The sequence below is a fragment of the Bradyrhizobium sp. CCGB20 genome (genome assembly GCF_024199855.1).
GTDB lineage: Bacteria > Pseudomonadota > Alphaproteobacteria > Rhizobiales > Xanthobacteraceae > Bradyrhizobium.
On the sequence record NZ_JANADN010000001.1, the window covers coordinates 4,605,727 to 4,661,170 of the forward strand.

General features: G+C 64.5%; 56 protein-coding genes (2 of these 56 running past the window's edge). 34 read left to right on the forward strand and 22 right to left on the reverse strand.

Translation table 11 applies throughout. The annotated features are described in order from the left end of the window. From NLM15_RS21240 to NLM15_RS21255, 4 genes are all read left to right on the forward strand, one after another. Positions 1 to 404, forward strand: partial view of an FMN-binding negative transcriptional regulator gene (locus NLM15_RS21240; RefSeq protein WP_254119091.1) — the 3' portion only. Its footprint begins 280 nt before the window's first position; 404 of the gene's 684 nt are visible here — the last part of the coding sequence; its start codon lies off the left edge, out of view; it ends in the stop codon at positions 402 to 404. After that, entirely contained in the window at positions 404 to 1,453 is a 1,050-nt protein-coding gene (gene argC / locus NLM15_RS21245) for an N-acetyl-gamma-glutamyl-phosphate reductase (RefSeq protein WP_254119093.1), read from the forward strand. The genes NLM15_RS21240 and argC (NLM15_RS21245) overlap by 1 nt, the downstream gene beginning before the upstream one ends. A gap of 39 nt (positions 1,454 to 1,492) precedes the next feature. After that, positions 1,493 to 2,491: an N-acetyl-gamma-glutamyl-phosphate reductase gene (gene argC / locus NLM15_RS21250; RefSeq protein WP_254119095.1), complete on the forward strand. Its 999-nt coding sequence runs from the start codon at positions 1,493 to 1,495 to the stop codon at positions 2,489 to 2,491. A gap of 91 nt (positions 2,492 to 2,582) precedes the next feature. Continuing rightward, a complete protein-coding gene (locus NLM15_RS21255; RefSeq protein WP_254119097.1) occupies positions 2,583 to 3,170 on the forward strand; it encodes a bifunctional 2-polyprenyl-6-hydroxyphenol methylase/3-demethylubiquinol 3-O-methyltransferase UbiG in 588 nt (195 codons plus the stop codon). A gap of 26 nt (positions 3,171 to 3,196) precedes the next feature. Here NLM15_RS21255 and NLM15_RS21260 read toward each other — a convergent pair whose 3' ends face one another. From NLM15_RS21260 to NLM15_RS21270, 3 genes are all read right to left on the reverse strand, one after another. Beyond that, the gene (locus tag NLM15_RS21260) at positions 3,197 to 4,063 is read right to left on the reverse strand and encodes an ornithine carbamoyltransferase (RefSeq protein ID WP_254119099.1); all 867 of its coding nucleotides are present in this window, start codon (positions 4,061 to 4,063) and stop codon (positions 3,197 to 3,199) included. Positions 4,064 to 4,086: 23 nt separating this feature from the next. Continuing rightward, positions 4,087 to 4,485, reverse strand: coding sequence for an MAPEG family protein (locus NLM15_RS21265; RefSeq protein WP_028153058.1), 399 nt, complete (start codon positions 4,483 to 4,485; stop codon positions 4,087 to 4,089). A 62-nt stretch (positions 4,486 to 4,547) separates the two neighbouring features. Then, positions 4,548 to 6,356, reverse strand: coding sequence for an alpha/beta hydrolase (locus NLM15_RS21270; protein ID WP_254119100.1), 1,809 nt, complete (start codon positions 6,354 to 6,356; stop codon positions 4,548 to 4,550). A gap of 252 nt (positions 6,357 to 6,608) precedes the next feature. On the opposite strand from NLM15_RS21270, the gene NLM15_RS21275 reads away from it, so the two are divergent. The 6 genes from NLM15_RS21275 to NLM15_RS21300 all read left to right on the forward strand — a co-directional run bounded on the left by NLM15_RS21275 (position 6,609) and on the right by NLM15_RS21300 (position 12,859). Further along, positions 6,609 to 6,884 (forward strand): hypothetical protein, encoded by a 276-nt coding sequence (locus NLM15_RS21275; protein WP_254119102.1) that lies wholly within the window; start codon positions 6,609 to 6,611, stop codon positions 6,882 to 6,884. A 215-nt stretch (positions 6,885 to 7,099) separates the two neighbouring features. Next, on the forward strand, positions 7,100 to 8,320 hold the full coding sequence (locus NLM15_RS21280) for an LL-diaminopimelate aminotransferase (RefSeq protein ID WP_254119103.1): 1,221 nt from the start codon (positions 7,100 to 7,102) through the stop codon (positions 8,318 to 8,320). Positions 8,321 to 8,348: 28 nt separating this feature from the next. After that, entirely contained in the window at positions 8,349 to 9,665 is a 1,317-nt protein-coding gene (locus NLM15_RS21285; protein ID WP_254119105.1) for a homoserine dehydrogenase, read from the forward strand. A gap of 80 nt (positions 9,666 to 9,745) precedes the next feature. Continuing rightward, a complete protein-coding gene (gene glpX, locus NLM15_RS21290) occupies positions 9,746 to 10,747 on the forward strand; it encodes a class II fructose-bisphosphatase (protein WP_254119107.1) in 1,002 nt (333 codons plus the stop codon). 144 nt (positions 10,748 to 10,891) lie between these two features. Then, a complete protein-coding gene (locus tag NLM15_RS21295; RefSeq protein ID WP_254119108.1) occupies positions 10,892 to 11,611 on the forward strand; it encodes a haloacid dehalogenase type II in 720 nt (239 codons plus the stop codon). Between the two features lie 489 nt (positions 11,612 to 12,100). Beyond that, positions 12,101 to 12,859 (forward strand): sulfite exporter TauE/SafE family protein, encoded by a 759-nt coding sequence (locus NLM15_RS21300; protein WP_254119110.1) that lies wholly within the window; start codon positions 12,101 to 12,103, stop codon positions 12,857 to 12,859. On the opposite strand, the gene NLM15_RS21305 is transcribed toward NLM15_RS21300, so the two are convergent. After that, on the reverse strand, positions 12,847 to 13,509 hold the full coding sequence (locus tag NLM15_RS21305) for a TetR/AcrR family transcriptional regulator (protein ID WP_254119112.1): 663 nt from the start codon (positions 13,507 to 13,509) through the stop codon (positions 12,847 to 12,849). The genes NLM15_RS21300 and NLM15_RS21305 overlap by 13 nt on opposite strands. Before the next feature lie 186 nt (positions 13,510 to 13,695). Here NLM15_RS21305 and NLM15_RS21310 point away from each other — a divergent pair, with 186 nt between their 5' ends. From NLM15_RS21310 to NLM15_RS21320, 3 genes are all read left to right on the forward strand, one after another. Next, positions 13,696 to 14,901 (forward strand): efflux RND transporter periplasmic adaptor subunit, encoded by a 1,206-nt coding sequence (locus tag NLM15_RS21310; RefSeq protein WP_254119114.1) that lies wholly within the window; start codon positions 13,696 to 13,698, stop codon positions 14,899 to 14,901. Positions 14,902 to 14,906: 5 nt separating this feature from the next. Further along, a complete protein-coding gene (locus NLM15_RS21315) occupies positions 14,907 to 18,053 on the forward strand; it encodes an efflux RND transporter permease subunit (RefSeq protein WP_254119116.1) in 3,147 nt (1,048 codons plus the stop codon). 71 nt (positions 18,054 to 18,124) lie between these two features. Then, positions 18,125 to 19,018 (forward strand): LysR family transcriptional regulator, encoded by an 894-nt coding sequence (locus tag NLM15_RS21320; RefSeq protein WP_254119118.1) that lies wholly within the window; start codon positions 18,125 to 18,127, stop codon positions 19,016 to 19,018. Positions 19,019 to 19,034: 16 nt separating this feature from the next. On the opposite strand, the gene NLM15_RS21325 is transcribed toward NLM15_RS21320, so the two are convergent. The 7 genes from NLM15_RS21325 to NLM15_RS21350 form a co-directional block, all read right to left on the reverse strand. Next, entirely contained in the window at positions 19,035 to 19,244 is a 210-nt protein-coding gene (locus NLM15_RS21325) for a hypothetical protein (RefSeq protein WP_254119120.1), read from the reverse strand. Between the two features lie 10 nt (positions 19,245 to 19,254). Next, complete coding sequence (locus NLM15_RS43525; RefSeq protein WP_256565475.1) at positions 19,255 to 19,380, reverse strand: hypothetical protein; 126 nt, start codon at positions 19,378 to 19,380, stop codon at positions 19,255 to 19,257. Positions 19,381 to 19,384: 4 nt separating this feature from the next. Beyond that, entirely contained in the window at positions 19,385 to 19,543 is a 159-nt protein-coding gene (locus tag NLM15_RS21330) for a hypothetical protein (RefSeq protein ID WP_254119122.1), read from the reverse strand. Positions 19,544 to 19,570: 27 nt separating this feature from the next. Next, positions 19,571 to 20,992 (reverse strand): OFA family MFS transporter, encoded by a 1,422-nt coding sequence (locus NLM15_RS21335; protein ID WP_254119123.1) that lies wholly within the window; start codon positions 20,990 to 20,992, stop codon positions 19,571 to 19,573. A 231-nt stretch (positions 20,993 to 21,223) separates the two neighbouring features. Next, a complete protein-coding gene (locus NLM15_RS21340; protein WP_254119125.1) occupies positions 21,224 to 22,195 on the reverse strand; it encodes an MBL fold metallo-hydrolase in 972 nt (323 codons plus the stop codon). A 169-nt stretch (positions 22,196 to 22,364) separates the two neighbouring features. Continuing rightward, entirely contained in the window at positions 22,365 to 22,847 is a 483-nt protein-coding gene (locus NLM15_RS21345) for a VOC family protein (protein WP_254119127.1), read from the reverse strand. 108 nt (positions 22,848 to 22,955) lie between these two features. Next, complete coding sequence (locus NLM15_RS21350) at positions 22,956 to 23,621, reverse strand: GntR family transcriptional regulator (RefSeq protein WP_254119128.1); 666 nt, start codon at positions 23,619 to 23,621, stop codon at positions 22,956 to 22,958. Positions 23,622 to 23,738: 117 nt separating this feature from the next. Between NLM15_RS21350 and NLM15_RS21355 the strand changes: the two genes are divergently transcribed. From NLM15_RS21355 to NLM15_RS21380, 6 genes are read left to right on the forward strand one after another with little or no spacing between them, the layout of a single operon-like run. Continuing rightward, on the forward strand, positions 23,739 to 24,533 hold the full coding sequence (locus NLM15_RS21355; RefSeq protein ID WP_254119130.1) for an enoyl-CoA hydratase/isomerase family protein: 795 nt from the start codon (positions 23,739 to 23,741) through the stop codon (positions 24,531 to 24,533). A 9-nt stretch (positions 24,534 to 24,542) separates the two neighbouring features. Beyond that, the gene (locus NLM15_RS21360) at positions 24,543 to 25,802 is read left to right on the forward strand and encodes a CaiB/BaiF CoA-transferase family protein (RefSeq protein WP_254119132.1); all 1,260 of its coding nucleotides are present in this window, start codon (positions 24,543 to 24,545) and stop codon (positions 25,800 to 25,802) included. A gap of 55 nt (positions 25,803 to 25,857) precedes the next feature. Further along, the gene (locus NLM15_RS21365; protein WP_254119134.1) at positions 25,858 to 26,850 is read left to right on the forward strand and encodes a tripartite tricarboxylate transporter substrate binding protein; all 993 of its coding nucleotides are present in this window, start codon (positions 25,858 to 25,860) and stop codon (positions 26,848 to 26,850) included. Positions 26,851 to 26,906: 56 nt separating this feature from the next. Next, positions 26,907 to 27,389 (forward strand): tripartite tricarboxylate transporter TctB family protein, encoded by a 483-nt coding sequence (locus tag NLM15_RS21370; RefSeq protein WP_254119136.1) that lies wholly within the window; start codon positions 26,907 to 26,909, stop codon positions 27,387 to 27,389. An 11-nt stretch (positions 27,390 to 27,400) separates the two neighbouring features. Then, a complete protein-coding gene (locus tag NLM15_RS21375) occupies positions 27,401 to 28,951 on the forward strand; it encodes a tripartite tricarboxylate transporter permease (protein WP_254119138.1) in 1,551 nt (516 codons plus the stop codon). Further along, a complete protein-coding gene (locus tag NLM15_RS21380; protein WP_254119140.1) occupies positions 28,948 to 29,949 on the forward strand; it encodes a 4-hydroxythreonine-4-phosphate dehydrogenase PdxA in 1,002 nt (333 codons plus the stop codon). Before NLM15_RS21375 ends, NLM15_RS21380 begins: the two co-directional genes overlap by 4 nt. Positions 29,950 to 30,011: 62 nt before the next feature. Here NLM15_RS21380 and cax read toward each other — a convergent pair whose 3' ends face one another. The 4 genes from cax to NLM15_RS21400 all read right to left on the reverse strand — a co-directional run bounded on the left by cax (position 30,012) and on the right by NLM15_RS21400 (position 34,096). Continuing rightward, the gene (gene cax, locus NLM15_RS21385; RefSeq protein ID WP_254124311.1) at positions 30,012 to 31,115 is read right to left on the reverse strand and encodes a calcium/proton exchanger; all 1,104 of its coding nucleotides are present in this window, start codon (positions 31,113 to 31,115) and stop codon (positions 30,012 to 30,014) included. 204 nt (positions 31,116 to 31,319) lie between these two features. Beyond that, the gene (locus NLM15_RS21390; RefSeq protein ID WP_254119142.1) at positions 31,320 to 31,736 is read right to left on the reverse strand and encodes a cupin domain-containing protein; all 417 of its coding nucleotides are present in this window, start codon (positions 31,734 to 31,736) and stop codon (positions 31,320 to 31,322) included. 50 nt (positions 31,737 to 31,786) lie between these two features. After that, complete coding sequence (locus tag NLM15_RS21395; RefSeq protein WP_254119143.1) at positions 31,787 to 32,530, reverse strand: SDR family oxidoreductase; 744 nt, start codon at positions 32,528 to 32,530, stop codon at positions 31,787 to 31,789. Positions 32,531 to 32,806: 276 nt separating this feature from the next. Next, entirely contained in the window at positions 32,807 to 34,096 is a 1,290-nt protein-coding gene (locus NLM15_RS21400) for an adenylate/guanylate cyclase domain-containing protein (RefSeq protein ID WP_254119145.1), read from the reverse strand. 252 nt (positions 34,097 to 34,348) lie between these two features. On the opposite strand from NLM15_RS21400, the gene NLM15_RS21405 reads away from it, so the two are divergent. Then, positions 34,349 to 34,846: a cupin domain-containing protein gene (locus tag NLM15_RS21405; RefSeq protein WP_254119147.1), complete on the forward strand. Its 498-nt coding sequence runs from the start codon at positions 34,349 to 34,351 to the stop codon at positions 34,844 to 34,846. Between the two features lie 181 nt (positions 34,847 to 35,027). On the opposite strand, the gene NLM15_RS21410 is transcribed toward NLM15_RS21405, so the two are convergent. Continuing rightward, positions 35,028 to 36,104, reverse strand: coding sequence for a methyl-accepting chemotaxis protein (locus tag NLM15_RS21410; protein WP_254119148.1), 1,077 nt, complete (start codon positions 36,102 to 36,104; stop codon positions 35,028 to 35,030). A 283-nt stretch (positions 36,105 to 36,387) separates the two neighbouring features. Here NLM15_RS21410 and recJ point away from each other — a divergent pair, with 283 nt between their 5' ends. The 3 genes from recJ (at position 36,388) to NLM15_RS21425 (ending at position 40,002) form a co-directional block, all read left to right on the forward strand. Continuing rightward, positions 36,388 to 38,229: a single-stranded-DNA-specific exonuclease RecJ gene (recJ, locus tag NLM15_RS21415; RefSeq protein WP_254119150.1), complete on the forward strand. Its 1,842-nt coding sequence runs from the start codon at positions 36,388 to 36,390 to the stop codon at positions 38,227 to 38,229. 64 nt (positions 38,230 to 38,293) lie between these two features. Further along, positions 38,294 to 39,103: an SDR family NAD(P)-dependent oxidoreductase gene (locus tag NLM15_RS21420; protein WP_254119152.1), complete on the forward strand. Its 810-nt coding sequence runs from the start codon at positions 38,294 to 38,296 to the stop codon at positions 39,101 to 39,103. Positions 39,104 to 39,195: 92 nt separating this feature from the next. After that, positions 39,196 to 40,002 carry an aldolase gene (locus NLM15_RS21425; protein ID WP_254119153.1) on the forward strand — a complete coding sequence of 269 codons (807 nt, stop codon included), beginning with the start codon at positions 39,196 to 39,198 and terminating at the stop codon, positions 40,000 to 40,002. Positions 40,003 to 40,008: 6 nt separating this feature from the next. Here NLM15_RS21425 and NLM15_RS21430 read toward each other — a convergent pair whose 3' ends face one another. After that, a complete protein-coding gene (locus tag NLM15_RS21430) occupies positions 40,009 to 41,238 on the reverse strand; it encodes a lytic murein transglycosylase (RefSeq protein ID WP_254119155.1) in 1,230 nt (409 codons plus the stop codon). A 136-nt stretch (positions 41,239 to 41,374) separates the two neighbouring features. On the opposite strand from NLM15_RS21430, the gene NLM15_RS21435 reads away from it, so the two are divergent. From NLM15_RS21435 to NLM15_RS21445, 3 genes are all read left to right on the forward strand, one after another. Then, on the forward strand, positions 41,375 to 41,635 hold the full coding sequence (locus tag NLM15_RS21435; protein WP_254119157.1) for a hypothetical protein: 261 nt from the start codon (positions 41,375 to 41,377) through the stop codon (positions 41,633 to 41,635). A gap of 73 nt (positions 41,636 to 41,708) precedes the next feature. Continuing rightward, the gene (locus NLM15_RS21440; RefSeq protein WP_254119159.1) at positions 41,709 to 41,960 is read left to right on the forward strand and encodes a hypothetical protein; all 252 of its coding nucleotides are present in this window, start codon (positions 41,709 to 41,711) and stop codon (positions 41,958 to 41,960) included. Between the two features lie 83 nt (positions 41,961 to 42,043). Then, complete coding sequence (locus tag NLM15_RS21445; protein WP_254119160.1) at positions 42,044 to 42,232, forward strand: hypothetical protein; 189 nt, start codon at positions 42,044 to 42,046, stop codon at positions 42,230 to 42,232. 6 nt (positions 42,233 to 42,238) lie between these two features. Here NLM15_RS21445 and NLM15_RS21450 read toward each other — a convergent pair whose 3' ends face one another. Beyond that, entirely contained in the window at positions 42,239 to 42,769 is a 531-nt protein-coding gene (locus NLM15_RS21450) for a MarR family winged helix-turn-helix transcriptional regulator (RefSeq protein WP_254119162.1), read from the reverse strand. A 53-nt stretch (positions 42,770 to 42,822) separates the two neighbouring features. Here NLM15_RS21450 and NLM15_RS21455 point away from each other — a divergent pair, with 53 nt between their 5' ends. After that, on the forward strand, positions 42,823 to 43,302 hold the full coding sequence (locus NLM15_RS21455; RefSeq protein WP_254119164.1) for a carboxymuconolactone decarboxylase family protein: 480 nt from the start codon (positions 42,823 to 42,825) through the stop codon (positions 43,300 to 43,302). A 21-nt stretch (positions 43,303 to 43,323) separates the two neighbouring features. After that, positions 43,324 to 43,827, forward strand: a complete 504-nt coding sequence (locus NLM15_RS21460) for a cupin domain-containing protein (RefSeq protein WP_254119165.1) — start codon at positions 43,324 to 43,326, stop codon at positions 43,825 to 43,827. 91 nt (positions 43,828 to 43,918) lie between these two features. Here the strand turns inward: NLM15_RS21460 and NLM15_RS21465 are convergent, their stop codons facing one another. Then, the gene (locus tag NLM15_RS21465) at positions 43,919 to 45,520 is read right to left on the reverse strand and encodes a M23 family peptidase (RefSeq protein WP_254119167.1); all 1,602 of its coding nucleotides are present in this window, start codon (positions 45,518 to 45,520) and stop codon (positions 43,919 to 43,921) included. A gap of 45 nt (positions 45,521 to 45,565) precedes the next feature. After that, the gene (gene efp / locus NLM15_RS21470) at positions 45,566 to 46,132 is read right to left on the reverse strand and encodes an elongation factor P (protein ID WP_254119169.1); all 567 of its coding nucleotides are present in this window, start codon (positions 46,130 to 46,132) and stop codon (positions 45,566 to 45,568) included. 162 nt (positions 46,133 to 46,294) lie between these two features. Between efp and epmA the strand changes: the two genes are divergently transcribed. Genes epmA through NLM15_RS21485 form a run of 3 tightly spaced genes read left to right on the forward strand, consistent with a single transcriptional unit; the run spans position 46,295 to position 48,745 of the window. Beyond that, positions 46,295 to 47,359 (forward strand): EF-P lysine aminoacylase EpmA, encoded by a 1,065-nt coding sequence (gene epmA, locus NLM15_RS21475; protein WP_254119171.1) that lies wholly within the window; start codon positions 46,295 to 46,297, stop codon positions 47,357 to 47,359. Further along, positions 47,356 to 48,450, forward strand: a complete 1,095-nt coding sequence (locus NLM15_RS21480; RefSeq protein WP_254119173.1) for a lysine-2,3-aminomutase-like protein — start codon at positions 47,356 to 47,358, stop codon at positions 48,448 to 48,450. The genes epmA and NLM15_RS21480 overlap by 4 nt, the downstream gene beginning before the upstream one ends. A 37-nt stretch (positions 48,451 to 48,487) precedes the next feature. Beyond that, positions 48,488 to 48,745 (forward strand): hypothetical protein, encoded by a 258-nt coding sequence (locus NLM15_RS21485; protein WP_254119175.1) that lies wholly within the window; start codon positions 48,488 to 48,490, stop codon positions 48,743 to 48,745. 62 nt (positions 48,746 to 48,807) lie between these two features. On the opposite strand, the gene NLM15_RS21490 is transcribed toward NLM15_RS21485, so the two are convergent. Together NLM15_RS21490 and NLM15_RS21495 are read right to left on the reverse strand one after the other, a co-directional pair. Continuing rightward, complete coding sequence (locus NLM15_RS21490; protein ID WP_309143610.1) at positions 48,808 to 49,893, reverse strand: 3-deoxy-7-phosphoheptulonate synthase; 1,086 nt, start codon at positions 49,891 to 49,893, stop codon at positions 48,808 to 48,810. A gap of 233 nt (positions 49,894 to 50,126) precedes the next feature. Next, positions 50,127 to 50,705 carry an HdeD family acid-resistance protein gene (locus NLM15_RS21495; protein ID WP_254119177.1) on the reverse strand — a complete coding sequence of 193 codons (579 nt, stop codon included), beginning with the start codon at positions 50,703 to 50,705 and terminating at the stop codon, positions 50,127 to 50,129. A gap of 289 nt (positions 50,706 to 50,994) precedes the next feature. On the opposite strand from NLM15_RS21495, the gene pflB reads away from it, so the two are divergent. The 3 genes in view from pflB to NLM15_RS21510 are tightly spaced (at most 13 nt apart) and all read left to right on the forward strand, a layout consistent with a single transcriptional unit that may run on beyond the window. Next, entirely contained in the window at positions 50,995 to 53,265 is a 2,271-nt protein-coding gene (gene pflB, locus NLM15_RS21500; RefSeq protein WP_254119179.1) for a formate C-acetyltransferase, read from the forward strand. A gap of 13 nt (positions 53,266 to 53,278) precedes the next feature. Then, positions 53,279 to 54,106 carry a pyruvate formate-lyase-activating protein gene (gene pflA / locus NLM15_RS21505; RefSeq protein ID WP_254119181.1) on the forward strand — a complete coding sequence of 276 codons (828 nt, stop codon included), beginning with the start codon at positions 53,279 to 53,281 and terminating at the stop codon, positions 54,104 to 54,106. Then, on the forward strand, positions 53,995 to 55,444 hold the 5' portion of the coding sequence (locus NLM15_RS21510; protein WP_254119183.1) for a TrkA C-terminal domain-containing protein. The gene runs 293 nt beyond the window's last position; the window shows 1,450 of its 1,743 coding nt (coding positions 1–1,450); its start codon is at positions 53,995 to 53,997; its stop codon lies off the right edge, out of view. The genes pflA and NLM15_RS21510 overlap by 112 nt, the downstream gene beginning before the upstream one ends.

Here is a 55,444-nt window from a genome sequence, read left to right on the forward strand (position 1 = left end):
AGGTGCCGACCTGGCTCTACCAGTCGGTGCATCTGAGCGGGCCGGTGCGGTTTCTGTCGGACCACGAGCTGGCGGTGCAGATCGACACGCTCAGCGACAAGTTCGAGAACTGGTTGCTGCCGAAGAAGCCGTGGACGTCCGCGAAGATGACGGCCGGACGGCTCGAGACCATGAAGAAGGCGATCGTGGGTCTGGTCATGACGGTTGAGGAGGTCGAAGGCAGCTTCAAGCTCAACCAGCACAAGTCCGACGCCGATTTTGCCGCGATCGCGAGTGCGCTGGGCTCGCAGGCGGATGCGGACTCGCGCACGATCGCAGGCCTGATGCGCGAAGCGAGACCGTTGGCCTTCGCAACAGACACGGTACAAGCACAGCAAGCGATTACGCCTGAAGGGGGCGTGTGATGAGCATGAAGAAGAAGATCGGCATTCTTGGCGCGTCCGGCTACACCGGAGCCGACGCGGTGCGCCTGCTGGCGCGGCATCCGAATGCCGAGATCACGGCGCTCACCGCCAACACCCATGCGGGCAAGGCCATGAGCGAGGTATTTCCGCACTTCTTCATGCTCGACCTGCCAAAACTCGTGGAGTGGGAAAAGGTCGACTGGACCAAGCTCGACGCGGTGCTCTGCGGGCTGCCGCACGGCACCACGCAGGAGATCATCGCGGCCGTGCTCAAGGCCAATCCGAAGATCAAGATCCTCGACATGTCCGCGGATTTCCGGCTGCGCAACAAGGACACCTATGCGCAGTGGTACGGCCATGAGCATCGCGCGCTCGAACTGCAAGGCGAGGCTGTCTATGGGTTGACCGAATTCTACCGGGAGAAGATCACGTCCGCCCGGCTGGTCGCCTGTCCCGGCTGTTATCCGACCGCGGCGTTGCTGGCGCTGGTTCCGCTGGCGAAGGCCAAGCTGATCGACGTGGATGACATCATCATTGATGCGAAATCGGGCCTGACCGGCGCCGGCCGCGGGCTGAAGCAGAACACGCTGTTTAGCGAAGCGGGCGAGGGGCTGTCGCCCTATTCGGTCGGCACTCACCGGCACGCGCCTGAAATCGAGCAGGAAATCAGCCTCGCTGCGGGCTCGGCGGTGACGGTGAATTTCACGCCGCATTTGATTCCGATGGCGCGGGGCGAGTTCTGCACCTCCTACGTCAAGCTCAACGGTGCAACGCCCGACGATCTGCGGGCGGCGCTGCAGAATGCATACGCCAGCGAGCCGTTCGTGCATGTCGCAAAAAAGGGCGTGCTGCCGCAGACGCAGAACGTGCGCGGCTCCAACTATGTTCAGATCGGCGTCGTCGCCGACCGCATCAAGGATCGGGCGATCGTGCTTTCGACGCTCGACAATCTGGTGAAGGGCTCGGCCGGTCAGGCGATCCAGAACATGAACCTGATGTTCGGATTTCCTGAAACCGCGGGGCTGGAGCAGATCGCGCTGTTTCCATAAGCGAGGCGCCGACACGAACAAGCTCGAAAGGAGCGTGCGATGAGTCTTTCTGAAACCAGTATCGTCAACACCAAACAGGCCCCGACCACCGGCGCGGCCAAGAAGCCCGCCACTGTCTTCGTTGACGGTGGCTCCGGCACCACCGGGCTCGGCATCAACGAGCGGCTGAAGCTGCAGAACGACGTCGTCGTGAAGACGATTGCCGACGACAAGCGCAAGGATCCCGCGGCCAAGAAGGCGCTGATGGAGGAGGTGGACCTCGTCATCCTCTGCCTGCCCGACGATGCCGCCAAGGAAACGGTGGCGCTGATCGACAGCATGGGCCCATCGGGTCCGAAGGTGCTGGACGCCTCGACCGCCTACCGGGTTGCGCCTGATTGGACCTATGGTTTTGCGGAGCTGGCACCGGACCAGGCCGGCAAGATCAAGGCCGCAAAGAAGGTCTCCAATCCCGGCTGCTATCCGACCGGCGGCATCGCGCTGCTGCGGCCGATCGTCGATGCCGGCCTGTTGCCGCCTGATTATCCCATCAGCGTCAACGCGGTCAGCGGCTATTCCGGCGGCGGCAAGTCGATGATCGCAAGCTTCGAAGACGGCAGCGCGCCGTCCTTCGAGCTCTATGGCCTTGGCTTCGAGCACAAACATCTGCCGGAGATGCAGCTCTATTCGAACCTGACGCGGCGGCCGATCTTCATCCCGTCGGTCGGCAATTACCGGCAGGGCATGCTGGTCTCGGTGCCGCTCCAGCTCGACACGCTGCCGGGCAAGCCGAGTGGGGCGGATTTGCAAGCCGCGTTGGCCAAGCGCTACGTGGGCTCGAAATATGTTTCGGTGATGCCACTTCAGAACGAAGCGTCAAAGGGCGGCCGGATCGAACCGGAAGCGCTCAACGAGACCAACATGCTCGAGCTCTACGTCTTCGCCAACGACAAATATCACCAGGCGGTGCTGGTCGCGCGGCTCGACAATCTCGGTAAGGGCGCATCCGGCGCGGCCGTGCAGAACATGCGGCTGATGCTGGGTTTGCCGGAGGAGTAGGGAACGTCAATGCCCCGGACGCAGCGCAGCGCTTCATGGCGGTGCGCTGCGAAGCCGGGACACGGCAGAAGAGTGCCGACGCGAGTCCGCCATGGATGAGACCACGCTGAAATTCTACCGGCAGAACGCCGAAGCCTATGCCGGCTGGGCCAAGGCGCCCTCGACGCGGCTGCGCGGCTTCCTCGCCCTGCTGCCATCGGGCGGCGCGATCCTCGAGCTCGGCTGTGGTGCGGGCAATCATTCGGCGGTGATGCTGGCCGAAGGGTTTTCGGTGCATGCGACCGACGGCTCGCCTGAAATGGCCGAGATCGCGTCGCGACGGCTCGGCCATCCCGTCGAGGCGATGCGGTTCGATGAGCTTGATGCGCACGAGGCCTATGACGGCGTCTGGGCAAGCGCCTGCCTGCTGCACTTGCCGCGCGACGAGCTCGCCGGCATCCTCGCGCGGATTCATCGCGCGCTCAGGCCGTCAGGCGTGTTCTACGCCAGTTACAAGATGGGCGAGGACGACGGCCGGGACAGTCTCGGCCGTTATTACAATTATGCCTCGCCCGAGTGGCTCGAAACGACCTACGCCAGTGCGGGTCCCTGGATCACGCTGACGTCGGATACCAACGTGATCCAGAGCTTTGACGCGACCCCGGCGAACATGCTGCATCTCACCGTGCGCAAGGCCTGATCTCCGGCCACCTTGACCACGACCGGCTACGCGGCGACCCATTCCAACAGCGCGTTTTGCGCGTGGAGCAGATAGGCCTTCGCCACCGTGCTGCTGCAGGCGCGATGCGACATCGCATCGGCGCTGACCTCCTGACCTCTGGTCACGGGCGGGCAGGGCAGGAAAATGACGTCGGGACGGCATCTGTCGAGGAGCGATGCCGATAGCTGGTAGTCAAGGAGTTGATCCGCGCGGGCGTCATCAGGCCAGCAATCCGTGATGATCACATCCGCATCGAACAGGGCATGCAGGCTGGTGCTCGCCGTGAAGTTCGGGCTCGCGATGTCCTTGAGATGCCAGTCCTCCGGATAGATCTGCGTTACTTTGAGCGGCAGCGAGACCGAGGCTTCGACCCATGACCTCAGGATGTTCGCGGCAGGCGACACGCCGACCACTTTCAGGCCGTCGAGCCCGGCTCTCTTGCTCGCGACATAAGCGAGATCGCCGAGCGTTTCGCAAGGGTGGTTCGATCGCGTCCTGGCATTGACGACGGGAGCCCTGGCGCTCGACGCAAGCTCGCGCAGGGTCGACAGGTCCCGGGTGCGGACGACCAGGATGTCGAACCAGTTGTCGAGATATCCGGCCAGATCAGCTGTCGTTTCGTGGATATTGAACCTGATCGGAGGCTGAACGCAGATGCCTCCCATCGCCCTCACGCCGAGATCGAAGGCCGTCGTGTTCCGCCATCCACCGTCGTCGGCGATGAGCGCCACACGCCTGCCGGTCAGGCTCTGGGGCATGGCGCGGCTATTCCACGCAGCCGCGAGCACCTGCGCGCGGTCAACGATGGACTGGATCGTGTCCGCGCTGAGGTCGTGAAACTGGACGAAGTCCCGACTGGATTCGCTACGCATTGCCGAGCGTTGCGCGCGCGTGCTCAGAACACCTTGAAGATCGCCAGCGCCAGCACGGCCTGCGCGAGGAAGCCGACGGTGAAGGCCAGCGTGCGGAAAACCGGGATCCCGAGGGCGTAGACGATCAGGTGCGCGACACGCGACCAGAAATAGACGGCGCAGGCGAGCACGGTCCATTTGGAGGAATAGTCGATCGCGTTCAGGATCAGCACCAGTGGCGCGAACAGCACGAGGTTCTCGACCGCGTTGTCATGCGCGAACATCAGGCGGTTCGCCCATTCGGCTTGCGGCTTGTCGGCGCGCGAGGGATTGGCCAACGCGCCGCTGAGACCGCGAACCTGGCAGCGGTTGATGGTGTAGGGGATCCAGAGAATTCCGGTCAGGATCACCGTCAAGGTCAGCCAGAACAATTCACGCGTCATAACCCGGTCCCCTCTGTCGTCGCTGCGTTGAAAGCGAGCTTATACAAGCGTCGCAGATTCCGCTATGCGCGAACCCTGACATAGCTGCCGGGGGCGTCCTCGAGGGGCGGCAGGGCTTCGCTTCCGACCGCGCGCGCCGGGACTTCCTCGGGATCGAGCCCGCCCAGCCATTCGCGCCAGTCCGGCCACCACGAGCCCTTGTGCTCCACCGCGCCCTTCATCCACTCGGCGACGTTGACGTCCTTGACGTTGTCGTTGGTCCAGTACTGGTATTTGTTCGAGGCGGGCGGATTGACGACGCCGGCGATGTGGCCCGAGCCTGACAGCACGTATTTCACCGGGCCGCCGAAGAACTGCGAGCCGTAGAGCACCGATTCCGCCGGCGCGATGTGGTCCTCGCGGGTGGCGAGGTTGTAGACGGGCACCTTGACCTTGGAGAGGTCGAGCAGGGTGTTGTCGAGCACCATCGTGCCGGTGGAGAGCCGGTTCTCCAGGTAGCAGTTGCGCAAATAATAGGAATGGTTCGACGCGGTCATGCGCGTCGCGTCCGAATTCCAGTGCAAGAGGTCGAACGCGCTTGGCTGCTGGCCCTTCAGATAGTTGCTGACGACGTAGGACCAGATCAGATCGTTGGAGCGCAGCATGTTGAAGGCCATCGCCATCTTGGAGCCTTCGAGCACGCCGGCGGCCTTCATGTCCTGCTCGAGGGCCGCGATCTGCTCCTCGTCGACGAACACCAGCAGATCGCCGGCGTGGGTGAAGTCGACCTGTGCCGCGAAGAACGTCGCCGACGAGACGCGCTGGCGGCGCTTCTCGGCGAGCCAAGCCAGCGTGGTGGCGAGCATCGTGCCGCCGACGCAATAGCCGGCGGTGTGCACCTTCATCTCGCCGGTGACCTTCTCGATCACGTCCATCGCCGTGAGCGGGCCTTCCTTCATGTAGTCTTCCCAGCTCTTGTTGCCGCGCCGCTTGTCGGGATTGACCCATGAGATCACGAACACGGTGATGCCCTGGTCGACGCACCACTTGACGTAGGACTTCTCCGGTTTGAGATCGAGGATGTAGAACTTGTTGATCCAGGGCGGCACGATCAGGAGCGGCGTGCGCAGCACGTTCTCCGTGGTCGGCGAATACTGGATCAGCTGCATCATCTCGTTCTGGTAGATCACCTTGCCCGGCGTCGTCGCCATGTTGACGCCGACGACGAGATTGTCCGGATTGGACTGGCGGATCTTCAGCATGCCCTTGCCGGCGGCGATGTCCTCGGCCAGCATCTTCAGTCCGCGCGCGAGATTTTCACCGCTGCTTGCCACCGTCTCGCGCAGCACTTCCGGATTGGTCAGGACGAAGTTCGACGGCGAGATCGCGTTGGTGACCTGCTGGACGTAGAACTCCGCCTTGCGGCGGGTCTGCGGGTCGAGCCCGTCGGCGTCGCGCACTAGCTCCTGCGCCCATTTGGTCGTGAGCAGATAGAGCTGCATCATGAAATCGAAGAACTGGTTCGACTTCCACTCTGGATCGGCAAAGCGCTTGTCGCGCGGCGAGGGCGCGATCGCGGGCGCGGCGTCCTGGCCGGCCATGCGGCGCGCAGCCGAGCCCCAGAGGTCCAGATAATCCTTGGCGAGCTTGGTCTGCAGATCGGACGAGCGGGACGTATCCGACAGCCAGTATTCGGCGACCGAGGTGAAGGTCTTGACCACTTCCGTGAGCTCGGCCGGCGGGCGATCCTGCACCTCGCCGCTCTCGCGTGGCTTTAGGTACGCGGCGAGCGCCTTGCCGCCGCTCTCCATCGCCCGCGCGACATTCATCGCGAAGGCTTCCGCATCGAACTTCGTCTCGGGTTTGGGCGTGTCGGTCGTGGCGGTACTCATGAGCAGAACAGTAACGATTCATTCCGTATTCGTCACCGCGAAGCTCGCATGTTTGGCGTTAAACAAGCTCCAACATGTGCTGCACTGCGACAAAGTTTCTTGGTTTTGTCACAATCGAGGTGCACCTCTCCGGTCGTGGGCCTTGGATGTTTTCTCGCTCGTACCATTTGTGGGCAGCAATGGTTTGAGCTTGGGCAGGTTGTCGGGTTAGTCTCCGGCAGCTTGCTTTGGGACGAGTAGGGGATTTCCCAAGTGTTGGCGTTCAGGGACCTGCAAAAGTCGCTGCCGATCTGCGGCGCGCTGCTGATGGCGGCGCTTGCCCTCGGCGGCTGCTCGAGCCAGCTCGCAGATATGACACCCGCCGATGCGCAAGCGCATCCCAGGGAGCCTGGGACCTACCTCCCGGTGCACGACCTCCCGCCGGATCGCGATCAGGCGGTCATCCCGCCGGACCAGCGCGCCAAGATCGAGGCGGAGCTCGCCGCCGCACGCGACCGTCAGGCCGTCGCCGCCAAGGACGCGAAATAGCGCGGTGCAAGGTAATCGCTGGCGCCCCCGCCACTCCGTGCTAAAAAGACCTCAGTTCAGCCGAGAGTCAGGGCGAAGGTGTTCAGCCCTTGTCGCTGAAAGTCGCTCCAAGTAGTTGATTTTGAGTGATTTTCGCGCAAGGGGCGGTCGCCTTTGAAATAGGCGTCATCGCCTTTCGATTCTGTCCTGACCGGTTGCCCGGAGCCCAGAGAGCCATGGAAGATTTTTACCGCATCCGCCGCCTTCCGCCTTACGTGTTCGAGCAGGTCAACCGGGCCAAGGCGGCCGCGCGGAATGCCGGTGCCGACATCATCGACCTCGGCATGGGCAATCCGGACCTGCCGGCGCCGGCCCATGTGCTGGAGAAGCTGAAGGAGACGCTGGGCAAGCCGCGCACCGACCGCTACTCGGCCTCCCGCGGCATCCCCGGGCTGCGCCGGGCCCAGGCCGCCTATTACGCCCGCCGCTTCGGCGTGAAGCTCAACCCCGACACCCAGGTCGTGGCGACGCTCGGTTCGAAGGAGGGGTTTGCCAATGTGGCGCAGGCGATCACCGCGCCCGGCGACGTCATCCTCTGCCCAAACCCGAGCTATCCGATTCACGCCTTCGGCTTCCTGATGGCAGGCGGCGTGATCCGCTCGGTGCCCTCGGAGCCGACGCCGCAATTCTTCGAGGCGGTGGAGCGGGCGATCGTGCATTCGATCCCGAAGCCGCTCGCGCTCGTGGTCTGCTACCCCTCGAACCCGACTGCCTATGTCGCGAGCCTCGACTTCTACAAGGACCTGGTCGCGTTCGCGAAGAAGCACGAGATCCTGATCCTGTCCGATCTCGCCTATGCCGAGGTCTATTTCGACGAGAACAACCCGCCGCCGTCGGTGCTCCAGGTGCCCGGCGCGATCGACGTCACCGTCGAGTTCACCTCGATGTCGAAGACCTATTCGATGGCCGGCTGGCGCATGGGCTTTGCGGTCGGCAACGACCGCGTGATCGCGGCGCTCGCCCGCGTCAAATCCTACCTCGACTACGGTGCCTTCACGCCGGTGCAGGTCGCCGCGACCGCCGCGCTGAACGGCCCCGACGATTGCATCAAGGAAATGCGCGACACCTACCGCAAGCGCCGCGACGCGCTGGTGGAGTCATTCGGCCGCGCCGGCTGGGAGATCCCGCCGCCGGAAGCCTCGATGTTCGCCTGGGTGCCGCTGCCGGAGGCCTTCCGCAGCGTCGGCAGCATGCAGTTCGCAACCCTGATGGTGGAGAAATCCGGCGTCGCGGTCTCGCCCGGCGTCGGCTTCGGCGAGCATGGTGAAGGATATGTCCGCATCGCCATGGTGGAAAACGAGCAACGGATCAGGCAAGCCGCGCGCGGCGTGCGCCGCTTCCTTGAAAGCGGCATCGAAACGTTGCACAACGTCGTTCCGCTCGCCAATCGGCGCTAATTCTCTTCTGCAGGTTTTCTAAAGCATCATGGTTGCACCCCTGAAAGTGGGCATAGCGGGGCTCGGCACCGTGGGCGCCGAAGTTGTCCGTTTGATCGAGACCCAGGCCCGCGTGCTCTCGGGCCGCAGTGGCCGCGGCATTCGCGTCGTCGCCGTCACCGCGCGCTCGAAGGCGAAGAAGCGCGGCGTCGATCTGCGCGGCGTCGAATGGGCCAAGGATCCGATGGCACTGGCCACGCATCCCGGCATCGACTGCTTCGTCGAGCTGATGGGCGGCGCCGGCGATCCCGCGCTCTCCGCCGTCGAGGCGGCGCTGAATACAGGCAAGTCGGTCGTCACCGCCAACAAGGCGCTGCTCGCCAAGCACGGCCTGAAGCTTGCCAAGGCCGCTGAAAAGCACGGCGGCGCGCTGAATTTCGAGGCAGCCGTCGGTGCCGCGATCCCCGTCATCAAAACGCTGCGCGAGGGTCTTGCCGGAACCGGCATCAACCGCGTCTACGGCATCCTCAACGGCACCTGCAATTACATCCTGACCCGGATGGAGCAGGAAGGCCTGTCCTTCGCCGAATGCCTCAAGGATGCGCAGCGGCTCGGCTATGCCGAGGCCAACCCGTCCTTCGACGTCGACGGCCATGACACCGCGCAGAAGCTGGCGATCCTCGCCAGCCTCGCCTTCGGCACGAAAGTTGCTCAAAGCGCGGTGTATGTCGAAGGCATCTCATCCATCGCGCCGGAAGATCTCCGCGCAGCCGACGATCTCGGTTACCGGCTCAAGCTGCTTGGTGTTGCGGTTCGCACAGCCAAGGGCATCGAGCAGCGCGTGCATCCGACCATGGTGCCGAAATCCTCTTCGATCGCGCAGGTGATGGGGGTCACCAATGCGGTCACGATCGACGGCGAGGGCATTCCGGCGATCACGCTGGTCGGGCCCGGGGCCGGCGGTGCTGCGACCGCGTCCGCCGTCGTCGCCGACATCGCCGACGTCGCGCGCGGCATCCGCGCCAATCCGTTCGGCCGGCCGATCTCGCATCTGCGCGACACCAAGAAGGCGCCGATGGAGCGGCACGAGGGCGGCTACTACATCCGCCTCTTGGCGCGCGATTTCCCGGGCACTGCGGCGGCGATCGCGACCCGGCTCGCGGAACAGAAGATTTCGATCGAATCGATCGTGCAGCGCCATCCGAACGGCGGCGCTGCGCCGACCGATGGCAAGGCGGTGCCCGTGCCCGTCATCCTGATCACCTATGCGACGCATGAGGACGCCGTGCGCCGCGCACTGGCCGCCGTCCAGAAGGACAAGGTGATCAGCGGACGGCCGCAGGTCATCAGAATTGAGAAGAACTGACACGGTTCGAACGAACTGTGGGTGTTACGAGTTGATGTGGGCGGAGATTTCCGTCCCAAACGTTTCGAAGGAGTTAGCCGATGTCGACCCATATTGAAGTCCCCCCGCACCACTTGCTCGAGCGCATTCTCACGCTGGAGATCGTGCGGGTGACGGAACGGGCGGCAGTGTCGTCGGCGCGGCTTCGCGGACACGGCAACGAGAAGGCGGCCGACCAGGCCGCCGTGGACGCGATGCGGCGCGAGCTCAACAAGCTGCCGATCCAGGGCACCATCGTGATCGGCGAGGGCGAGCGCGACGAGGCGCCGATGCTGTATATCGGCGAGCAGGTCGGTCTCAAGGCAGGCCCGCAAGTCGATATCGCGGTCGATCCGCTGGAAGGCACGACGCTGTGCGCCAAGAACATGCCGGGCTCGATCGCCACCATGGCGATGGCCGACGGCGGCACGCTGCTGCACGCACCCGACGTCTACATGCAGAAGCTCGCGATCGGTCCCGGCTACGACAAGGGCGTGGTCGATCTCGATGCATCGCCGGCTGACAACGTCCGCCGCCTCGCCAAGGCCAAGGGTGTCAATCCCGACGGCATCACGGTTCTCGTGCTCGATCGTCCGCGCCATGCCGACATCATCTCGAGCGTCCGCTCGACCGGCGCGGCCGTCCGCCTCATCACCGACGGCGACGTCGCCGGCGTGATCCACTGCGCCGATCCCGACAATACCGGCGTCGACATGTATCTCGGCACCGGCGGCGCGCCGGAAGGCGTGCTCGCGGCCGTGGCGCTGCGCTGCATCGGTGGCCAGATGCAGTGCCGCCTCATCCTCGATTCCGACGAGAAGCGCGAGCGCGCCGCCAAGATGGGCGTCAACGATCCCAAGATGATCTACGGCATCGAGGACATGGCGCGCGGCGACTGCCTGTTCGCCGCCACCGGCGTCACCACCGGCTCGCTGCTGTCTGGCGTCAAGTTCCGTAAGGACGGCGTGATCGAGACCGAGACGGTCGTGATGCGCTCCGTCACCGGCACCGTGCGCTACATCAAGGCCGAGCACCGCGAACTGGCGAAGTTCCACCTGGACTGACGCCCGCCGTCATTCCGGGGCGACGCGAAGCGTCGAACCCGGAATCTCGCGCCACAACTTCTGGATTCCGGCGTTCTCAGGGCCGCGCCTCGCGCGGTCCCGTTGCCCCGGAATGACAACAAGAACAATCAGAGGGAAGCGCTCATGTCCGATCTCACCGCCGTCAAAGCCCTGGTCTTCGACGTGTTCGGCACGGTCGTGGACTGGCGCACCAGCCTGATCACCGACTTCATGTGGTGGGGGAAGGGCCGCGGCATCAGCGCCGACTGGACCGCCTTGGTTGACGGCTGGCGCGGCATGTACATGGCCTCGATGGACGACGTGCGCCAACATCCCGAGCGCGGCTATGTCATGCTCGACGATCTGCACCGCCGCTCGTTGGAAAAGCTGGTCGCGCAGTTTGCGATCAAGGGCCTCACCGAGGCCGATCTCGATCACCTCACCAAGGGCTGGCATCGCCTCAATCCCTGGCCCGACAGCGTCGCGGGCCTGACGCGGCTGAAGACGAAATTCGTGATCTCGCCGCTGTCGAACGGCAACGTCGCGCTGCTCACCAACATGGCGAAGTTTGCAGGCCTGCCGTGGGATCTCGTCATGTCAGCCGAGTTGTTCGAGCACTACAAGCCCGATGCCGAAACCTATCTCGGCGCCGCGCGCCTGCTTTGCCTCAAGCCGGAACAGGTGATGATGGTCGCCGCCCACAACGGCGATCTCGCCGCCGCACAGAAGAACGGGCTGAAGACCGCGTTCGTGGCGCGGCCGACGGAATACGGGCCGTTGCAGAAGGTCGATTTCGAGGCGACGGGTAAGTGGGATATCGTCGCCAGGGACTTCGGCGGGATCGCCGACAAGCTGGGCTGCTAGCACCGCAGCTCCCGCTCGCAGATTAGCTGCGAGCTCGACCACCGGGCCGAGCAATCACGCTTGCGCGGGGCCGTGGTCGCAAGACGCGTGCCGCAGCAGCGAAACCGCGACCTTGCTCAGCGCCGACATACCGCTACGCCGCGTGGCGGGCGGGCTGCCGTCCGACGTGACGAGGGAACATACCCCAAAGCACATGGTTCGGAGCCTCGGTCATTATTGCACCGAGTACAATGTTCTGATTGTACCGACAAATAAGTCGGATCATATTCCGGGCAAAGAGCAAATTGCACCGGGAGCGCTCGGTGGCAATGGAGCGACGACAATGCCCGTGAGTTATCTCGATCTGTTTCTCGCGTTCCTCGGATTGACCTTTGGACTGCCCTCTGTGCTGCCCGGCCTGTTTTTCCGGAATGAGGACGGTCGGCCCCCGAGGTCGCAGGCGGACTGATGGTGCTGTTCGCACAGCGTAACGGACCTTGAGAAGCGCAGATGGAGTTGACGGCCACCACAATCCTCGTCGCGTTCACCGGCGTCTTCCTGATCTGCTTCATGAAGGGCGCGTTCGGCGGCGGCTTCTCGATCATCGGCATTCCGCTCCTGTCGTTTGTGATGGACCCGGTGACCGCTGGCGGACTGCTCGCGCCACTGTTCATTGCGATGGATCTGTTCGCGCTACGCTACTGGAAGCCTTCGACCTGGTCGAAGCCGGACATCGTCCTGCTATTGCCCGGGCTCGTGGTCGGCATCGGCCTCGGTTATCTCCTGTTTCGCGTGCTGGACCATCGAGCGGTTGCGATCGTGATGGCGGTCGTCACGCTGATCTTCGTTGGCTTGTGGTTGGTGAGCGATCCGAAGGTGGTCGTTCGCCCGCGTTCGGCACCGAAGGCGGTCGCTGCCGGTCTTGCCTCGGGCGTGACGACGATGGTCGCGCATTCCGGCGGGCCGCCGCTGGCGATGTATCTGCTACCGCTCGGCCTCAGCAAGGAGGTCTATGCGGGAACGACGAGCCTGTTCTTCACTGTCGGCAATGCGACCAAGGCGGTGCCGTGGCTGCTGTTGGTGCGGCCGGCGGGCCATGTCTGGATCGTGATGGCGGCCTGCCTCCTGGCCATTCCCACCGGCGTCTGGCTCGGCTGGCGGTTGCATGGCAGGCTCGACCGGCAACAGATCTATCGCGCCTGTCACGGATTGCTGGTAGTCACGGCGCTGAAGCTCTTGTGGGACGGTGTTTCCGATTATCTCGTGTGATCTTCAGCCGCGCAGAACATCGCAATCGCAAGATCGATCCGCCGGTCCAGCGCCCGGCGGTTGAGCCGGAATCCGTCGTCGGTCAGCAGGCGGAAATGATCATGGCTGAATACCATTCCGAGCAGCATTTCGGCGACAAGGCGCAGCGGCAGGTTCTCGAGACGAGGCTCCAGGCGAACCGTCCTAAGCAGTTCGGCGACACCGTCCGTGCCAGTATCGAGGATAACTTCCGCGAACATGCGGCCGAGGCCAGGTGAAGCCTGGCGCTCGCCAATGATCAGGCGATGCAGCGCGATTTCGCTCGGCGCCAGCGCCACGTCGGCAATCTTCCGGAGCGAGTGTCGTAACCGGGTCGCCGGCGGTCCTTCAAGCGGAGCGTCCGCAAAATGAACTTCGGGCAGGCTGCGCAGCAGCATGGCGCGGAATAGCTCGGTCTTGCTCTCGAACAATTTGTAGAGCGTCTTCTTCGACATTCCGGCAGCGCCGGCGATGTCGTCCATCGTCGTCGCCGCAAAGCCCTTGCTGGTGAAGGTGTCCTTCGCCGCCGTCAGCAGGTGCAACATCCTCGCGTCGGGAGCGGGAATATCGACGCTCCGCTCCGGGGGACGGTTGTCGCCGGTGCGGGTGCGCTTCTCCGATGTTTTCGCCATGCAAGACCTGCCGCCGATGTTGAGCCGCTTCACGACTGCTTGAACGGAAATGTGAGGGCAGCCTAGCACTTGACTTCAGGGATGGAAACTACCAAGTTTCCTAATGGAAACCAGAGAGTTTCCAATTGTTTCCGTTGCCATGATCCCGCCCTGAGGTCGGCAACGCCATCTCATGGATCGTCAATCATGCCTCTCCCGATCGTCCGCGCCGTTCCCTTGCTTGCCCTGCTGTCGCTCGCAGCCTGCGGCGAGCAGAGCCAGGCGCCGGTCGCGCAACAGGCGGCGCCGGAAGTCGGCGTCGTCACGTTGAAGCCCCAGCAGGCGAAGGTCTCGACGGTCCTGCCGGGCCGCGTCGTCGCCTATCAGGTTTCCGAGGTGCGGCCGCAGGTCACCGGCATTCTCCTCAAGCGCGACTTCGTCGAAGGTGCCGAGGTCAAGGAGGGCGACCAGCTCTATGAGATCGATCCCATTCAGTACAAGGCGGCGCTGGCCAGCGCCGAGGCCGCCGTGCAGAGGGCGGAGGCAACGCTCGTCAGCGTCAAGCTGAAAGCCGCGCGCAAAACTCAGCTGTTCCAGACCAACGCGGCCAGCCAGCAGGACGTCGACGATGCGGTCGCCGCCTACAAGCAGGGCGAGGCCGATGTGAGCGCGGCGCAGGCCAACCGCGACACCGCTGCGATCGCGCTGGACCGCACCAAGGTCGCCGCGTCGATCTCGGGCCGCATTGGGAAGTCGACGATCACGCCGGGCGCACTCGTCACCGCCAGCCAGGCGACCGCGATGACGACGATCCAGCAGCTCGATCCTGTCTACGTCGATCTCGACCAATCGACATCCGAGATGGAGCGCCTGCGCAGCCAGATCGCGAGCGGAAAGCTCAAGCGGCCGGCCGAAGGCGTGCAGGTCGAGCTCCTGATGGAGAGCGGCAGGGCCTACGGTCACAAGGGCAAATACGGTTTCACCGATACGAGCGTCAACGAGAGCACCGGCTCGGTGAGCTCGCGCGCGATCTTCGCCAATCCCGAGCGCGCGCTGCTGCCCGGCATGTACGTCCGCGCCCGCGTCGTCGCCGGCGTCGATCCGGCCGCGATCCTGGTGCCGCAGCGGGCGGTCTCGCGTAATCCGCTGGGGCAGGCGGTGGCGATGTTCGTCGACAAGGATGGCAGGATCGAGCAGCGGACGCTGGATCTCGGCGAGGAGATCGACGGCAACTGGCTGGTTCGTTCCGGCGCCAAGCCGGGTGATCGTCTCGTCGTCGAGGGAACGCAGAAGGCCCGCCCCGGCGCGTCCGTTAAGACCGTCGAGGTCGCGGTCGATCCGGCAACCGGCCTGACAGTGAATCCGACGCGGCAGGCCGATGCGCGGCCCGCGGCCACGACGACCGAGCAGTAATCATCATGTCGCACTTCTTCATTAAGCGGCCGATCTTCGCCTGGGTCATCGCCATCCTGATCATGCTGGGCGGCGTGCTCGCGATCATGCGGCTGCCGATCGCGCAATATCCGCAGATCGCGCCGACCGTGGTCACGATCACGGCGACCTATCCCGGCGCCAACGCCGAAACGGCGGAGAACTCGGTGACCAAGGTCATCGAGCAGAACATGACCGGTCTCGACTATCTCCAGTACATGTCGTCGTCCAGCACCTCGACCGGCGTCGTGCAGATCTCGCTGACATTCACCAACGAGGCCGACGCCGACATCGCCCAGGTGCAGGTGCAGAACAAGCTCCAGCTCGCCACCCCGCTGCTGCCGCAGGTAGTGCAGCAGCAGGGCATCAAGGTCGTGAAGTCGTCGTCGAGCTTCCTGATGGTGCTCGGCTTCGTGTCCGAGGACGGCCGGCTCACCGCCAGCGATATCGCCGATTACGTGGCGTCCTCGATCAACGACCCGATCAGCCGCGTTGCCGGCGTCGGCCAGGTGCAGCTGTTCGGCTCCGAATACGCGATGCGGATCTGGCTCGATCCGGACAGGCTCGCCAAATACAATCTGATGCCGGGCGATGTGACCGCGGCGATCCAGGCCCAGAACACGCAAGTGACGGCCGGCCAGCTCGGCGGCCTGCCGTCCGTCGGCGGCCAGCAGCTCAACGCGACCATCACCTCGCAGAGTCGCCTTCAGACCGTCGACCAGTTCAAGGACATCATCCTGCGCACGGCATCATCGGGCCAGGCGGTGCGCATCGGCGACGTCGCGCGCGTCGAGCTCGGGTCGAAGTCCTACGATTCCACTGCGCGCTACAACGGCAAGCCGGCTTCAGGCATGGGCATCAGCCTTGCAACCGGCGCCAACGCGGTTGCAACCTCCGAAGCCGTGAAGACGCGCATTGCCCAGCTCAGTGCCACCATGCCGGAGGGGCTGCGCGTCATCTATCCCTACGACACCACGCCGTTCGTCAAACTGTCGATCGAGAAGGTGATCCACACGCTGTTCGAGGCGATTGCTCTCGTCTTCGTCGTGATGTTCGTGTTCCTCCAGAGCTGGCGCGCCACCATCATTCCGACCATCGCGGTACCGGTGGTGCTGCTCGGGACGTTCGGCGTGCTTTCGCTTGCCGGCTATTCGATCAACACGCTGACGATGTTCGCGATGGTGCTGGCGATCGGCCTGCTGGTCGACGACGCCATCGTCGTGGTCGAGAACGTCGAGCGCGTCATGGCCGAGGAGCATCTGTCCCCGCGCGAGGCGACCGAAAAGTCCATGCGCGAGATCACCGGCGCTCTGGTCGGGATCGGCGTCGTGCTCTCGGCCGTGTTCATCCCCATGGCCTTCTTCAACGGCTCCGTCGGCATCATCTACCGGCAGTTCGCGCTGACCATCGTCACGGCGATGCTGCTCTCGGTGCTGGTGGCGCTCGTCCTGACCCCGGCCTTATGTGCCACGATCCTGAAGCCGCCGAAGCATCATGGCACCCAGGGCGGCTTCTTCGGGCTGTTCAACCGCGGCTTTGATCGCATGGCCGATGGCTACCAGCGCGGCGCTGCGGTTGCGATCAAGCGGGTTGCGGGCTTGATGATCGCCTTCGCGGCGATCGTCGCCTGCATGGTCGTCCTGTTCCAGCGGCTGCCGAGCTCGTTCCTGCCCGAAGAGGACCAGGGCACGATCATGACCCTGATCCAGCTTCCGGTCGGCGCCACCTCGGTGCGCACGCTCGAGGTCATCAAGCAGGTCGAGCACCAATATCTCGACAACGAAAAGGATGCGGTGGAAGGCGTGTTCGCTGTCAGCGGTTTCAGCTTTGCCGGCCAGGGGCAGAACGTTGGCCTTGCCTTCGTCAGCCTGAAACCGTTCGACGAGCGCAAGAGCCCTGCGACCTCGGCGCAGGCCGTGGTCGGCCGCGCCATGGGCGCCTTTTCAAAAATCCGCGACGCGATGGTGTTCGCGGTGTTGCCGCCCTCGATCCCCGGCTTCGGCAATGCCGGCGGCTTCGATCTCTATCTCCAGGACACCGGCGGCAACGGTCACGAGGCGCTGATCCAGGCGCGCAACCAACTGCTCGGCCAGCTCGCGGCGGATAGGCGCGTGGCGCAGGCGCGGCCGAACGGCCAGGACGATACGCCGCAATTCAACCTCGACGTCGATCAGGCCAAGGCCACCGCGCTCGGCGTCAACCTGAGCGATCTCAACACCACGCTGTCGGCGGCCTGGGGCGGGGCCTATGTCAACGACTTCATCGACCGTGGCCGCGTCAAGCAGGTCTATGTCCAGAGCGATGCGCCGTTCCGCATGGATACCAGCGACATCGGCCGCTGGTACGTCCGCAATACCGCCGGCTCCATGGTGCCGTTCTCGGCGCTGGCCACCAATCGCTGGAGTTATGGTTCGCCGCGGCTGGAGCGCTACAACGGCGTCGCGGCCGTCGAGCTCCAGGGACAGGCCGGGCAGGGCATCAGCTCGGGTATCGCGATGCAGGCCGTGGAAGAGCAGATGGCCAAGCTGCCCAAGGGCTACGGGCACGAATGGACCGGATTGTCGTTCCAGGAGCGGCTCACCGGCAGCCAGACGCTGTACCTCTATTCGATCTCGCTCCTGATCGTCTTCCTCAGCCTTGCGGCGCTCTATGAGAGCTGGTCGGTTCCGTTCGCGGTGATGCTGACGGTGCCCATCGGCGTGCTCGGCGCACTGCTCGGAGCGACGCTGTTCAGCCAGGCCAACGACGTCTATTTCCAGGTCGGCCTGCTCACCACGATCGGTCTCGCCTCGAAGAACGCGATCCTGATCGTCGAGTTCGCGCTGGAGCAGATCGCGGCCGGCCGCAGCCTCGTCGAGGCCACGCTGCACGCGGCGCGGCAACGTCTCCGCCCGATCTTGATGACTTCGCTCGCCTTCATCCTCGGCGTGATGCCGCTGGCGGTGGCGACAGGGGCGGGCTCCGCCAGCCAGAACGCGGTCGGCATTGGCGTGGCCGGCGGCATGATCGCGGCGACCGTGCTGGGCATCTTCTTCGTTCCCGCGCTGTTCGTGCTGGTCAAGCGGATCTTTCCCGGCGCCAGGACGGATGCGGCAGTGCCGAAAACGGCGATCTTTGCCGAGCCGGCGGAATAGGCCAATCGGTTGGTTTGACATCTTTCATGCAAGCGCCTTTCATATCGATAATGTCGATGTGAGGGGCGCCCGTGGATACCGAGCTCGCGCGTACATTCCTGACGGTGGTTGCGACCGGAAATTTCATCACGGCCGCCGAGCGGTTGCATGTCAGCCAGTCCACCGTCAGCACGCGGATCCACAGTCTCGAAGAGCTGCTCGGCTGCACGCTGTTCGTGCGCAACAAGGCTGGCGCTGCGCTGACGGCGGCCGGACGTCAGTTTCAGCGTCACGCCTCGACGCTTGTTCGCACCGTCGAGCAGGCCCGGCACGACGTCGGCATTCCCAGGGGATTTAGCGGCGCGCTCGTGGTCGGCGGCCGCATCGGCCTGTGGGAAGAGTTTCTGCTGCTCTGGGTGCCGCGCATGCAGGAGGCCAACCCGCAGATCTCCATCCGCGCCGAGAGCGCGCTCGAGCCGGAGCTGATGCAGGGGCTGGTCGAAGGCCGCATCGACATCGGCGTGATGTACACGCCGCAAAGCCGTCCGGGCCTCAAGGTCGAATTGCTGATCGAGGAGCAGCTCGTGCTGGTCTCGACCAACCCGAAGAGCGATCCGGAGCCGCAGGACGGCTACGTCTATGTCGATTGGGGGCCGGAATTCTACGCCCGCCACAGCGCCGTCTTTCCGAATTTCGCGGGGCCAGCGCTATCAGCCAATATCGGCTGGCTCGGGCTTCAGCACGTGCTGGCCAACGGCGGCTCCGGCTACTTCGCGCAGCGGATCGTCGAGCCGCTGCTGAGGGCGCGGCGACTGCACCTGGTCGAGGGCGCGCCAAAATTCTCGATGCCGGCCTATGTCGTCTATTCGGTCGACCAGCCGGACGATCACGTGCAGGGCGCGATCGCGATCATGCGCGACCTCGCCGCCGAGCAGACGAGGCGCGTGACGGAACCGCCGCCGCGCAGCGCGCGCAAGCGCCGTTGACGGCCGGTCTACCCAGCTACCCGCGCCTGTGCAGTCGGGTCTCGGCGACGGCCGTCACTGCGCCGATCGCCAGCATGGCGATAATGACGTCCGCGGTCGCGCCGAAGCCGAAGGCGAGAACCGCAGCGGCGATCACCGCGGCCAGCATGGAGACGGTAAGGCCTTCGTCAGCGATCAGCTGTCGCGCGCTCCCGAGGAGCGTTGTGCGCTTGTTCGCAGGGAGCATCGCCGCTTGCCTACTGAAACAGCTTCATGGCGTTGAGCAGGGTCTGGATCACGCCCGCGAGCAGGGGGATGCCCGCGAAGCTCCAGGCAAGTGCCAATTGTAGCGGCGTGGTCTTCGCCGTCTGAACGGTCTGCATGATGTCAGGCCCCCGAGGGATTGTTGCTTGCCGCCGCCACAGCCGCGATCTCGCTGGCGCGATGCACCGGCTTGATCGCCGTCATGATCTGGGACATCCGATGGACGACCCAGCTCAACCACAGTTGGGAGATTGATGCTTCGCTTCGCGTCGTGGTGGTCATGGTCGCCTCCTTGTGTTCGTTCGAACGTCAGGCAGCACGCGCCGGCTCGAGACCTGAATTGTCCTCGTCCTGCATGTGATGACGTTTGTCGACGGCACGGACGCAGAGGTTGGCGAGGAAGCCGACCACGAGCAGTCCGGCCATGATGTACATGGTGGTGTTGTAGGCCTGCGCCTTCGGCACGCCGTGCGTGACGTTGTATTCCCTGATGTAGTTGATCAGCACGGGACCGGCGATGCCGGCCATCGACCACGCCGTGAGCAGGATGCCGTGGATGGCCCCGACATAGCGGGTGCCGAACATGTCGCGCAGATAGGCCGGCACAGTGGAGAAGCCGCCGCCATACATGCTGACGATGATCAGGAAGCACAGCACGAAGAGCACGACATTACCGCTCGCGCCGGCGTAAGGCACCGTCACGTAAAGCGCGATGCCGAGCACCATGTAGACGAAATAGGTGTTCTTGCGTCCGATGAAGTCGGACAGCGAAGCCCAGCTGAAGCGTCCACCCATGTTGAACAGGCTCATCAGGCCGACGAGACCGGCGGCCGCGATCGCGGTGATGTGCCCGGGGAACATCTCCTGGCTCATCGCCGAAGCTTGGCCGAGCACGCCGATGCCGGCCGTTGTGTTGCAGAACAGCACGATCCAGATCAGCCAGAACTGCGGCGTCTTGATCGCCTGATAGACGAACACGTCGTTTTTCGTCATCAGCTTGGTGGCGGCTGCCGGCGGCACGTAACCCTCCGGCTTCCAGCCCGGCGCCGGCACGCGGACGATGGCCGAGCCCACCATCATGAAGACGAAATAGACACAGCCCAGCGTGATGAAGGCGCCGAGCACGCCGACATCGCTCGTGCTCGCAAATCTGCTCATCAGCCAGACGGAGAAGGGGGAGGCGATCAGCGCGCCGCCGCCAAAGCCCATGATGGCCATGCCCGTCGCCATGCCCGGCCGGTCGGGAAACCATTTCATCAGCGTCGAGACCGGCGAGATATAGCCGATGCCGAGCGCGCAGCCGCCGATCACGCCGTAGCCGAGATAGATGATCCAGAGATTGTGCAGGTAAACGCCGAGCGCCGAGATCAGGAACGCGCTCGCCCAGGCGACGCCGGCGGTGAACATCGCCTTGCGCGGGCCGCCTTCCTCGACCCAGCGTCCGAACACCGCGGCCGACAGGCCCAGGAAGACCATCGCGATCGAGAAGATCCAGCCGAGCTCGGTGAGCTTCCAATCGCCGGGCGCCGATTGCGTGATGCCGATCAGCTTGGTCATCGGCAGGTTGAAGACGCTGAAGGCGTAGGCCTGTCCGATGCACAGATGGACGCAGAGCGCCGCGGGCGGCACCATCCATCGGCTGTAGCCTGGCCTTGCGATCGTGTGCTCGCGATCGAGGAAGGGCAGCAGCGAACGTGCAGGCAGTCCCGATGCGTCGAGCGTCGTCGTCATCCCAATCCTCCCCAGCATCGCCATTTTGGCGGCGGCCTTTTCGGGCAGCCGGCGATCGCGCGTAATCAGGCTACGCAGGAGAACGGTTTTGACAAACGAATAATATGAGTTGTTACAATCGGATTGTTAGATATTAGAAAAAACAGAAATCGGTGCGCGTGTTTCTCGATCGGCGAAGGGACCGAGCGACTCGCGCCGCCCGGACCTGATCTCGCGAACGACCTTGACGGTCTACAACGTCATCTGCATCGGTTCGGGATAGTAATGGAAGCCCTCACCGGCCTTGGCGACATGGCCGTAGCCCGGCCAGGCGAAGTGATAGGACATCACCGGCGTCTTGTTGGCCGCAAGCATCGTGAGCAGCTTCACGCGCGACTCGGCCGCCTGTTTCGGGTCGGTGTCGTAGGAGAATTCCATCCGCGGCCGTTCCAGCAGCAGTACGGAATGGTGCGAGAGGTCGCCGAGGAAGGCAAAGGATTTGCCGGCCGACGAGACCAGGAAGATGGTGTGGCCGACGGTATGACCGGGCGCCGCGATCGCCTGCACGCCGGGCAGGAATTCCTGGCCGTCCTTGAAGAACACGATGCGGTCGCGGACCGGCAGCAGGTTCTTGCGGGCGTGAACCACGAAATCCTTGGCCGCGCTGCCGAGCTTGCCCTCATCGGTCCAGAAATCGAAATCGGTCTGGGAGATGTAGATCTGCGCGTTCGGAAACAGCGGCTTGCCGCCGTCGTCCACGATGCCCCCGATGTGGTCGATATGGGCATGCGAGCAGACCACGGCATCGATGTCCGCCGGCTTGATGCCGGCCTCGGTCATGCTCTTCTGCTGCCGGCCGGTTGTCGCGCCGAACATCTTGGAGCTTCCCATGCCGGTATCGAACAGGATGAGCTTGTCGCCCGTGTTCACGATCGGCGAGTTCTGCTCGAGCACGACATTGTCCGGCGACAGGAAATTGTCGGCGAGCATCTTCTTCACGTCTTCCTTGGGGACGCCGGTGAAAGTGCCGGAGGGATCGCCGAGCGGCAGCGGTCCGTCGGACACGATGGTGACTTCGGCGTCGCCGAGAACGAAGCGGTGCCAGTAGGGGGTCTGGGTACCAAGCTTGGGAGCGCGCGCCATCGCGCTGCTGCCGAGCATTGCGCTGGCGCCAAGGCCTGCGCCAAGTGTGAGCAGGGATCGACGTGAGACATTGAGTGTCATTCGTTTCCTCCACTTTTTCTTTTTTGGTTGCGCGATCGTGTCGCGCGTCATGGTCGGCCCGAGGCCAGCAACGGGATGCTGGGGGCGCTGCGGCAATGCAATCAATGATTGTGTCGCGATTGTGTCTGCTGGGCGCGCGATGCCGCAGGACGGCACGAATCTTTTTAACTCACGATGGCGCGCGCGTACCCAGGCGTTCGACGAAGCGTATCAGGTAGCCGTCCGGATCCTGGACCAGGAATTCACGCTGGCCGCACTCGAGGTCGCCGACCCGGTACCAGGCTTCGTTCGGCTGCTCGTAGAGCGGCCATTTCGCATGGCCGAGGGCGTTCAGCATGGGATCGATGAGGTCGACGACCATCTGGAAGTTGACGCCGCGTCCGAACGGACGCTGCATCTCGGCCGTCTCCCAGCGGCCGTTCAATTCGCAGAGCATGACCTGCAGACGCCCCCTGACGAGATACGCAAATCGCGCATCGGGGCGGTCATACGCGACCTCGAAGCCGAGCACGTCGCGCCAGAACGACAGGCTGGCTTGAATGCTGGAAACGCCGAGTTCGGGAACGAGATCGGCAAAGCCGCCTTGCGGCGCGCTTCCGGTGCTGTCGGAGGTCGCCCGCGCGACAGGGTCTGAGGGCAGCGGTTTGTTCATTGCGGCCTCGTGATCTTATCATCGATCTTCGAGGCCGTTATTGCAGCGAAGCGGCGCGAAGGCCAGAAGCGGCATGGGTCGAACGCATGCGCGCCGGGCGATCGCCTCTCAGGCGATCCGCAGCGCGAGGTCGTGTCCTTCCGTTTCGGCAAAGCCCGCCTGCAGGACCTCTTCGCGCTTGTGGCGGAGATGCGCACGCAGGATGTGGGAGAGGCCGGCGCCGTCGCGCCGCTGGAGCGCGTTCAGGATCGCCTCGTGCTCCTTCACGGCGAGCGCCCAGCGCTGCGGCGTCATCGGCGTGACATAGCGCGCGCGGCGGATGCGCGCGGTCACGGAGGCGTAGAGCCCGGCCAGCGCGGGGTTTCCGGCGGCGGTGACGATGGCTTCGTGGATGGCGCGGTTGCCGCGGTAGTACTGGATCAGGTCGCCCTCGCGATAATGCTGCACCATGTCCGCATGCGCGGCGGCGATCGCATCGATCTCGGCGTCGGTGATGCGTTCGCAAGCGAGCTCGCCGGCGAGCGCCTCGAGACCCTGGCAGACCTCGAACAGGTCGCGCATGTCCTGGTCGGTCAGTTTTGCCGCGCGTGAGCCGCGATGAGGCAGGAGCTGCACCAGCCCCTCGGCGGCGAGCACCTTGAGCGCCTCGCGCAGCGGCGTGCGCGAGATCTGGAGCCGATCGCACAGCTCGCGCTCGGGAATTCGCGCGCCCGGCGGGATTTCGCCGTCGAGCAGGATGGTGCGGATGCGGCCGACGACCTCCTCATGAAGCATGGGATCAATCTCTATTTTGCATTCAAAAAAGAAGAAATAGGTACATCGACGGAAATTATAGCTTGAATATCTGAATTTTTGCATTCAAAAATGCAGAAAACAAGAGGACATGAGGAAATGGACCAGGCCATGGAGGCGGAAGACCTCGTTTTTGAATGCAATGACGGCATCGGGCGGATCACTTTCAACCGCCCGCAGGCCCGCAATGCCTTCACGTTCGCCATGTACGAGCGGCTCGCGGCAATCTGCGAAGAGGCCAATGGCGATCGTTCCATCAAGGTCCTGGTACTGCGCGGCGCCGGCGACAAGGCGTTCGCCTCGGGCACCGACATCAACCAGTTCCGCGAATTCAAGACGCCGCAGGACGCCATCGACTACGAGAACCGGATTGATCGCGTGCTCACGACGCTGGAGCAGTGCCGGGTGCCGACCATCGCGGCGATCAACGGGTTCTGCACCGGCGGCGGGGCGGGCATCGCCGCGGCCTGCGACCTGCGCATCGGCACCCGAAGCGCGAAACTCGGATTTCCGATCGCCCGGACGCTCGGCAATTGCCTGTCGATGTCCAATGTCAGCCGGCTCACCGCGCTCATTGGCGCCGCGCGCGTCAAGGACCTGATCTTCACCGCGCGTCTCATCGATGCGGCGGAGGCCGCAAGCGTCGGGCTGCTCGGCGAGGTCGTCGAGGATCTTGCGGCGCTTGACCGGCGCGCCGAGGAGGTCGCCCGGCTGCTCGCCGGCCACGCTCCGCTGACCCTGACCGCGACCAAGCAGGCGGTGGCCCGCCTGCAACGGCGGCTGACGCGGGACGAGGGGGAAGACCTCATCCTGATGTGCTACACGAGCCAGGATTTTCGCGAAGGGCTCGATGCTTTCCTCAACAAGCGCGCGCCGCAATGGCGCGGCCAATAGGACGGGCCGATGCAAAGCGATCGTTTCCAATCCAGGTCTCCCCGCAAGGGCCCGCTCGCCGGCCTCAAGGTCGTCGATCTCACCCACGTCATGGCCGGGCCGACCTGCACCCTGATGCTCGCCGACATGGGCGCCGACGTCATCAAGATCGAGAAATCGCCGAACGGCGACGACACCCGTCACTCGGTGCCGCCGAAGATCGGCGAGGAGGCGGCGTCCTTCCTGATGATGAACCGCAACAAGCGCGGCATCGTGCTGGATCTGAAGACCGACGGCGGCAAGCAGGTGCTGCGGCGGCTGATCGCTGATGCCGACGTGCTGGTCGAGAATTTTGCGCCAGGGGCCATGGAACGCCTGGGCTTCGGCTACGAGGAGCTGCACAAGCAGCACCCGACCCTGATCTACTGCTCGCTGTCGGGCTTCGGCCGTACCGGTCCCTACAAGCACCGCCGCGGCTTCGATCTGGTCGCGCAGGCCATGAGCGGCATCATGAGTTTTACGGGCGAACGTCCCGATGGTCCGCCGGTCAAGTGCGGTCCACCGCTGTCCGACATCACCGCCGGCCTGCTCGCGAGCATGGGTATCCTCGCCGCCTATACGCACCGTCTCAAGACCGGCGAGGGGCAGTGGGTCGAGACGTCGCTCTATGAGGCGGCGCTGGTGCAGACCTATTGGCAGTCCACCATCGCGCTGGCCGCGGGCACCGCGCCGCGCGCGATGGGCTCGGCCCATCCGCTCAACGCGCCCTATCAGGCCTTCGAAGCCTCCGACGGCTGGCTCGTGGTCGGCGGCGCCAACAAGAAGCACTGGCTGTTGATGCTGGAGGCGCTCGGCGCGAGCGAGCTCGCCGCCGATCCGCGCTTCGTCACCGGGGCCGACCGCATGGCGCATCTGAAGGAACTCGAAGCCGTCCTGAGCGAGCGCTTCCGCACCCGGTCGCGCGCGCACTGGCTCGCGGCGCTGGACGAGAAGGGCGTGCCGTGCGGACCCGTGCACGACATGCTGGAGGCCTTGAGCGATCCGCAGACACTGGCGCGCGAGATGGTGGTTGAGGTCGAGCATTCTACGCTCGGCGCCGTGAAGACGATCGGGCTTCCCGTCAAGTTTTCGGAGACCCCAGGCAAAGTGCTGTCAGGCGCGCCGGTCTACGGTGAGCACACCAGCGAGGTGCTGGCCGAGCACGGGTTCGACCAGAAGCAGATCGAAGCGCTCGAAAAAGAAGGCGCGATCGTCCTGGCATCAGGGAGGCGCGAGGAACGCGTCGCCTGACCGGACGTCGATACGACCAACAAGAACAACAGAACAAGATCATCTGGAGGAAATCATGGGTCGGACGTCAACATTCCTGCTTTCCGCGGCCGCTTCCGTGCTCGCCGGCACGGTTCCAGCACTCAGCGCCTGGCAGCCACAGAAGCCGATCGAGTTCGTGGCGACCGCGGGACCGGGCGGCGGCACCGACAACCTCGCCCGCGCCGTGCAGAACATCATCACCAAGCACAAGCTGACGGAACAGCCGATCGTCGTGGTCAACAAGGGCGGCGGCAGCGGCGCCGAGGGCTATGTCTACGGCAAGGCCTCCGCGGGCGATCCCTACAAGGTGATCTTCGGCACGTCGAACGCCTGGCAGCAGCCGCTCGTCTCCAAGGTCGCCTTCAACTACACCGATCTCACCCCGATCGCAGCGATGGCGCAGGACGAGTTCCTGCTCTGGGTCAAGCAGGACTCTCCTTTCAAGACGGCGGGGGACTATCTGAAGGCGGCCGCATCGGGCGAGTTCAAGATGGGCGGCGCCCAGTCCAAGGACACCGACGAGGTGCTGACCCGCATGATCGAGAAGGCGGGCAAGGTCAAACTGACCTACATCCCCTTCAAGAGCGGCGCGGAGACCGCGGTGCAGCTCGCCGGCGGACACCTCGATTCCCACGTCAACAATCCCAGCGAGAGCCTCGGCCAATGGCGCGGCGGAACGCAGCGGCCGCTTTGCGTTTTCAGCCCCAAGCGGCTGGCGCAGGGCGCCAAGGTCACGGCGACCGAAGGCTGGGGCGACGTTCCGACCTGCGTCGAGCAAGGTCTCGACATCAAGCAATACGAGCAGCCGCGCACGGTGTGGCTGCCCGGCAAGGTCACCCCGGACCAGGCGGCGTTCTATGTCGACCTGATGAAGAAGGTGCAGGCGACGCCGGAGTGGAAGGACTACATCGAGAAGACCTCGCAGGTCGACACGTTCCTGACCGGCGCCGAGTTCGACAAGTTCATCAAGGAGGACCTCGAGCACGTCAGGCAGGTCGCGGGCGAGCAGGGCTGGCTGGTCAAATGAGGCGCGACCGCTGCGTTCAATGACGTCCTGTTGTCTCTCGCCACCAGGAGCTCCCCATGATATCGCGCCGCGCTCTTGAACTCGCGACCGCCGTCCTCACCGGCAGCTTTGGTGTGGTCGTCGTCGTCTCCAGCCTCGACAACGGCATCGGCTGGTCGAGCAACGGCGTCGATGCCGGCACCTTTCCGTTCCTGACCGGAATCATCATCGTGCTCGGGAGCCTCGCCAATCTGGTGCGGGGCGTGTTGCCGGCCGCGACGCTGGCAAATGTTCCGATCGCGATCACGCCGATCGAGCTGCGCCGGCTTGCCGGCCTGTTCGTGCCGGCTGCGATCTTCGTCGCCGCGATTCCGCTGCTGGGGATGTATCTCGCCTCGGGCCTCTATGTCTTCGCGGTGCTGGCAATCCCCCGGCATCAATCCGTGCCGCGTGCGCTGGCCATGGCGGCGGCGACGGCGCTCGCGCTCTACGTCGTGTTCGAGCGCATGTTTCAGGTGAGCCTGCCGCATGGTGCGCTGGCCGCTGCCTTCGGCTTCTGACGGAGAGGTCGATGGATAATCTCCAGGAGCTCCTGCACGGCTTCACCATCGCGGTCACGGTGCCGCATCTGGCCCTGATGGCGGTCGGCGTGCTGCTCGGGATCCTCGTCGGCGTGCTGCCGGGGCTGGGGGCGCCGAACGGCGTGTCGCTGTTGCTGCCGCTGACCTTCGGCATGCAGCCGGTGTCGGCGATCATCCTGCTCTCCAGCATGTATTGGGGCGCGCTGTTCGGCGGCTCGGTCACCTCGATCCTGTTCAACATTCCCGGCGAGCCGTCGTCCGTCGCGACCACCTTCGATGGTTATCCGATGGCGCGCGACGGCCGGCCGACGACGGCGCTCGCCACCGCCTTCGGCTCGGCGGCGTTCGGCGCGCTGGTCGGCGTCATCCTGATCACTTTCCTCGCGTCCTGGGTGGCTCAGGTCGCTCTCGCCTTCGGGCCGGCGGAATATTTTGCGGTCTATTTCCTGGCCTTTGCGAGCTTCGTCGGCATGGGTGGCTCGGCGCCGATCAAGACCGTGGTGGCGCTGGCCATCGGCTTTGCGATCGCCGCCATCGGCATCGACACGGTGTCCGGCAGCGTCCGTCTCACCATGGGCGTGGACGAGCTGGTCAAGGGCGTGAACTTCGTCGTCGCGGTGATGGGCCTGTTCGGCATCGGCGAGCTCCTGGTCGCGGTCGAGGAGGAGTTTCATGCCCGCGCGGTGTCCTCGAAGATCGACTGGCGCGAGGTGTTCCGCGCGGTGGGCCGCCTGCCGCGGCACAGCGTTGCGCTGCTGCGCAGCGCGGCGATCGGATGCTGGATGGGGATCACACCGGGCGGTCCGACCGCGGCCTCCTTCATGAGCTATGGCATCGCCCGCCGTTTCTCGCGCCGCGGCCGATATTTCGGCACCGGCGAGGTCGAAGGCATCATCTCGCCGGAGACGGCCGATCATGCCGCCGGCACCAGTGCCCTGCTGCCGATGCTTTCGCTCGGCATACCCGGCTCGGCGACCGCGGCCGTGATGATGGGCGGGCTGATGATCTGGGGCCTCAATCCCGGGCCGATGCTGTTCGTCGACCAAAAGGATTTCGTGTGGGGCCTGATTGCCTCGATGTATGTCGGCAATATCGTCGCCGTCGCGCTGGTGCTGCTGACCGTTCCGGTCTTCGCCGCATTGATGCGGATTCCTTTCGTCGTCATCGCGCCGCTGATCGTGATCATCTGCGTCGTCGGCGCCTATTCGGTGTCGAACTCCTATCTCGACGTGGTCATGATGCTCGGCTTCGGGATCGTCGGTTATCTCTTCAAGAAGCTGTTTTATCCGCTGGCGCCGCTCGTGCTCGCGATCGTCATCGGCGACAAGGCCGAGGATGCGTTCCGGCAGTCGATGTTGATATCCAAGGGATCGTTGGGGATCTTTTTTGCGAACAAGCTGGTGACGTGCCTGGTGGTGGGTGGAATCGCGCTGTTGCTGCTTCCGCTTGTGCTGCAGCTTGCGCGCGGGCTGCGCAAGCCCGCGCCGTCCACCGATGAGACGACAACCCAAGAGACAACTCGGCAGAAGGTGACCATATGACCGCAAAGCCGCTCGTTGCACTGGCAATGGGAGACCCCGCCGGGATCAGCCCGGAGCTGACGGCGAAGATCGTGGCGCTGGACGAGGTCCGTGCCCGCAGCCGGATCGTCGTGATCGGCGACCGCCGCATCTTCGACGAGGGCGCGCGCGTCGCTGGTGTCAAGCCGGACCTCGCCATGGTGGAGCAGGGCGCCGACCTTCGGGCAGCGAAGGGAGATGCGCTGTTCGTCGAACTCGGCCATCTCGACCCTAAGGAGGTCGAGCCGAAGACCGCGACCCTTGCCGGCGGAAAATTCGCGCTGGCCAATTACCGGCACGCACTCGAACTCGGCCGCGACGGCCGCGCCGACGCCGTCTGTTTCACGCCCTTCAACAAGCAGGCGATGCGGCTGGCCCGCGCCGAGTATGACGACGAGATCGCATTCTCGGCCGAAGTCGTCGGGCTCAAGACACCGGCAAGTGAGTTCAACGTGCTCGACCGGCTCTGGAACGCACGGGTCACCTCGCACATTCCGCTGAAGGATGTCGCAGCAAACCTGTCCAGCGAGCGCATCCATCGCGCGCTCAAGCTGACGGATTCCTGCATGCGCAACGCAGGTTTTGAGCGGCCGCGCATCGCGGTCGCCGGGCTCAATCCGCACGCCGGCGATGGCGGTAATTTCGGCCGCGAAGAGATCGACATCATTGCCCCGGTGGTCGCAGCCGGCCAGCGTGAGGGTATTGCCGCGGAGGGGCCGTTTCCCGCCGACACCGTGTTCCTGCGCGCCAAGGGCGGCGCCTTCGATGCAGTGCTGACGATGTATCATGACCAGGGTCAGATCGCGATGAAGCTGATGGGCTTCGATCGCGGTGTGACCCTGCTCGGCGGCTTTCCATTCCCGATCTGCACGCCCGCCCACGGCACCGCCTACGACATCGCGGGGCAGGGGATCGCGTCCACCGGCGCAAGCCGCGCCGCGCTACTGTTGGCCGCGGAGATGGCGGCTCAACGACGCTGACATATTGCCGCCGGTGTGAATTCTGGGCGCGTCGCCGGATCTCGCTATCGCCGCTGCGCGATCTAGACCGGGCCGTGCGAGCCCGGCGGGATCATGTAGAGGGTCATCGCGAAAATCGCGTAGATGAAAAGCAGGAGGGCGCCGATAAACCACGCCGATCGGCCGCTGTTGGTGACGAAGCATGTCACCACGGTCGCAATCATCACCATCGTCACCGCACCACGCCAGAACTGCAGATCCATGGGGTGCGGTCCGACGAGGTAGCTCAGCAGCACGAGGACGGGCGCAACGAACAGGGCAATCTGGGACGCACTTCCAAGCGCGATACTGACGCTCAGGTCGAGCCGGTTGCGACGTGCCGCGGAGAACGCCACCGCCATTTCGGCCGCTGCGCCGACCAACGCGACGACGACGAAGCCGACAAAGGCCGGGCTCATGCCCAGCGTCTCAGCGGCCTTTTGCACCGATTCCACGAAAATCTCGCTCACGAGTGCAACGAGCACGGTCACGACGAGCAGGGTTGGAATGGCTATCCCGATGGGCAGCACCGGCCCGGGCGTTTCGCCGTGATCGCTGCTGGCGAACAGCTCCTTGTGTGTCTTCAGTGAGAACAGCAGGCTGAGGCCGTAGGCCGCAATCAACAGGATCGCCAGGGCGGCGCTCAATCGTTGCACCGCGGTTTCCTTGCCGGCGAAGTCGAGGTCTGCGATGGCGGAGGGCGAGAGCAGGGCGATGGTCGCCATCAGCAGCAGTGCGGAATAGAGCCGGCCACCCGCCCGGTTGTACTCCTGTGTCGGATATCGGAGCCCGCCCAGCAGCAGGCATGCGCCGAGCATGAACAGCGAGTTGGTGACGATGGCGCCCGCGATGGAGGCCTTCACCAGCATGTATTCACCGGCCTGGAGGGCGGCGATCGCGATAATGAGCTCGGTCAAATTTCCAAGCGTCGCATTCAGAAGTCCGCCGACCGCATCCCCTGTCTTCTCGGCGATGGCCTCCGTTGCATGGCTGAGCAGGCTTGCCAGTGGAATGATGGCAATGACGGCCAGCACGAACAGCAGCGTGTGGGCGTGCGGCATCATCCGCTCGAGCGCGATCACCAGCGGCACGAAGACCAGAAGCCAGAGCAAGGGGGTGTGCCGGATTTCCTTGAGCAGTAGATTCATGCGCCGTCCCCTGCGAGAGCGCATCGAAGCTGCCGTGACGGCCGGGAATGAAGGTTGATCTAGCTCAACGGTTCTTTCCGGCCGGAGATGACGGCCGGGCCTTGGCCAAGCCCGGCGGACAGGCTGCCGATAGCCGGGCGGCACACGTGCCGTCCTGCCCTGATCTGGCAGTTCGTCGCGTCATCTGCGAGGCAATTGCGTCTGCTACTTCGCGATCGGCGTGACCAGGTCCTTGTCGGCCGTATCGACCACGAAGACGGCCAGCAGTTTCGCGGGCTCGGTGTCGCTGGCGTTGGCGCTGACAGAATGGCGGTCGCCGGGGCGTTCGAAGAAGTTCTCTCCCTTGTGATAGACCTTGGCGGGCTCGTCATTGACCTGACTGCGGATCGCTCCTTCCAGGATCGTCGCATAGATGAAGGCGGAGCGCGGGTGCATGTGGGCCGGCGAGGAGCCGCCGGGGCCATACTCGACCAGCACGCCCTTCATGCTCTTGCCCGGGACATTCGGCAGCGGCTGGTCGAACACGATCGACACTTTTGCCTGTGGTGCTGCCGGCTCGGCTGCATGGGCCGTCAGGACAGATGCGGTACAGACCGCAATTGCGATCATCAATCTGCGCATGGGATTTCCTTCATTGCCGTGGCCTTGGTGATGCGGGAGTGCTCCGAGCCTCAGAGATTCGCGAGCCATGTTGCGAGCGGGATTTTCCCGAGCCGCGCCTCGCCGAGCGGGTTCAGCGATGTGTCGTCGATAGGCGCGCCGTAATAGGGCGCCTTCGGGTCTCCGACCACCGGCCGGGCGTCGCCGGATGCCTTCAGGCGGCGCGCGATGAATTCATTGAAGGGCGCCTTCTCAGGTCCTGCGATGTCGATCGTACCGTTGAGCGGCCGGCCCATTGCGACCTCCGCGAGGCGATCAGCAACGTCTTCGGCGGCGATCGGCTGAAACAGTGCGGAAGGGACGACGACCTTTCCTTCGACCACAGCCGTGTCGGCAATGGCGCCGAGGAATTCAAAGAACTGGGTGGCGCGCACGATCGAATAGGGCACCGAAGAGGACTTGATGATGGTCTCCTGGGCGAGCTTGGCGCGAAAATAGGAGTTGTCGGGCGACCGTTCGGTCCCCACGATCGACAGCGCGACGTGATGCTTCACGGCGGCAGCGGCCTCCGTCGCAACGAGGTTCTTGCTTGAACGCTGGAAGAAATCGAGGACGGCGGCAGGCTCCCAGGACGGCGCGTTGGCAACGTCGACGACGACGTCCGCGCCAGCCAGCGCCGCAGCGAGGCCTTCCCCGGTCACGGCGTTCACGCCTGATTTCGGCGAGGCCGCCACGGCCTCATGGCCGTGTTGCTTCAGCTTCGTCACGAGCTTGGATCCGATCAATCCGGTCCCGCCGATCACGACGATCTTCATGGCATGTCTCCTCGGCATGTTGCGAGCGTGGGACAATCAGGGACAAACGGCGCCCGCGCTCTGCTGACGTGAGCCGGGTTTTACAGGAGCAATGGGGCGAGCTCTTGCCTGGAAGCGTTCTGCGTTGCCGAAAAATGCTCAAGATATCGCGTTGCGATGCGACCGGAATCGGTCAGGGGTCATTCCCTTGTGTCTTGAACGTTCGCCTGTCAGGCGAGACCACCGGCCAGACCGGTGGTCATGCCCGACGAGTCGAATGGCCAGCGTCCGCACCCGTCAATCGGCGGGCAGTCGCGAGCCGCCGATACGGTGATACTCGGCAAGGAACTGGTCATTCGGCGAATGACCATCACCATCGCGCGAATACTCCGTCTTCAAGCCATTGAGGAAGAACATGTCATGCGTGCGTTCGTGCTTGGCTTCGATCGGGCCGCGCGGCTCCAGCGCGAACAGTCCGTGGACATGGCCGGCTACGGTTTCCGACACGTTGATCCGTCCTGCAACTCCGAACGCCTCCATGAACCATGCGGTGTTGACCGCATCGCCCCAGATGTCGAAAGTCATCCTGCGCAGACCCACGACGCCCGAAATGACGGGGCCGGTGTGAATGCCGATGCGCAGTTGCAGCCCTTGTTCGCCCGCCGCTTCGTATTGCGCCTTGAGGCGATCGAGCCGGGCGCGCATCTCCAGCGCCGCCAGGCAAACGTCGATCGAGTGCCGCCGATCGGGCGATAGCACCCCGGCCACCGCCATGTAGGCGTCGCCCACGGTTTTGACCTTCTCCAGACCATACCGGGCGCCGATGCCATCCATGGCCGTGAAATACTCATCGAGCAGATTGATGAGGCGGGCCGGCTCGGTCCGTTCTGCCAGCAGCGTAAAGCCCTGGATATCCGCAAAAAGGATGGTAGCCGACCGCGTGTATCTGGGCTGGACTCTGCCGCAACGTTTGAGTTCGTCGGCGATCGGCGCCGGCAGGACATTGTGCAGCAGGGCCTCGGCGCGCGCGCGCTCGGTAGCGGCCTCCAGTCGCGCCTGCTCGAGCTCCCTGATTGTCCGGCCGTACTCGAGCAGCTTGCGGCGGAGCTCCAGTTGCGCCAGCACCTGATGCGACAGCATTCGCAGCGCTTCTGTCTGCTCGAACGAAAGCTGCCGCGGCTCGAAGTCCATCACACAGAGCGTGCCGAGCGCATAGCCTTCATCAGTGATCAGCGGCATGCCGCAATAAAATCGGCAAGATGGCGTTAGCGCGACCATCGGACTGTTATGAAAACGTGGATCCTGCTTCAAATCGGGAATGACGAGCAGCTCCGCGCCGCAGATCGTCGTCGTGCAGACAGCACTCTCACGTGGTGCGTCGGTGACGTCGACCGGAAGTCCATATCTCGCCTTGAGCCAGCGCCGGTCGTCATCGATGAAACTGATGTACGAGACCGGGCAGCCGCATAGTTGGGCCGCAAGCTCGGCAATTTCGTCGTAAGCAGCTTCCGGCGCGCTGTCGACGATGTCGAGCGCGTGCAGGGCCGCGAGCCGTTCTGTTTCGTTTGCAGGCGCCGGTGACGGCATGTTGGTCTCCGCGGAGGAGATCCTGAGACGGGTCGTTCCGCTCACCGATAGCGGGGCGGTGGACCATGCCGTTCATTTGGGAAGGTGCTGGACGTGCGACAAGTGCCGTTCCGGCCGAGACGCGGCCGGTTCCGCCGTCGCGCCAGTCGAGCAAGACAGACCGGTCTTCGTGCTTGGAACGTTATGGCGCAAGGTGAGTTCGTTTTCGCTGGAAGATAGTGCATCGCAACCCGATCATTGGAGGGAACTGCCATGAGCAGCGATGCAACCCGCAATTCGCCGTCATTGAGCACGCTCTTCCGGGAGCCCGGGGCCGGCCCCACGCTTGACGTGCTCGGCGTGACGCACAGCTACAAGGCCATGGCGAGCGATACCGGCCAACAATTCTCCGTGTGGGAATCGGTTGTGCCGCCGGGCCGTGGTGCGCCGGCGCATACGCACAGCCGCGAGGACGAGGCATTCTATGTGCTGAGCGGCGAGGTGCTCTTCGAGGTCGAAGGTGAGAGCGGTCCGTTGCGGCTTGGCACCGGTTCATTCCTCTTTGCGCCGAGCCATTGGCGTCACGGCTATCGCAACGTCGGCACGGATACGGCGCGTCTGCTGGTGTTCGCGATACCGGGCGCCGGCCTCGATCGCATGTTTGCCGCCTTCGATGAGCTTGGAAGGCGCAGCGGAAACGTGCCGTCTGTCCAGGCCGTCGCGACGATTGCCGAGCAGTGTGGTGTCGTGATCCATCCTCCGGCCGATTGAAAGGGGGAAGGCGCCAGAATCAACCGCGCTTTGCGACTGGTGCGCAGTTGCCGTGTTTCTGCCTGACGCGCCAAACGGTTATGTCGCGCGAGCGTGCATCGTGCCCCGTCCCGGAGCTACTTTGCATGGGGTTGTTTTGCAGATTTTTTGTTTGGCCGTGAACCAGACGGCCATTGCCGCCTCACGCCCCGCAGACGATCACCCCGTACCAGCCGAGCCCCCGATAGGTCTCGTAGCCCGGCGTCGCATGGAAGGCGACCAGCGCGCCGGTGCGGTCGTGGTAGAAGCCGGAGCGCTGGCCGTTCAGCGCGATCGACATGCGCTCGCTGAGGATACCCTGGCCGTCGGAAGCCGCGATGACGCGGAGGTTCGAGTCCACCAGCAGCACGCGCGCCTTGTCACTGTCGCCGACGCGCACGCCTTGCACGATGGCGCGGGCCTGTGCCTCCCAGTCGAAATGGATGGCGAGCACGCCGATCGGCGCGCCGTTGGCCTGACCGCCGGCGCGGACGCTGGCGCAATAGGTCGCGACCTGCGCATTGCCGAGCAGGGGCTGGTTCTCGACGTCGCCGGCTACATAGTCATCGCCGGAGCGCAAGGTTCGCGCTTCGCGAAACCACTTCGTGTGGGCGACGTTCTGGCCGACGACGCGAAAGCGGTCGGCGCGGCCGTTGGCGATGACGTTACCGTCGAGGTCGCAGAGCCAGAGGTCGAGATAGACGGTGTACGCCCCGAGGATCACGCCGAGGCGCTGCGAGGCATAGTTGACCGCCGCCGCGGCAGGCGAGGCCGCGCAATCGACGACGGCGGAGTCGGTCGCCCACCAGCGCACGTCGCAGGTGCGCTCATAGAGGTTGCGGTCGATCAGCTCGACCGCGTTCAGCGACAGGTCGACCATGCGTTCGCCGCGCGAACGCTGGCTCATGCGGTCGATCGAGGAGACGAGGTCGCCGGTGCGTTTCGTCAGCTGGGTTTCGAGCTCGCGTGCGATGGTCTCGACCTGCTGGCCGACGCCGCGCACCTCTTGCGCGACCACAGCGAAGCCCGCGCCCTGCGCGCCGGCGCGCGAGCTCTCGATCAGCGCGTTCAGCGCCAGCATCTTCATCTGGTTGGTGATCTGCTGGATCGCCTTGGTCTTGTCGACCGCGATCTGGTTGACCTCCGCAGTCAGGCGATTGATCAGCGCGGAGATGTCGGAATCATCATCAGTGGGTTCGGTGGCGATCGGCTTGGCTTTCAGACCCAGCGCAGCAGACATCGGGGGACTTCCCTTGGCAATGAGGTCTGATCTGCAACGAACCCGGAACAACAAATTACAGATCGAATACGAGCCTTTTTCGAAGATTCCGCCTAACGCCTGCTTAATTTGCTGTTCCGCGGGTTGCCCAAATGATAGTCAGTCCGCGCAGCAAAGCGGCAATCCACCGCTTTGTGCGGCGCGGACATTGCAAATCCCGGGGGATTCCAGGTCAATCGTCATTGTCGGCCGATCGCCGCAACGCCCTGTCCGGCTCCCACGTTCCTCAAGCCAGTTCCGACTCATGACGCCGCCCGCCACCGCCTTGCCCGTCGAAATGCCCCAGGCGTTCCTGGGCGTGGCGCGCTCGCTCACCGACAAGCTCTGGCGCGACCGGCTGGACGCGCGTGGGGCGGCCAAGGCGCTCGCCATCGTGCAGCAGCACCAATTGCCGGAGCTGCTGGCGCGAGTGCTGGCGGGCCGCGGTGTCGACATCGATGCGGTCGCTGACTTCCTCGATCCGACCATCCGCAAGCTCATGCCGGACCCGTTCACCGTGACGGAGATGGAGGCCGCCGCAAGGCGGATCGCCGATGCGGCGGCGAAGGGCGAGAAGGTCGCGATCTTCGGCGATTACGACGTCGACGGCGCCACCTCGGCCGCGTTGCTGGCCTGGCACCTGCGGCATTGCGGGCTCGATCCGCTGATCCACATTCCCGATCGCATTTTCGAGGGCTACGGCCCCAACGTCGAAGCCGTTCGCGGGCTGGCGGCAAAGGGCGCGACGCTGCTCGTCACCGTCGATTGCGGCACCACCAGCATCGAGCCGCTCGCGGAAGCCAGGCGCCTCGGCATGTCCGTGGTGGTGATCGATCATCATCAGGCCGGCACGGAGCTGCCGGAGGTCGATGCGCTGGTCAATCCGAACCGGCTCGACGATCTCTCCGGCCTTGGCCATCTCGCCGCGGTCGGTCTCGTGCTGGTGACGCTGGTCGCGGTCAATCGCGAGCTGCGCCAGCGCGGCTTCTGGACCAGAGAGATGCCCGAGCCCGATCTGCTCGGCATGCTGCATCACGTCGCGCTCGGCACGGTCGCGGATGTCGCGCCGCTGATCGGGCTCAACCGCGCTTTCGTCGCGAAAGGGCTGATCGCGATGCGGCGGCGCGATCATATCGGCCACACCGCGCTGATGGACGTGGCGCGGCTCAACGGTCCGCCGGAGGCCTGGCATCTCGGCTTCATGCTGGGGCCGCGCGTCAATGCCGGCGGCCGCATCGGCCGCGCCGATCTCGGCGTGCGGCTTCTGCTGGAAGGCGACAGCGTCGAGGCGGCGCGGATCGCTGCCGAGCTCGATCGCCTCAACAGCGAGCGCCGTGTCATCGAGCAGGCGGCCGAAGCGCAGGCCGAAGCCGAAGCGCTCGCCTCGATCGGGCTGGAGGACAAGCTCGGCGTCATCGTCACGGCCTCCGAAGGCTGGCATCCCGGCGTGGTCGGTCTCGTCGCGTCTCGCCTGAAGGAGAAGTTCTCGCGACCGGCTTTTGCCGTTGCGCTGGAGCCCGGCGGCATCGGCACCGGCTCGGGCCGCTCCATCGCCGGCGTCGACATCGGCAAGGCGGTGCGGCAGGCGGTCGCCGACGGTATCTTGCTCAAGGGCGGCGGCCACGCGATGGCCGCGGGCGTGACGCTGCGGAAAGAGAAGCTCGCCGAGTTTCGCGCCTATCTCGAAAACGCGCTGGGGCAGGACGTCGCCGAGGCGCGCCACGTTAACGAGCTCTATATCGACGGCGCGGTGTCCGCGCGCGCGGTGACGACGGAGCTTGCGGCGACGCTCAACCGCGCCGGTCCCTTCGGCAGCGGCAATCCGGAAGTCGTGCTGGCGCTGCCTGCGCACCAGCTCGTCTATGCCGACGAGGTCGGACAGGCGCATTTGAGGCTACGCTTCAAGTCGGGCGATGGCTCGATCGTCAACGGCATCGCGTTCCGTTCGGTCGGCCAGAAGCTCGGCAATGCGCTGCTCGCCAATCGCGGCCAGCAACTGCATGTCGCGGGATCATTGTCGGTCGACCGCTACCAGGGCGCCGAACGCGTGCAATTCCGCGTCGTCGACGTCGCGCTACCGGACCAGGGGCCATCCGTGATTAGATAACGCAAGATCCGACGGTGTCATGCGGTAAAAATAATCCGCTCAAACAACAAAAAAAGGAGTGAACATGGCAGGGCAGGTTGAGGGCAAGGTCGCGCTGGTAACAGGCGGCGCTTCGGGTATCGGCGAAGCCATCGTCGAGCTGTTCGCGCGCGAGGGCGCAACGGTCGTCATCTCCGACATCGACGAGCTGCGCGGCCCTGAGCTCGCCAAGCGCGTGACAAAGGCCGGCGGCAAGGCGATCTTCCTGGAGCAGGACGTCACCAGCGAGGAACGCTGGATCGAGATCGCAGCCGAGATCGCAAAACGCTACGGCCGGCTCGATATCATGGTTTCCAATGCCGGCATCGGCATTGCCGTGCCCTCGATCGTCGACATGACGCTCTCCGACTGGCGCAAGCAGAACGCGATCAATCTCGATGGCGTGTTTCTCTCGGTCAAGCACTGCCTGCCCCTGATGCGGAAGACCGGCGGCGGCTCGATCGTCATGATGTCCTCGCTCGCGGGCCTGCGCGGCGCGCCGGGCCTGTCGGCGTATTCGGCCACCAAGGGCGGCGTGCGATTGTTCGCCAAATCGATCGCGATGGAATGCGCGGCCGCCGGCGACGGCATCCGCGTCAACTCCGTGCACCCCGGCATCATCGACACGCCGATCTGGGGCAAGATCCCGACGGGGGCGACTGGCGCCGGCCAGAACGCGCCGATCGACCCGGAGGAGCGCGCCAAGGTCGCAACGCCGCTCGGCCGTGCCGGCCAGGCTGCGGAGATCGCCTCGGGCGTGCTGTATCTGGCCTCCGATGCCTCGCGCTACGTCACAGGCAGCGAGCTCGTCATCGACGGCGGCATGAATGCCGGCGGCGTGCCGCGGCGGGCGTAGTCGACGCAGGGCAGGGTGGCGGGACGAGGGGCTGACGCTCGCGCGTCGCCCCTGTACAACGCCAGAAGCCGATCAAACGAGGTTTCCCTGCCATGGCGCACAGCCTGTCCCACGCCGCTTCATCCGCGTCCGCAACCGCCTCAGTGGGGTCTAACCGGCCGGATCTCGCCACCGACGCGATCCGCACCGCGCGCGAGGACCTCGCCGCCTGCTTCCGCATGGCGGCGCGCAACGGTTTTGAGGAAGGCATCTGCAACCATTTCTCGGCGGTGGTGCCGGGCCACGACGATCTCTTCCTGGTCAATCCCTACGGCTACGCCTTTCGCGAGCTGACCGCGTCAAAGCTTCTGATCTGCGACTTCCACGGCAACGTGCTCGACGGCGAGGGCGTGCCCGAGGCGACCGCGTTCTACATCCATGCCGAGATGCACAAGCGCCTGCCGCGCGCCAAGGTCGCCTTCCACACCCACATGCCCTACGCCACGGCACTGTCGATGACCGAGGGCGATCCCCTGATCTGGGCCGGGCAGACCGCGCTCAAATTCTACGGTCGCACCGCGGTCGACCGCGACTATAACGGCCTCGCGCTCGACAACCGCGAAGGCGCACGCATCGCGTCCGCGGTGGGGGATGCCGACATCGTCTTCATGAAGCATCACGGCGTGATGGTGCTGGCCCCGACCATCGCGGAGGCCTGGGACGATCTCTATTACCTCGAACGCGCCGCTGAGGTGCAGGTGCTGGCGATGTCGACGGGAAGGAAAGTTCTGCCCGTCGATCCCGCGATCGCGGCCGAAACCTACAGGCAGATGCGCGAGGGCGATTCCGAATCCGCGCGGCTGCATCTCGCCGCGATCCGGCGGCAGCTTGATGCGGAGGAGCCGCAGTACCGGCACTGACGCCGCCTAAGACCCCTGCCGCAGCTTCGCCAGCACCTTCAGTCCGCCATAGCCATCCGCGGGCGCAATCCCCGCCCGCTGCTGGAAATCCTTGACTGCCTTCATGGTGTCGTTGCCGACGCGGCCGTCGGTGCCGCCGGTGTCGAAACCGGCTTTGGTCAGCCGCGTCTGCATCTCCTGCACCTCGGCCAGCGTCAGCGCGCGCTCGGAGCCGGGGAAAGGCTGGATGAAGGGCGGCGCGCCGAGGCAGCGATCGCCGAGATGGCAGATCGCCAGCGCATAGTTCATCGAGGGATTGTAGCTCTTCACCGAGTAGAAGTTCGGTCCGAGCAGAAAGGTCGGCCCGCCTGCGACGGGCGTCCACATCTGCGCGGATGCGTTCGGTTGCGGGAACGGCTGGCCGTCCGCGCGGGTGACGCCCGCCGCCTGCCACGCCGCGTAAGTCCGGCTGCCACTCATGTTGCCGGACGCGCGCACCTCGTAGCCCCAGTGCTCGCCGCGATGCCACTTGCCGCGATTGACGAGGTATTTTGCGGTCGATCCCAATGCGTCGTCGGGCTTGCCGAACGGCGAGACCTTGCCGTCGCCGTCATAGTCGATTCCGACATTGAGCCAGACCTCCGGCATCCATTGCGAATGGCCCATCGCGCCGGCCCAGGATCCCTGCATCTGCTCCGGCGTGCTCCAGCCCTTGTCGACGATGCGCAGCGCGTTGATCAGCTCGGTTTCCCAATAGGCCTTGCGGCGCGGCTCGTTCCAGGCGAGCGCGGCGAGCGAGGGGAATACCGGCGTCATGTGGTTCTGCTGCACCAGCGGATCGCCATAGGCGGATTCCACGCCCCACAGCGCCAGCAGCGTGCCGCGCTCGACGCCGAAATCACGCTCGATGCGCGCGAGCAGCGCCTCGTTGTTCTTCAGCGCGATCTTGCCGTTGATGATGCGCCAGTCGGAAACGCGGCGGTTGATGTATTGCCAGACCTGCTCGTGGAATTCGGGCTGGTTGCGCATCTGCTTGAACACGCTCATGTCAGGCTCGACCCGCGCCATCGCGCGTTGCCAGGTTGCGGCCGAAATGCCTTTCGCCATGGCGCGTGCACGAAAGCCCTCGCGCCATTCGTCGAAGCCCGGAGGCGCGGCGAGGAGCTGCGTGGGGAATGCGACGAGTGCGGCTGCGCCGAGCGAGGATCGAAGCAGGGCGCGGCGGCTGTGACCGGCAGAGGAATCAGCGTGTTTCATGGACCCATTCTAGCGGGAAACAGGGTCCCTGTGAGCCAGTTCCTGGAACACCGGGATGAGGCCATTGCCGCCGCGTTCCGCCGGAACAAAGTGTCGCAGTCCCGCATTCCCTCCGCATACACTGGAGGATGAGAGAATGAAAAAAGTTCTGTTTGCGGCCGCCATGGTCACAGCCATCGCCGCGCCTGCATTCGCCGACGAAGTCGGCGTTCACGTCGGTCCGGTTGGTGCCGGCGTGACGGTCGGACAGTCCCATGAATATCGTGAGCGGGACCGCGATCGCGACCGCACCACGGTCATCAAGGAGCGCGAGCCCGCCGACCGCACCACGGTGATCAAGAAGGAAGATGAATTCGGCAATCGCAGCAAGACCGTGATTCATCACGACAACGACTGACGGAGCAGGGCCCCGGCTGATCGCCGGGGCCTGCCTTCCGCACCCAGTCTGCTCATCGAAAAGTCGGGGTGGAATGAAGATACGCGCACATGCGGAGAGCCATGTCGTCGAACTCGACGACGGTTCGCAATGGCAGATTTATCCCGGCGATCTCGCGACCACGCTGAGCTGGAAGCCCGAAACAGATTTGCACCTGGAGCCGAGCGGCGACCGGGTGAGTTCGCATGTGCTGGTCAATGCCGCGGATCAAAGCCGCGTGCGCGTGATCGCAGCGAGCGAGACCTGGCCGGACGGCGAGGTTAAGAAAGCTTTGAAAGACGGCTAGGCGTCTTTCCGCCTGTCCGATATCCCCGATTTTAAGCCAGTCACTTTACGGTCGGTTCGCTTCCGCCTGCGCAGAATAGTCGCATGCGGGGGCTGTTCGACATCATCCGTAGCAATCCCTGGCCGTTCGGCGCCGGGCTGTTTGTGGTGATCCTGATGATCATCGCCGAGAACTTTGGCCGTGGCATTCAGGGCGACGGCGCCGTCAGCGATTTCTCGGACGGCGATGGAGGCGACGGCGGCTGCGGTGGGGACGGAGGCGGCGGCGACTAGAGCCGGCTAGTCCTCCTGCAAATCGGCGGCGATGCCGGCGAGCCAGCGCCGGATCGCGGTTTCTGCCTTGGCGTCCAGGCTTGCGGCAAGGCGCTTCTCCAGCGCGATCACGCGCTCCCTGCATGCCTTCAACAACGTCGCTCCCCGCGGCGTCAGCGCCCATTGCTGGATCCGGCCATGAACCGGATGAGGCGTCATCACGATCGCACCGTCGCGCTCGAGGTTGCGAATGATCACGCCGACCGTCTGCGGGGTCAGGAAGGTGAGCCGGGCGACGTCGGCGCCCGAGAGACCCGGATAGGCGTTCAGCATCGTCAGCACGGCGAATTGCGGCGACGTCACGCCGAGATCGGCGAGCGTCCGCTCCATCGTCAGGCGGACAGCGGCGTGGGCCTGGCGCAGCAGATAGCCGAGATAGCCCTGCTCGCCGCGCTTGCCTTCTCCGGGCGCGGGCACGCGAACGGCAACGTCCTCGGCGGGCGCGGTCGTCCTGCGCGAGGCTTTCGATTTCGTGAGGGCCGCGGCCTTGCGTGCCATGTAAGAGCTCTTATAAGATGTAAGCAGTCTTACAATACACGAGGTGAACCGCGATGTCACACGCCCGCAGCGAATACGAGGATTTCAAGACAATCGCGCCCGATGTGTACGAGCTGGTGCTGGCGCTGGGCCAGGTGGCGGCCAAGGCGGGCCTCGACAAGCAGCTCCTGGAGCTGGTCAAGCTGCGGGCCTCGCAGATCAACGGCTGCGCCTTCTGCGTACAGCATCACATCCTGTTCTCGGAGCGCATCGGCGTTCCCGTGGACAAGCTGAACCTAGTCGCGGTGTGGCGCGAAGCGCCGGTCTTTTCCGCGCGCGAGCGTGCCGCGCTGGCCTGGGCCGAGGCGCTGACATTCCTGCCCGACGGCGTCAGCGAGGCGGTCTATGCCGAGGCTTCCGGTGAATTCTCCGAGACCGAGCTGACGTACCTGACCTCGGCGGTCGCCTCGATCAACGTCTGGAACCGTTTTGGCGCGGCATTCCGCTGGACGCCGGCGAAGCGGCCGGCCGCAGCGAATGCCGCTGCATCCTGATTGCAACGAAGGGAGGTTGTCATGACTGCAATGAGTTTGGCCACCACGCAGCGCCCGGTGCCTTCGCGTTCGATGGCGCTGGCCGTCGTCGGCGGGCTCGCCTGCGCGCTTGCGATCGGCAAGGCGCTGCCGGTGACGATGGACACGATATCAGGCGCGCTCGCGCCGCTCTGCGCCACGGCCGCGGAGAGCTCACCACTCGACAAGGTCGAGCCGATCGGCTCCTACGCATTGCCGAACGTGCCGGGCAAGCGCGTCACCATCGTGCGCGTGTTCTACGGTCCGGGCGGGTTCTCGCGGCCGCACCGGCACGCAGGCTCGGTGACGGCTTACATCACCAAGGGCGAGATCCGCTCCCAGCTCGGCGGCGGTCCGGTCGAGACGTTTGGCGTCGGCCAGTCCTTCTTCGAGCCGCCGGGCTCGACCCATCTGGTGTCGGCGAATGCGAGCACGACGGAGCCCGCGGAATTGATCGCGGTGTTCGTGGCGGATGAGGGCGCACAGCTGACGACGCTGTTGGAGTGATCCGTAGGGGCTTGTAGCCCGGGTGAGCGCAGCGATACCCGGGACGGTCCCGGATAGCGCTTCGCTCATCCGGGCTGGGGTCCGTCGTCCCTCAATTCTCCTCGCCGCTCGATCCCTCGCGCAGGTCCGGCTTGATCACGTCCTCCGGCAGCGCATGCGCCACCGGCTGCGGCGTGCCGGCGATCTCCGGGCCGACCTCGCGGCCGCGCGCGCGGATCAGGCGTTCATAGGCCGAGACCAGCGTGACGTAGGGACTGACCCAGATCCAGCCGTCGCGGGTAAACACCTGCACGTCGAAATGCAGGTGCATCGATGTGCCGGCGGGATGGTCGAGATAGTTGGAGACGACACCGATCTTCTCGCCCTCGGTGACGATGCGGCCGTTGAGCACGCCGCTGGCGGTCAGCGCCTGCGGGTTCATGTGCATGTAGCGGAAGCGGATATGCTCGGTGCGGCTGTTGACCTCGAGCGTTGCCGCCTGATCCTTGGCGCCGCGGATCACCATGGCGTCGCGCACCGCGACGACGCCCCGCTGCTTGGGATCGCAGGGTTCGCGGCCTTCGCCGGGCGGTGGGCATTCGGCGGCGCGGATGTCCTCGCCCTGGTGGCCATAACCGCCGCCGCATTGCCAGACCTCGAAACTGCGGGACTCGCAGAAATTGTCGCGCCAGGGATAGGCCGTCGGGCCGTCGCTCTTGTCGCGCTTGCCGTAGGATTGCGAACGCACGAAGGCGGGCGCCTTCTCGAGCGGAAAGCGGATCTGCGCATAGGCCATCACATCCGGATGGCCGGCTTTGTTGCGATAGCCGGTGTTCGGGATGATGTCGCCGCTCGGCCGGTAGGTGAAATCTGGCGAACGCGCCAACGGGCGATCGATGATGCTGGAGGCCGTGTCCGTGAGCGGCCGCATGCGCTGGCCGCCGGCGATGCGGAGCCCTTTCAGGAAGCGCTCGGCAACCGGATAGGCTTCCTTGCAGGCGAGCCGCCGCGGCTTTGCGAGGCTGTCGAGGCATTGGATGGAAACGACATAGGCGACGCCGAAGCGGGTGAAGGCGTAGCGCACATAGCCTTCCCGGATGAACCTGCGCAGGTCCGGATAGGTTGCCGCGAGCGGCTTGACCGGCTCGCCCTTGCCGCCGGCGGGATCGGCGACGTCGTAGACGAGCGCCGAGCCCGTGATCTGCACCTCGACTGGCCTTGCGTAGACGCGGCTCGGCATGCCGTCGCCGGCGCCGGGCTCGAGCGAGAAGCTGGCGCTGTAACCGGCGGGCCCGGAATTGAACATGTCGACGGGATTGAAATCGGCCTGATAGCGCGAGATCGCGAGTGTCCCCGGGGCGCCGTTGCGCTGCGCCTCGAGATACGCGGCAGCATCGAACGGCAGCAGCACGGGCACGGAGCTGCGGGCGATACCGGTGAAGAATTGCGATGAGACCGCGTTGAGCTGCACCAGCGCAGGCATCGCCCGCGGATCGTAGCGAGGCACCGAACGGCGAGGTGCGAAGATGAAGTCGCCCGCGACCGGGGGACGGCTGTTGATCTCGCTGCGGAGCTGGTCCAGCGCTGCGCGCCAATCGACGCGCAGGGCCGTGAGCGAAGGGCTGCGAATTTCATCCGCAGCGAGCGGCGTGGCAAAGAGGGGCGAAAACGCCGCCAGAAGCAGCGAGACGAAGCGGAAACTCTTCCCAACCACTGTCTCGCCCCCCGGCGGCGCCTGTTCCGATCGCCCCGTTCGTCGTTAGTCCTTGGCGCGCTCGGAGTAGGAGCCGTCCTCGGTCATCACCACGATGCGGGTGCCGACCGAGATGTGCGGCGGCACGGTGGTGCGGATGCCGTTCGACAGCACCGCCGGCTTGTAGGACGACGAAGCCGTTTGCCCCTTGGTCACCGGCTCGGTATCGACCACTTCCAGCGTCACGCGCTGCGGCAGCGCCATCGACACGACGTTGACGTCGTGGGTCGACAGCTTGACGGTCATGTCTGGCTGAAGATAGGCCGCGGCGTCGCCGATGACGTCCTTGGACACCTGGACCTGGTCGTAGGTCTCGGGGTTCATGAAGTGGAAGCCCTCGCCATCTTCATACAGGAAGGTGTAGTTGCGCTCTTCGATCGTGGCCTTTTCGACCTGGTCGGTGGTCTTGTAGCGCTCGGAGATCTTTACGCCGTCCGAGATTCGGCGCATTTCGATCTGGCTGACCGGGGTGCCCTTGCCGGGATGGATGTTCTCGGCGCTGACGACGACATAAAGCTTGCCGTCTTGCTCGATCACGTTGCCTTTGCGAATAGAACTGGCGATGACTCTCAAAGCTATATTTCCTGCTTGCTTGGCCCGGCTGCGGCCAGGACGTGGTCAAATCTCGGGGGGACTCGGGGTCTCAAATCGGACCTCGGCGCCCGTTTCGGGCCGCAACATACTGATTTTGCCGTTGGATGCCAGCGTTTTGCTGGCCCGCGGGGCGGTCGGTTAATGACTGGGGACAAGCCCATTTCACCGTTCTGGTCGCCCGACCGGCACCTCGACCGGCGGCCGTTCCTCCAGGCCAGGGGGGCCATTACCGGGTCTCTACGGGGCTTTTTCGCCGAGCAGGGCTTTGTCGAGGTCGAAACCTCCGTTCTCCAGGTCTCGCCGGGGAATGAGACCCATCTGCACGCCCCCCGAACCGAGATCATGCGGCCGGACGGCAGCCGGGTCAGTCGATACCTGCGGACCTCGCCCGAATTCGCCTGCAAAAAGCTGCTGGCGGCGGGCGAAGAGCGGATTTTCGAGTTCGCCCGGGTGTTCCGTGACCGCGAACGGGGCGACCTGCACCTGCCCGAGTTCACCATGCTGGAATGGTACCGGGCCGGCGCTCCCTATGATGCCATCATGGCGGACACCGTCGTCGTCATCGCCCGCGCCGCGCAGGCGACCGGGATCGGGACGTTCTCCTTCCGCGGCCGGACCGCCGATCCCTTCGCCGAGCCGGAACTATTGACGGTCGCAGGCGCCTTCGAGCGGTTCGCCGGCGTCGACCTGCTGTCGACAATCTCGGGCGGCGAGGGTAACCGTGCCGCGCTGGCCCAGGCGGCCGCCGGCAAGGTCCGCGTGGCCGGGGACGACACCTGGTCGGACATCTTCAGCAAGGTTCTGGTCGAGCATGTCGAGCCGCAACTGGGGCAGGGCCGTTTGACCATTCTGTTCGAATACCCATCTCCAGAGGCGGCGCTGGCACGGGTGAAGGCTGGCGATCCCAGGGTCGCGGAACGCTTCGAGGTCTACGCCTGCGGCGTCGAGCTCGCCAACGGCTTTGGCGAACTCACCGACGCCGAGGAGCAGCGCGAGCGCTTCACGGAGTCGATGGCAGAGAAGCAACGCCGCTACGGCGAGGCCTATCCGCTGGACGAGGATTTCCTGGCCGCGGTCGCCATAATGCCGGAGGCGAGCGGTGTCGCGCTCGGCTTCGACCGGCTGGTGATGCTCGCGAGCGGCGCAGCGCGGATTGATCAGGTGGTGTGGACACCGCCCGCAAATGAAACGTTAAGTGAGACATGACGAAGAACAACCTTGCACGCACCCTGCGTGAGCCGGCCGAACTTGTGGCCGCGCAACTTGCATCCGCCGAAGCGCTGCCTGCGCTCGAACGCGTCGCCGCGCGCTATGCGGTGGCGATCACGCCGGCGCTGCTCGATCTGATCGATACGTCCGACCCCGACGATCCGATCGCGCGGCAATTCGTTCCGACCGTTGCCGAGCTGGAGATGCAGCCGGGCGAGAGCGCCGATCCGATCGGCGATCACCCGCACTCGCCGGTTCCCGGGATCGTGCATCGCTATCCCGATCGCGTGCTGTTCAAGCTCGTTCACGTCTGCGCGGTCTATTGCCGCTTCTGCTTCCGCCGCGAGATGGTCGGACCGGGCAAGGAGAACGCGCTGTCGGACGGCGCGTATCGCGCGGCGATCGACTACATCCGCTCGCATGGCGAGATCTGGGAGGTGATCCTGACCGGCGGCGACCCCTTGATGCTGTCGCCGCGCCGGATGAGCGAGATCATGGCCGATCTTGCCGCGATCGATCACGTCAAGATCATCCGCCTTCACACCCGTGTGCCCGTGGCCGATCCGGCGCGCATCAGCGACGAGATGGTCGCGGCGCTCCAGGTCGAGGGTGCGACCACGTGGGTGGCGATCCATGCCAATCATGCGCGCGAGTTGACGGGGCCTGCGCGCGAGGCCTGCGCACGGCTTGCCGATGCCGGGGTTCCCATGGTGAGCCAGTCCGTGCTCTTGCGCGGCGTCAACGACAACATTGCCGCTTTGTCGGATTTGATGCGAGCTTTCGTCGAATGCCGGATCAAGCCGTACTATCTGCATCACGGTGACCTCGCGCCTGGCACCGTGCATTTGCGAACGACGCTGGCCGAGGGGCAGGATTTGATGCGGCAGTTGCGTGGCCGGGTGTCAGGACTGTGTCAGCCCGACTATGTCATCGACATTCCCGGCGGCGCCGGCAAATCGCCGGTGGGGCCGAATTATGTGTTGGTGGCACAAAATACCGCAGCTGGCGCGGGTGAAGCCGACACCGAAACGCGCTATCGTATCGTGGATTATTGCGGCGAGGTTCATCTCTATCCGCCCGCCACGTGAGCGGAGGGAGCGCCGGCTTGAGAATGGAGGATCGGACATGAAGATGATCATGCTGGCAGCGTCGCTCGTGATCTTGCTCGGTGGCACTGCGATGGCGCAGACCGGCACCAAGGGATCGACGACAGGCGGAGGCGGTGTCACGTCGGGATCGATACCGCAGGCGCCGATCGGTCATCGTCAGCCGCGCGCCAGCGATGTGCCAAGCGAGAAGAACCTCAGCGATCCGAACAATCCGGTGAACAAGGAAGACGCTCTGCTCGACAAGAAGATCAAGAGCATCTGCCGAGGCTGCTAAGCCGCAATTGAGCCGTGGCGGGCAGGGCGCGACAGCTCGCCCCGCCCGCGCCTGCTTTGGCCTTAAGCCGTGCGCTCGTGCAGCCCCGCGCGTTGGGTGTTGCGGCGGATTTCGACCGCGTCAGCGAGCTGCTCGAGCACGGTCGCCGTCGTCGCCCAGTCGATGCATCCGTCGGTGATGCTCTGGCCGTAGGTCAGCGGCTTGCCCGGCACCACGTCCTGACGGCCGGCGACGAGATTGCTCTCGATCATCACGCCCATGATGCGGTTCTCGCCGCCCGAGATCTGGCCGGCGATGTCGGCCATGACCAGAGGCTGGTTTTCCGGCTTCTTGCTCGAATTGGCGTGGCTCGCATCCACCATCACCAGCGGCGCGACGCCGGATTTGGCCAGATCGTTGCAGGCGGCCGCAACGCTCGCTGCATCGTAGTTCGGCTTGCTGCCGCCGCGCAGGATGATGTGGCAGTCCTCGTTGCCCGCGGTCGAGGCGATGGCGGAGCGGCCGAGCTTCGTCACCGCCATGAAATGATGCGGATGCGAGGCCGACTTCACAGCGTCCGCCGCGATCCGGACATTGCCGTCGGTGCCGTTCTTGAAGCCGACCGGGCAGGACAGCCCCGAGGCCAGCTCGCGATGGATCTGGCTCTCGGTCGTGCGCGCGCCGATCGCGGCCCAGGACACGAGATCCGCGATGTATTGCGGCGTCGTCATGTCCAAGAACTCTGCGCCGGCGGGCAGGCCGAGATTGTTCACCGCCGACAGCACGTTGCGCGCCAGCCGCAGGCCCTTGTTGATGTCGAAGCTGCCGTCGAGATCGGGATCGTTGATCAGGCCCTTCCAGCCGACGGTGGTGCGCGGCTTCTCGAAATAGACCCGCATCACGATCTCGAGCTGGTCGGCGAGGTCTTCGCGCAAGTTCGCGAGGCGCTCGGCATATTCGAGCGCGGCCTTGGGATCATGCACCGAGCAGGGGCCGACCACGACAAGCAGGCGGTCGTCCTGGCCATTGAGGATGGCATGGATGGCGTTGCGCGCCGCCATCACCACGCGCGTCGCGGTGAGCGTGCGCGGGACTTCCCGCATCACCTCTTCCGGCGTGCTCAGCTCTTTCAGTTCGCGGATACGAAGATCGTCGGTCGTGCTCAGCACGGCGGGCTCCTGTTTGTTGAGAACCTGCCGGCCAATAAAAAAGCCGCCAGGTCTGGCGGCTTGTTCGGACGTTTGCTTCAATATTTCAGATTGAGCGCGATCCTCCTGCCGCCAGCGAGCTGTCGTAGCTAAAGTACCAAAAATAGCTGGTGACGAGGGTGATCATGGGAGCCATATAGCGTGCCCCTGGCGGGTTGTCACCCCCCAATCGGCTCGTTCGGCGATGAAGAGCCTCAGGTGTTGCTATTGCGTGCCGCCAGCGCCATGCCGATCAAGGTGGCGCCGCCGAACAGCAGGTTGATACCGACGAGGATGCCGATCGCCCATTCCGCCGAGCTCGGTAATCCCGTGATCACCATGAAGGAGATCGCGATATCGACGAGGCCCGAGATCAGGAGCCACGTCCAGCGGCTGCTCAGCTCGCGGCGGTGCTCCAGCGCATACATGATGGTGGCGACGCCCTCGGCCAGGAAATAGGCGCCGAGCACGATGGTCAGCGTCAGCACGGCCTGCATCGGCCGGGCCAGCAGCAGCATGCCGGCAAGCACGGCGAGCGCGGCCGAGATCAGCGACCACCAGAAGCCCGGCGTGCTGCGCGCCCAATAGGTCACGATCAGCCCGCCGATGCCGCTGATCAGGAGCATCCAGCCGAGGACGATCGCGATCGCAAGGCTTGCGAGCGGCGGCAGGACGAGCGCGGCGATACCGAGCACGGCGAGCAAAATGCCTTCGAACAGGAAGGCCTTCCAATGCGCTTTTACCGTCCGGCTCATCGCGGATTGCAGCCGGGAAAACTCCTCAGGCGATGTCATCGGCAGGCTCCAGATCGAACAGCGTGGGCTCAATCTAGTCGACGCGCACCCCGCTTGCCATCCCGCTAGCTAGGCCGTGTACTCATAAACCGTTGGCGATGTCCGCTTTGTGCCGATACCGACCACCTTTGTGCGGCCGCAGCCCTGCAGGAGCAGCCCAATCGGCAAGGAGACCCCTTCCGGCTTGACATAGATCAAGCGTCGCGTCGGCGCATCATCGCTAACATGAGGAGATAACAGAGGTACCGCAGCCGGACCCAAAACCAATTCCTCGGGATGGAGATGGATCATGAAGGGCAGCGCAGCGCGCAAGCATGATGATGTCACCACGGACGCATGGCGCGGCTTCAAACTGGGCGACTGGTCAAAGACCATCAACGTCCGCGACTTCATCGTGCATAACGTAACCTCCTATACGGGTGACGAGAAATTTCTCGCCCCTGCCTCGCAGCGAACAAAGGCCGTATGGGCAAAGCTGCAGCCTTACTTCGCCGAGGAGCGAAAGAAGGGCGTCCTGGCCGTCGACGCAGCAAATCCGTCAACCTTGCTCGCGCATCAGGCCGGCTACATTGACCGCGACAACGAAGTGATCGTCGGCCTGCAGACCGACCAGCCCTTTAAGCGGGCGATCTTCCCCTTCGGCGGACTCCGCATGGTGGAAGCCGGCCTCAAGGCGGCCGGCTTCAAGGCTGACGAGAAAGTCCACGAGGCCTTCACCAAGTATCGCAAGTCGCACAACGACGGCGTGTTCGACGCCTATACGCCCGAGATCATGAATTGCCGGCGATCCGGGATCATTACTGGCCTGCCCGATGCCTATGGACGCGGCCGCATCATCGGCGACTACCGCCGGGTTGCCCTTTACGGCACCGACCGTCTGCTGGAGGTCAAGCACCAGGAGCGGGCCCAGATCGACGACATGTGGCCAACGGATGAAATCATCCGCATGCGCGAGGAACTCGCCGAGCAAATGCGCGCGCTGCAGGACCTGGCGTCGATGGCGAAGCTCTATGGCTGCGACATCACGCAACCCGCAACGAATGCGCAGCAGGCGTTCCAGTGGACCTACTTTGCCTATCTCGGCGCGATCAAGGAAGCCAACGGCGCGGCGATGTCGATCGGCCGCATCTCGAGCTTCCTCGACATCTATCTCGAGCGCGACCTGAAGGAAGGCACGCTCGACGAAGCCGGTGCGCAGGAGCTGTGGGACCAGCTGGTCCAGAAGCTGCGCATCGTTCGCTTCCTTCGGACGCCCGACTACGACGCGCTGTTCAGCGGCGACCCCTACTGGGCGACCGAGTGCGTCGGCGGCATGGATCTCGACGGGCGGGCGCTGGTGACCAAGAGCAGCTACCGCATGCTCCACACCCTCTACAATCTCGGGCCGGCGCCGGAGCCGAACATCACCGTGCTGTGGTCCACCCACATGCCGGCGCCTTTCAAGCGCTTCTGCGTCAAGGTCAGCAAGGATACGTCCTCGCTGCAATACGAGAACGACGATCTGATGCGCCCGTACTGGGGCGACGACTACGCGATCGCCTGCTGCGTTTCGGCCATGCGGCTCGGCAAGCAGATGCAATTCTTCGGCGCCCGGGTGAACTTCGCCAAGGCGCTGCTCTACGCCATCAATGGCGGCCGCGACGAGGTTTCCGGCGACCAGGTTGCGCCGAAGTCCATGCCGGTCACCGGCGATTTCCTCGACTATGACGACGTCTTGGCGAAGTTCGACACCATTCTGGAGTGGCTCGCCAAGACCTACGTGCATGCCATGAACTGCATCCATTACATGCACGACAAGTATTTCTATGAGCGCCTCGAGATGGCGCTGCACGATCGCGACATCCTGCGCACCATGGCGTTCGGCATCGCCGGCCTGTCTGTTGTTGCCGACAGCCTTGCCGCCATCAAGTACGGCAAGATCCGTGTGAATCGCGATGCCACGGGACTGGTGGTCGACTACCAGAACGAGGGCAATATCTCGACGCCGCAGTTCGGCAATAACGACGACCGGGTCGACCAGATCGCCTCCCAGCTGGTGACCACCTTCATGGAGAAGATCCGCAAGCATCCGACCTATCGGAACGCGACGCATACGCAGAGCGTGCTCACCATCACCTCGAACGTCGTCTACGGCAAGGCGACCGGCAACACACCGGATGGCCGCCGCAAGGGCGAGCCGTTCGGACCTGGCGCTAACCCGATGCATGGTCGCGACAGCCATGGCTGGCTGGCGTCATGTCTCTCGGTGGCGAAGCTGCCCTACAAGGACTCGCTCGACGGCATCAGCTACACGGTATCGGTCGCCCCGCAGAAGGCGCACCTGTCCGAAGCCCAGGTCATCGAGGAGGCTACCAAGGCCTTCGACGTTTATTTCGGTCGCGGCGGGTTCCACATGAATCTGAACGTGATCGACAAGGAGACGCTGGAAGACGCCATCAAGAACCCGGACAAATATCCGCAGCTTACGATCCGCGTGTCTGGCTATGCCGTCAATTTCGTTCGCCTGACGCCGGAGCAACAGAAGGATGTGATCAGCCGCACTTTCCACGGCCAAATCTGAGCCGAGAAATGCAATGTCGACGGTGCAGCCACTTGAACCCGGCAGCCGGCACGACCTCCGAACGGGTGCATCTCCCGATGCGCCCGACGAGGACAAGTTCAAGGACGAGGAAGGCGCGTTCGGCTACTGCCACTCATACGAATCGTCGTCCCGGTACGATGGCCCGGGCCTGCGTGTCGTTCTATTCGTTTCAGGCTGCCTGCTCCGCTGCACCTATTGTCACAACCCGGATACGTGGCACCTCAAGGACGGAACCTATGTTTCGGCCGAACAGGTGCTGAGACGCCTCGGTGATTTCGCTCCCTCGCTGCGTGACCTCGGTGGAGGCCTGACGATATCGGGCGGCGAAGCGATGGTGCAGCTCGCCTTCGTCAAGCGAATCTTCGAAGGCGCCAAGGCGATGGGCCTGCACACGGCCATCGAAACCTCCGGATTCCTTGGCGATCGCGTCGACGAGCGGTTCCTGAATGCTCTCGACCTCGTGCTGCTCGACATCAAGAGTTCCGACCCGGACACCTACCGCAAGGTAACCGGGCGCGAAATCGCGCCGACGCTGCGTTTTGCCGAACGCCTGGCAACGATCGGCAAACCGACCTGGGTGCGCTTCACCCTCGTGCCCGGCTTTACGGATGACCCGGCGAATGTCGAGGGGATCGCAAAATTCGTGGCGCCTATGAAGAACGTCGAATGGGTCGAAGTGCAGCCCTTCCACCAAATGGGCGAGTTCAAGTGGAAGGCGATGGGCCTCGACTACAAGCACTTGGACACGCCGCCGCCTACGCGGGAGCTGATCAACAGGGTTATCCGCCAGTTTCGCGACGCGGGCTGCAACGCCCGCTGAGAGCTTTGGAATACCTGGAGGGGACAATGCTGGACGTTGCTCGCGATATCATCGGCAGCCAGCCGATCCTGACGGCGTTTCTAGCCATCGGCGTCGGCTATCTGGTCGGCCAGATCAACATCTTCGGCTTTTCGCTTGGCGTGGGCGCCGTGCTCTTTGTGGGGCTCGCGATCGGCGCTTTTGCCCCGAAGGCACAGATCATCGGCCCGATCGGTCTCACCGGCTTGATCATGTTCCTGTACGGAATCGGAATTCTCTACGGCAAGCAATTCTTCGAGGGCATGGTCGGTGCGGGCCAGAAATACAACCTGCTGGCGCTGATCGCGTGCCTTGTCGGTCTAGCCGTGGCGCTCGGCCTGGGGCAGATGTTCAACATCAAGATTGGCCATACGCTTGGGCTCTACGCGGGGTCCATGACCAGCACGGCAACCCTGCAGGCCGCGCTTGACGTCACCAAGAGCAAGGACCCGTCGATCGGCTACTCGATCGCCTATCCCTTCGGCGTGATCGGCCCGATCCTTTGCATCTACTTCATGACCCGGATTGTGAAGCCGAAATTTCCGGCGAAAGCCCAGCGCTTTCACATGGGTGAGATTTCCGTCGGCACGAGCTTTGCCGGCCACACGCTGGGAGATTTGAACAAGAAAGTCCTTGGCGACGTACAAGTGACGATGGTCCGCAAGTCCGGCCAGAACATCGTTCCAACGGAAGGTACGATTCTGTCTGCAGGCGACGCCGTGCTGGTAGTCGCCGACAGCCAGGAGGCACTTTCTGGCGCTGCGGCGAAACTCGGCGAGCTGGCACCCGGCCGGCTGGCCAGCGACCGCGCCGACCTCGACTACATCCGCGTCTTTGTCGGCAAGGCCGGCGTCGTGGGCATTCCGCTTGGCAGCCTGCCGATGCCCTCAGGCTTTCCGGCGCATCTGCTGCATGTGCGGCGCTACGACGCCGACCTCGTGCCTTCACCGGACCTGATGCTGGAATTTGGCGACCGCGTCGGGGTTCTCATGCCGCCGGAACGCAAGGAGGAGATCCGCAAGCACTTTGGCGATACCGTCAAAGCGACCGCCGAGTTCAGCTATGTGTCGCTGGGGCTCGGCATGGTGATGGGCGTGCTGCTTGGCTTGATCCCGATTCCGATCCCGGGCGTCGGCATTGTCACGCTGGGTATTGGCGGCGGGCCGCTGATCGTGGCCCTCATTCTCGGCAAGCTGCGCCGCACCGGACCGATGCTCTGGACCATGCCGCTACCGGCGAACATCGTCCTTCGAAACTTCGGCCTTGCGATGTTTCTGGCGACCGTCGGTGTCAACGCTGGGCAACCATTTGTCCGCACCG

Bases quoted from the DNA above. Each gene is read 5' to 3' on its own strand.
- NLM15_RS21435 (WP_254119157.1), top strand. From the start codon at position 41,375: ATGAAAAAAGTTCTGTTTGCGGCCGCCATGGTCACAGCCATCGCCGCG.
- NLM15_RS21300 (WP_254119110.1), top strand. From the start codon at position 12,101: ATGGAGTTGACGGCCACCACAATCCTCGTCGCGTTCACCGGCGTCTTC.
- pflB (WP_254119179.1), top strand. From the start codon at position 50,995: ATGAAGGGCAGCGCAGCGCGCAAGCATGATGATGTCACCACGGACGCA.
- NLM15_RS21350 (WP_254119128.1), bottom strand. From the start codon at position 23,621: ATGCTTCATGAGGAGGTCGTCGGCCGCATCCGCACCATCCTGCTCGAC.
- NLM15_RS21285 (WP_254119105.1), top strand. From the start codon at position 8,349: ATGGTTGCACCCCTGAAAGTGGGCATAGCGGGGCTCGGCACCGTGGGC.
- recJ (WP_254119150.1), top strand. From the start codon at position 36,388: ATGACGCCGCCCGCCACCGCCTTGCCCGTCGAAATGCCCCAGGCGTTC.
- NLM15_RS21355 (WP_254119130.1), top strand. From the start codon at position 23,739: ATGGACCAGGCCATGGAGGCGGAAGACCTCGTTTTTGAATGCAATGAC.
- NLM15_RS43525 (WP_256565475.1), bottom strand. From the start codon at position 19,380: ATGCAGACCGTTCAGACGGCGAAGACCACGCCGCTACAATTGGCACTT.
- NLM15_RS21390 (WP_254119142.1), bottom strand. From the start codon at position 31,736: ATGCGCAGATTGATGATCGCAATTGCGGTCTGTACCGCATCTGTCCTG.
- NLM15_RS21330 (WP_254119122.1), bottom strand. From the start codon at position 19,543: ATGACCACCACGACGCGAAGCGAAGCATCAATCTCCCAACTGTGGTTG.
- NLM15_RS21380 (WP_254119140.1), top strand. From the start codon at position 28,948: ATGACCGCAAAGCCGCTCGTTGCACTGGCAATGGGAGACCCCGCCGGG.
- NLM15_RS21310 (WP_254119114.1), top strand. From the start codon at position 13,696: ATGCCTCTCCCGATCGTCCGCGCCGTTCCCTTGCTTGCCCTGCTGTCG.
- NLM15_RS21400 (WP_254119145.1), bottom strand. From the start codon at position 34,096: ATGCCGTCACCGGCGCCTGCAAACGAAACAGAACGGCTCGCGGCCCTG.
- NLM15_RS21265 (WP_028153058.1), bottom strand. From the start codon at position 4,485: ATGACGCGTGAATTGTTCTGGCTGACCTTGACGGTGATCCTGACCGGA.
- NLM15_RS21370 (WP_254119136.1), top strand. From the start codon at position 26,907: ATGATATCGCGCCGCGCTCTTGAACTCGCGACCGCCGTCCTCACCGGC.
- NLM15_RS21430 (WP_254119155.1), bottom strand. From the start codon at position 41,238: ATGAAACACGCTGATTCCTCTGCCGGTCACAGCCGCCGCGCCCTGCTT.
- NLM15_RS21405 (WP_254119147.1), top strand. From the start codon at position 34,349: ATGAGCAGCGATGCAACCCGCAATTCGCCGTCATTGAGCACGCTCTTC.
- argC (WP_254119093.1), top strand. From the start codon at position 404: ATGAGCATGAAGAAGAAGATCGGCATTCTTGGCGCGTCCGGCTACACC.
- argC (WP_254119095.1), top strand. From the start codon at position 1,493: ATGAGTCTTTCTGAAACCAGTATCGTCAACACCAAACAGGCCCCGACC.
- NLM15_RS21325 (WP_254119120.1), bottom strand. From the start codon at position 19,244: ATGCTCCCTGCGAACAAGCGCACAACGCTCCTCGGGAGCGCGCGACAG.
- glpX (WP_254119107.1), top strand. From the start codon at position 9,746: ATGTCGACCCATATTGAAGTCCCCCCGCACCACTTGCTCGAGCGCATT.
- pflA (WP_254119181.1), top strand. From the start codon at position 53,279: ATGTCGACGGTGCAGCCACTTGAACCCGGCAGCCGGCACGACCTCCGA.
- NLM15_RS21270 (WP_254119100.1), bottom strand. From the start codon at position 6,356: ATGAGTACCGCCACGACCGACACGCCCAAACCCGAGACGAAGTTCGAT.
- NLM15_RS21410 (WP_254119148.1), bottom strand. From the start codon at position 36,104: ATGTCTGCTGCGCTGGGTCTGAAAGCCAAGCCGATCGCCACCGAACCC.
- NLM15_RS21455 (WP_254119164.1), top strand. From the start codon at position 42,823: ATGTCACACGCCCGCAGCGAATACGAGGATTTCAAGACAATCGCGCCC.
- NLM15_RS21440 (WP_254119159.1), top strand. From the start codon at position 41,709: ATGAAGATACGCGCACATGCGGAGAGCCATGTCGTCGAACTCGACGAC.
- NLM15_RS21255 (WP_254119097.1), top strand. From the start codon at position 2,583: ATGGATGAGACCACGCTGAAATTCTACCGGCAGAACGCCGAAGCCTAT.
- NLM15_RS21345 (WP_254119127.1), bottom strand. From the start codon at position 22,847: ATGAACAAACCGCTGCCCTCAGACCCTGTCGCGCGGGCGACCTCCGAC.
- NLM15_RS21395 (WP_254119143.1), bottom strand. From the start codon at position 32,530: ATGAAGATCGTCGTGATCGGCGGGACCGGATTGATCGGATCCAAGCTC.
- NLM15_RS21340 (WP_254119125.1), bottom strand. From the start codon at position 22,195: ATGACACTCAATGTCTCACGTCGATCCCTGCTCACACTTGGCGCAGGC.
- NLM15_RS21495 (WP_254119177.1), bottom strand. From the start codon at position 50,705: ATGACATCGCCTGAGGAGTTTTCCCGGCTGCAATCCGCGATGAGCCGG.
- NLM15_RS21335 (WP_254119123.1), bottom strand. From the start codon at position 20,992: ATGACGACGACGCTCGACGCATCGGGACTGCCTGCACGTTCGCTGCTG.
- NLM15_RS21260 (WP_254119099.1), bottom strand. From the start codon at position 4,063: ATGCGTAGCGAATCCAGTCGGGACTTCGTCCAGTTTCACGACCTCAGC.
- NLM15_RS21450 (WP_254119162.1), bottom strand. From the start codon at position 42,769: ATGGCACGCAAGGCCGCGGCCCTCACGAAATCGAAAGCCTCGCGCAGG.
- NLM15_RS21485 (WP_254119175.1), top strand. From the start codon at position 48,488: ATGAAGATGATCATGCTGGCAGCGTCGCTCGTGATCTTGCTCGGTGGC.
- NLM15_RS21460 (WP_254119165.1), top strand. From the start codon at position 43,324: ATGACTGCAATGAGTTTGGCCACCACGCAGCGCCCGGTGCCTTCGCGT.
- NLM15_RS21480 (WP_254119173.1), top strand. From the start codon at position 47,356: ATGACGAAGAACAACCTTGCACGCACCCTGCGTGAGCCGGCCGAACTT.
- cax (WP_254124311.1), bottom strand. From the start codon at position 31,115: ATGAATCTACTGCTCAAGGAAATCCGGCACACCCCCTTGCTCTGGCTT.
- NLM15_RS21315 (WP_254119116.1), top strand. From the start codon at position 14,907: ATGTCGCACTTCTTCATTAAGCGGCCGATCTTCGCCTGGGTCATCGCC.
- NLM15_RS21425 (WP_254119153.1), top strand. From the start codon at position 39,196: ATGGCGCACAGCCTGTCCCACGCCGCTTCATCCGCGTCCGCAACCGCC.
- NLM15_RS21445 (WP_254119160.1), top strand. From the start codon at position 42,044: ATGCGGGGGCTGTTCGACATCATCCGTAGCAATCCCTGGCCGTTCGGC.
- NLM15_RS21295 (WP_254119108.1), top strand. From the start codon at position 10,892: ATGTCCGATCTCACCGCCGTCAAAGCCCTGGTCTTCGACGTGTTCGGC.
- NLM15_RS21365 (WP_254119134.1), top strand. From the start codon at position 25,858: ATGGGTCGGACGTCAACATTCCTGCTTTCCGCGGCCGCTTCCGTGCTC.
- NLM15_RS21360 (WP_254119132.1), top strand. From the start codon at position 24,543: ATGCAAAGCGATCGTTTCCAATCCAGGTCTCCCCGCAAGGGCCCGCTC.
- NLM15_RS21420 (WP_254119152.1), top strand. From the start codon at position 38,294: ATGGCAGGGCAGGTTGAGGGCAAGGTCGCGCTGGTAACAGGCGGCGCT.
- NLM15_RS21305 (WP_254119112.1), bottom strand. From the start codon at position 13,509: ATGGCGAAAACATCGGAGAAGCGCACCCGCACCGGCGACAACCGTCCC.
- NLM15_RS21375 (WP_254119138.1), top strand. From the start codon at position 27,401: ATGGATAATCTCCAGGAGCTCCTGCACGGCTTCACCATCGCGGTCACG.
- NLM15_RS21280 (WP_254119103.1), top strand. From the start codon at position 7,100: ATGGAAGATTTTTACCGCATCCGCCGCCTTCCGCCTTACGTGTTCGAG.
- epmA (WP_254119171.1), top strand. From the start codon at position 46,295: ATGACTGGGGACAAGCCCATTTCACCGTTCTGGTCGCCCGACCGGCAC.